Here is a 48,184-nt window from a genome sequence, read left to right on the forward strand (position 1 = left end):
CTTAAGAGCCGACAGGCTCTTAAGGTGGCCTGACGGCCACCTACGGGCCTGACGGCCCGTTAGGTGCTGTCGTCGTGCCTGGCGGCACGACTGGTTGTCGTGTGCGGGGTTGGCCCTGGCGGGCCAACTTGGTTGGTTTCTGTGTGAGTTGGCGGGCCTGGCGGCCCGCTCGGCTAGAGGGGTGGGTGTCCTGCCTGGCGGCAGGACGAGGGGTAGTGAAGGCTCCTCCCCTGACGGGGAGGGAACAGTGAGAGTTGAGGACCGGCGCCTGGCGGCGCCGGTGATGTCATAACGGGGTGGGTTGCACAGATATTTGGGTTGCTTGCGCTTCCCTGTCCGGGGAGCTTGGGTGCGGCGTTCCGGCTATCTCAGGACTGAGGAACGTTCAGTTTCCTTTGCTGGAGCAGGTGTTGTGTTTTTTGGTGCGGTTCATGTCTGACGGCACGCGGTGGCAGCAGGTACATGTTCCTCGTCTTTCAGGAGATGCCGCCTGACGGCGTCAGGAGGTTTGGGCGGTGGCATCAGGAGTATGGGTTTATGCGTTGTTCGCCTGTCTTCTCGCGTCCAAGCGGTAAGTCGCAGTGCCGCAGGGGTTCCACAGATCTCCTGGATCGCCAGTAAGTCCGCTGATCCGGTGACCGGGCGGGCCGTCCCCGGCTACGGCCTGATCTGCCACTTCGGCCGCTGGGTTGCTCCGGTACTCCCCCATTGCCGCTTGAAGTGCTCGGGGTTGCCGTCGGCTCCTTCATCTCAGCCGGGTGCAGCCCCTCTGGAAGGACGGGCTGAGCTGGGACATTGGCGAATCGCCTGTATACCGGTGCGGTTGCCCCTCGTTGGAGCGCCGCAGGTAGGCGTGTCGGCCATGCTGTTGGTAACTTCCTGGCTGAACATCCCCACTCCAGGAGACTCAGTGAGACGCGCTGTCATACCCGTCTTGATCATGTCCTGCGCCGCCCTGCTCGCCGGGTGCGGCAGCGGAGAGATTGACGCGAAGGGTGACATGCCGCATAACGCCGCCTCCGAAGCCGGGTCCGCCCCCACGCAACCCCCTTCGGCGGAGCCCTTCCCTGACACCGGCGACCTGGTCAAGAACAGCGTGGGCAGCGCGGCAAAGCACGCTGACCGCTCTGGATTCTCACTGGACTTCATGACTTACGCCCACGGCGACGCGCTGGCTCAGGCGGGTTATGAGATCAAGCTCTACACCCACAATGAGGACCACAACGTGTCTTCCGTGACGGACTTGTCCTCGATTGCACGACACAAAAACAGGCTGGTCTGCCGGGCGAAGAAGATCGGACCGAAGTCTTACGCGATCTACTTCGACGACACCTACGACTTGTGCATGCGCAAGGGGAAGCCGAAGTCCACGCCCACCCCTACGGACTCGCCCGAACCCACGCCCATCCATACGCCGCCGAAGTCCACGCCCACCTACGCGCCGCCCAAGCCTGCCGGGTGCACACCCAAGTCTCCGGCCGGTAACTGCTATCAGGCTGGGCAGTACTGCCCCAACGCGCTGGCGGGAACCTCGGGTACGGACTCATCGGGCACAGTGATCTACTGCCGGTTGGACTCGACGGACAACCGCTGGCACTGGCGGTACTGATCTCGCCCTCGCCCGCGGGGCCCACACGCGGAAGGCTGCAGGCCGGGGAGCAGCTCCTCTGGAAGGACAGGCTGAGCTGGGACATTGGCGAATCGCCTGTATACCGGTGCGGTTGCCCCTCGTTGGAGCGCCGCAGGTAGGCGTGTCGGCCATACCCAAGATCGGCCGAGCGGTCCTCGCTGATGAGTGGCGGGGCGACCGGAACCGCTGGAAGGTTCACACCCCAAATGTGAACTCGCAGCTCGGTGCTGGTGGGGTCGTCCCTCCACCCAACTCAGCCCGGCTTGGGGCTTGTTGTCCGGGCGGGCATGCTCAGTCGCGGGGGCGCTGCGAGCGGCCGAGCAGCACGGCCAGTGCTTTGAGGGCGGCTTGCCGGCGCTGGGCCGTCGGTGCGTATACGGCGGTCAGGGCGAGTCCCCCGACGGTGAGGGAGTGGGTCGCCAACAGGGTGGTGGCGAGGGGGCTGTTGAGCAGGTCGAGCAGTCGGTACATGGGCGTGGCCTCCTTGGGGCGGGTCCGCCGGTGTGGCGGGCTCTTGGTGGCCTTATTGGGTTCCGTCCGGCAGGTTTCCGGCGATGTTCTGGATGGAGGGTGGGGAGCGTCTACGCTGGTCAGTGCCCATATGGCGGGTTTTCCGGGGCAGGGGTGGGCGGACGGGTGGATGCAGGGGTGCGGGTGGAACAGGGCACGGCGGCGCAGGCTTTTGCAGCCATGCTGAAGGGCCTGTATGAGAGGGCGGGTTCGCCCCCGTTGGCGGCGGTGGTGCGTCAGGGGCGGCTGCAGCGGCCGACTGTCGGGCTGAGTACGTCCTCGTTGAGTGATTGGCTGGCGGGGCGGTCCGTGCCGTCGCAGGCGCGGGTGGTGCAGTTCCTGGTCTCCTTCTTCGCCCAGCAGGCTCGCCAGGCGGGCCGTGCGGGGGCGCCTGGGGGGTGGCCGAGGCTGTGGGAGCGGGCCGTTGAGGAGCGCCGGCAGCGGCGCGGCGGCCGTCCTGCTCGCCCGGTCCCGGGAGACGGGCCCGCGCTGCGGGCGCCGGTCCGGGGCCGGTTGGTGGCCGAGCTGCGGCCTGAGGAGGCGTTCAGCGAGTGGGAGGTGCACCGGCCCGTCGACGTGGCGGCCGCGGTGCCGGGGGCGTTGCCGGGGGCGTTGCCGGGGGCGTTGCCGGGGGCGTTGCCGCTGTACGTGCGGCGCGCCCACGATGAGGTGGTTCGTGGGGTGGTGGATCAGGCCGTCGGCGGTGCGAGCCGGATGATGGTACTGGTCGGTGAGTCGTCCTCGGGCAAGACGAGGGCGTGCTGGGAGGCGGTGGCCGAGCTGCCGGCCGGGTGGCGGCTGTGGCATCCGCTCGACCCATCGCCGGCCCGGGCTCTGGCGAACGCGTTGCAGGAGGGCATCGCGCCGCGTACCGCGATCTGGCTGAACGAGCTGCAGCAGTACGTCGGCGAGCAGGCCGGCGCGGGCGCTGAGCAGGTTGCGGCTGGTCTGCGGGAGATGTTGCAGGACAGCACGAACGGGCCGGTGCTCGTTGTGGGGACTGTCTGGCCGGAGTTCTGGGACACGCTGACCGCCTCACGCGTGGCGGGCAGGCCCGATTCGTATGCGCAGGCGCGGGCGTTGCTCGAGGGCAAGGCCGTGCACGTGCCGGCCGCGTTCGAGGCGCAGGAGCTGGAGGATGCGCGGACGGTGGGCGGCCACGATCCCCGGCTGGCCGACGCGCTGGCGCATACCGCGAAGGGCCGCATCACCCAGTACCTGGCAGGGGCTCCGGCCCTGCTGGAGCGCTACCGTACGGCCCCGCCCGCGGCGCGTGCGGTGATCAGTGCCGCCATGGACGCGAGCCGGCTGGGCGGCGTGACGCTGGTGGAGCGGGAGTTCCTCCAGGCCGCGGCCGAGGGCTATCTCAGCGACGATGCCTACGACGCGCTGGGCGAGGACTGGCTGGAGGACGCCTTCGCTTACACGCAGCAGCCGAGCAAGGGCGTACGGGGGCTGCTCAGCCGTGTACGGGCCCGGCCGGCGGGCGGTGGGCGGGACGGGTTCCGGCTGGCCGACTACATGGACCATGTCGGGCGGATGGAGCGCCGGTTCTCCGCTCCCCCGGCCTCGTTCTGGCGCGCGGCCCGCAGCTACCTGCCCGATGCGCACCTCGTGCGGGCGCTGGGACAGGCGGCGCAGGCACGCTGGCGTGATGCCGAAGCGGCCGGCTTGTATCAGCGGGCTCTGGATCTGGGTGACCTTCAGGCCGGGCAGTCTCTGGCCTGGCTGTGGCAGGAGCGTCAGCGGGCCGGCGAAGCCCGCCGTGTCCAGGAGCAGGCCGCGCTCGCCGGTGACGGCGAGGTCCTGGAGGAGCTGCTGATGCCGCTGCTGGAGCAGGAGCAGGAGGAGCAGGCCGAACAGCTGGTGCGGGAGGCTTCGGCCCGGGGTAACGCCACCGCCCAGCTGCACCTGGCCCGCGCCCTGATGCTGGACGGCGAAACACAGGAGGCGGCCCGCTGGTACGCCGAGGTCGCCAAGTGCAGCGATCCGGACATCCTGCGCGCCTACGCGGGCGACCTGCGCGAGCGAGGCGACCTGGACGGGGCGCGGATGGTGCTGCGGGCAGCGGGCGACGGCCGTGCGCTGGGCGAGCTGGCTGCCTTGGCGGGCGGGTCCGCGGACGAGGCGGAGCAGGCCGCCCGGGAGGCTTTCGCCGCGGGCGAGGCCACCCCGTTGAAGGAGCTCGCCGAGCAGGCTGAGGCCGACGGGCGCAGCGCGGTTGCAGGCCGCCTGTACCGGGGTGCTATCGCTGTCTTCGAACGCCGTCGTCGGCAGCGGGAAGCCGGAGTGGCCCTCATCGACTTCGAGATGGGCGGCCGGTCGCTTCGCGAGTACCTCGACCCGGCCGTGCTGCCCATGGCGTCCGGGCAGACGTGGGCGCTGCGCCAGCTGGTGGCTCTGCTGGACGGTACGCAGGGTGCGGCGGCGGGCGACGGCGCGCTGAGGGAGGTCGCGGAGGCCGGAAATGCCTGGGCGCTGGAGCAGTTGCTGCGCCGTCTGCGCGAGCGCGGGCAGATGCAGGAGGCGGAGTCGCTGCTGCACAGTGAAGTGGCCCGGGCGAACCCGTGGGCGCTGTGGGCCTTGGCTCACCGTGCCCTGCGCGACGAGCAGGTTCCCGATGCCGTGCGCCGGGTGTTGTTGGAGCGTGCGGCGGCCGCCCGGGTGAGACAGGCCGTCCGGGCGCTGGTGGAGCGGGCCGAGCAGGCCGGTCTGGCCGGTGAGGCCGACCAGTGGGCTCTGCATGCTGCGGCTCGCGGCTACACCACGCCCTTGTGGGAGCTGGTCCGGGGCCGCGAAGCAGGAGGGCCGGCTGGAGGCGGCCGAGCAGCTCGCCTGGCAGGCACCGGCCAGCCAGCGGTCCTGGGCGCTGCGCCGCCTGGCGCTGCGCCGCGGAGGTGCGCAGGTGATGCCCTTGTTGTGGCGTGCCTACGACGAAGCTCTGGGATGGGCGCCCGGTCTGCTCTGCGAACACCTGGAAGCGGCGGGTGAGTTCGCCCAGGCCGAACACTTCGCGCGGCTGGCCGCCGACGCGGGTGACCGGCAGGCGCTGGAGGACCTTGCCGCGCGACGCAAGGGCGACGACGCAGACCGGCAGTGGCGGGCGATGCTGGCGAACGGACTGACAGCCGAGGGGACTTCCGCTGCCCCGTGGTAGCTCTGTCCTTCTCGACCCCGTGTGCGGCGTGCCTTGGAGGATGGCATGACGACGTGTGGCCGCTTTTTCCTCTGCCCGTCTTGTCTTGAGCACTCGCGGCACCGTCGGCGCAGCACGCCGGGACCGTCCGGACGATGACCCCTGCGCCGACTCGCCGGTGTGGTGCGAAGTGCTGTGGAGACGTTACGGCGTGACGACGGGACAGCTCGCCGCCTCTTATAAAGGCGGCACCTCATCTGCGGTAGAGTCCTTATAACTTTGCTGTCGCTTCCCGGAGGTCTCGTTGGTCCTGCCCCTTGTATCGCCGTCCCCTGAACCTGACGATGTCCGGGCCCAGTTGGGGGGCATGGGGACCAGGTTGGAGTTCCTGCACGATGCGCTGCGTGCGGGTGAGGCAGCGAGGCGGACCGCTGTCCCCAACGATCCGACGGGCACGGCGGGCCGGAGGGCTTACGAGGCGCATGTGCGGACCCTTCGCGAGCTGCACATCGAACACGAGGGATGGGCGCGGCTCGTGCACGGCCGCCTGGAACTGGTCTGCAGTGCCGACCGGTCGGTCGCGATCGGCGTGATGGTCGCCGACGCGGCCACCGGACGGGTGAGCCTGCTGCCCAAGAACGCACGCCGGCGCGGCGCGGCGACCGGTCAGGTCACGCGAGCCAACGCCGGCGAGGGAGCCGTTCATGTCCAGACGGCGCTGTTCGCGGCCGGTGCCGGGCCCCAGGGTGTGGCGCTGAGTGAAGAGGAAGCCTGCGCGCTGAAGACTTGGTTCTTGCTGTCCTACCGGACGAAGACCGGGGACGCGGTGCGTATCGACTGCGAGTTGTCCCAGCCTAAGCGGTTCGAGGACGGGTACGTGATCGAATGGGCACGGCGGATTCCGCTTCCGTCGCTCACGATGGACGGAATCGAACCCTTGAATGATGATGGGCCTGGAGAGATCGACATCGCCGTCGATTTCCGCTGAGCCCGTGGGTGGGGCGGCGGACCTTGCCGCCCCACCGTGCACCACCGATAACTGAGGCAGTCCACATGGTGACCCCGTCCCGAATCGCACTGGCCCGCAAGCGCAGAGGGCTGACCCTCGCCGAGCTGTCGGCCCGGGCCGGGGTATCGCTGCAGAGCCTGTCGAACTACGAGACCGGGCGCACCGCCCCGCGCTCCGACACACTGGCCAAGATCGCAACTGCGCTGGAGTTTCCCGCCTCCTTCTTCGCAGGTTCCGCGCTGGATGAGCTCCCCTGCGAAGGAATCTCCTGGCGGGCACGCAGCAAGACCTCGACACGGGTACTGGATGCCGCCCGGGCGGCCGGAACGCTCGGTGCGATGCTCTACGACTGGATCGACGAGAGGTTCCGTCTCCCCGCCGTGGACGTCCCCTCGCTGGGCAAGCCCGACCCGGAGACGGCCGCAGGCATGGTCCGCACCCGCTGGGGGCTGGGCGAGGCGCCGGCCCCCAACATGGTCCATCTTCTGGAGGCACACGGGGTGCGGGTGTTCTCACTGGACCCCGACCACGCCGAGGTCGACGCGTTCGCGGTATGGCGTGACGGCGTGCCCTTCGTGTTCCTCAACACGCTCAAGTCAGCCGAGCGAGGTCGCTTCGATGCGGCTCACGAACTCGGGCACCTCGTGATGCACGGCAGCGAGCACGCCTGCTCAGGACCCGAAGCCGAACGGCAGGCAAACGAGTTCGCATCCGCGTTCCTGATGCCCAGGGCGAGCGTCCTTGGCCACATGCCCTCAGGCGCGCACCTCGACCAGATCCTCCGCGGCAAGCGGATCTGGAAGGTCTCTGCCATGGCCCTGACGTACCGCATGCACGACCTCGGACTTCTCACCGACTGGCAGTACCGCTCGACGTGCGCGGAGCTGAGCCGACTGGGGTACCGGTCCGACGAACCCGAGGGCATGGGACAGCGAGAGACATCGCAGGTACTGACGAAGGTCTTCGCCGCGCTGCGTACGAAGCACGTCAGACCTTCCGGCGTCGCGGCAGAACTGGGGCTGACCAGTGAAGAGATGAACAGACTCCTGTTCGGTCTCACCCTTACAAGCCTCGCCGGCAGCGGACAACAGGACACGTCCACTGCGAAACGGAACCTGTCGGTGGTCTCCTGACCAGGGTAGAAAGCAACTCGTCGCGTGTTGCTCGAACTTCAACGAAGCCGACCCACGGCCCACTGACCACCCTGGCGTCGGGAATTGCCACAAGGGCCGTCGTCCGGTACGCCACCCCCAGCGTCGCACCATTTGTGCCATGGTTCGGATCGCGGCCCGCCTCGTTCCCGGGCAGGCCATCGGCCGGACGAAGAACTGAGCCTGTGTCACACGGTCTGGCGCGCTTCGCGTGGCCGCGACTACGGACCTCGTCCCCGGCCTCCGCCGCCGGTTCGACGTCTGTCCCGTCAGTCGCGCCTGGGGCTTTCCGGTGCGGAACCGGCGGCTCGGGCCGTAGCAGAACAGCCATCCGAGGAGGTCTCGCGGACACACCGGTGAGTGAACTCTCTCAGCACCGATCGACCAGCGCGCGAAGCCTGGGTGTCAGCTCAGGGTGGTCGCCACGGGATGCGGACTGCAGCAGCTCCGCACAGACCACGAGGAGAGCTGTCCCGCCTGCGGCGCTGTCCAGGAGCGGGGCAAACTCCCTGTGGATGTGTGCGGCAGTGGCCGGGGCGAGTTGGGCATAGGTGTAGAGCATGGCGATGTCGTAGCCGCGGGGCGCGAGGCCCCAGCCTTCCCAGTCGAGGAGGGTGGCGCCCTGGGTGAGGTTGGCGGCGTGGAAGTCTCCGTGTGCGCAGTCCCAGTGCTGGATCTGGGGTGCCGGTTGGCCGGTGTACTCGGGGACGGCGCGGGAGATCCATTCCTGTCGTACGGCCGTGCGGTCGGTGGGAGTGGCAGCGATGGTCGACAGGGTGGTGCGGATCGTGGCGAACCATGCGTCGGTCAGGTTGAGCTCCTGGCGCAGGACTGGATCTGGGGACAGTACGGGTTCGTCGACGTAGGCGGTCAGTTCGGTGCGGTAGGCGTACCCGTCGCCGGCGTGGTCGTGCAGGGCGTGGAGCGTGGGTTTGCGGACAGCGGGCAACGCGGCGTGGGCCCGCTCGGTGCCCTCCCAGAGCTTCCCGCCGGCTTTCTGCTCCGGCACGGACAGCAGGCGCAGCCAGGACGCGCCGTGCTCGGGGTGGTTGGCGCGGTGGCTGAGGGTGCGGCCATGCCAGCCCCAGACTTGCGGGCCGTGAACGGTGGCGCCGAGCATGGCGGCCGCGCGCATGAGCGCGGCCGCCATGCGCTTGGCGTCGTCGTCAGAGGGGGGCGGCGAGTACATCGATGACCGTCCGTAGTGTGGCGGGAGAGATGGCGGGTGCGCGGGTCACGTCGAGCGCGTCATGCCAGTGTGCCGTCCGGCCGGCGGCCAGGAGCACCTTTCCTACACCCGGGCACGAGGCGGCGGCCGCCAGGCACGCGGCGGCCACGCTGGCGGCCTCCTGGAGGAGGGCGGCGATCTCGGGCGTGGCCAGGGTGAGGAGTTCCCCGCCGTGCAGCGGGGCGGAGGCGTGGACCTCCCATCCGCGGTCGGCCGCCTGGGTGATCGGCCCGTGGCCCCCCAGGGCCTCGCCCAGGTGGGTGGCCATGACCAGACTGACGGGCAACTGAAGGAAGCGCAGGTGGTGTTCGGGGGTTCCGGCCGCTTCGCGGGCCAGTCGGTCCAGCAGCGGCACGGTGAATGCGTCCTGGGTGAAGCCGTTCCATGTGGCCACGCCGTAGGCGGCCACCTCTTGGGCGTACGCGGCTTCTTCGAGGACGGCGAACGCCGCACGCAGCTGGCCGGCCAGGTCGTGACGGTCGCCCTGGCTGTGCTCGGGGTTGTGCAGGAACACCGCATCCAGCCGGTCGCGGCCCAGCTCGGTGCGGCTGCGGGCGGTCTGCCAGCGGACGAAGCCGGGAGCCATGCTGTGCCGGACCTCCGCTGTGGGGATGACGCCGGCGGTGCAGGCGGCGTGCGCGGCCGCCTCGGTGAGGAATCCAGCCTTCGTTGCGATGTGCAGCTGGGGGTGGTCGGCGAGGGCGGGGGCCAGCAGCTGGTGGGCCCGGCCCTGGCAGTAGTTGGGGGCGGTGTCGATCCAGGCGGACGGGGAGCTGGCCGCTCGCCGGGCGGCGGTGGCCAGCTTGTCACCGGGAATCCGGTAGGTGCCCAGCGCGAGGGAGGCAGTCACGAATCTCTCCCGGTATGGACGGTCGCCATCTGCGCCGCGACCAGCTCGGTGACGAGGGCGGCCGCATCGGGCACGGATACGCCTGCCACCTCGGCGAGGTCGCCGAGCTGGTGCCACCCGGCCTGCAGGAGCCGGTGGAACAGGGGCGCGGCCGCGGCCGCGGCGTCGACCTCCTGACCGGCGCCCTGGATGCGCACCAGGTCCTCGCCGTCCACGGTTACTGCGGTGGCCCGGGCCCGGCCGGTCGTCAGCCGCACCCGCAGACCCGCATCGGCGGGCACGGTGGCCAGGTGGGGCAGGGACGGCCGCAAGCGGCCTATGTCCGCTGCATCCTGGGCCGCGGCGTACCGGTCGAGCAGGTGCGGGTCCTCAAGTGCGGTGGCGACCTCCTTGCCGAGCACGGCAAGGAACTGGGCCTGTGCCGCTTGCCCGGCGTGCAGGGGCAGGTCAACGCGGAAGGTTTCGGAAGCGAGGAGTTCGTCGGCGAGCCAGTCCAGCAGTCGGCTGCCGGTGTGCGGCGGGGTGATGCCGTACGTCAGGTGCAGTGAGTGCGTGTCCTGGTCTGCGGTGACGGCGTGCCACCAGCCGCGCGGCAGATACAGCGCGTCGCCCGGCCGCATGACCAGTTCGGCGACCGGATCGTCGGGCGGCGGCTCGGGGTCGGCGACATCCCGGTGCAGCGGCATGTGGCGGGTGGGCCCGAACAGGCGCCACCGCTTGGCGCCCTCTACTTGCACCACAATGACGTCGTGGTCGTCCCAGTGGGTGCCGAATCCTTCCGTGGCCGTCCAAGAGGCGTACAGGTTGACCTGTACGGGCGCCCGCAGCCAGCCTTCCAGTTCGGCGGCGAGGTCGCCGATCGGTTCGTGCAGGTGGTCGATCTGGTCGATGACGAGGGAGGCGCCCTCAGCGAGCCGCTGGTGCAGCTCGGCCGGGTGGACGCGCTGCCACACCGTGGAGCGGCGGGTGGTGACGGCCGTCGCATACCGGTGCGGGGGAAGCATGTCGCCGTCGCGGGCGAGGCGCAGGCGGGGTGGCTGGAGCCGGTGCTGGGCCACGATGTCGTTGACGACATCGAAGGAGACCAGGGCGCCGAGTTCGGCCCTGGAGAGGGTGCCGGGAACGTGTCGGTAGTCGCGGTGCAGCGTCTGGGCCAGGAACCCGTCCTGGCCCAGACGCTCCGCGATGCGCAGCTGCGTCATCGCCGGCTCGGCCCGTCAGTCGTTGCCGTCGGACCGGCCGGTGCCGCCGCCGTCGGACGGGGTCGCTCCGCGGCCGCGGGCTGCGGCGATGGCCCGCCGGCCGCGGATCAGACCGGCGGACTCTCGCGCTGCGGCGGGGGTCGGGCTGGTGTTCGTCGGCATGGTGCTGCCCTCCTGGATGTCGGGGAAGCGGCCGGGAAAGTGGCCGCTCCACCACCTTTGCCGGTCGGCTGACGGCCCGTCATTGCTCAACTGCGAGCCAGTGATTGCCCGTTGCGGACAATGTTCGCCATGTGCCCGGAGCGCAGCCGAGCGGATACCGTGAGCACGGCATGGTCCACTCGTCCGTGCCCGCCCCGGGGGGATCGCATGGCCACCGTCACCCGCGCCCGCCGAGCCGCCATCCAGCGTGCCGCGCAGCGCATCAGGATGCGCTGCCAGCGCGAGCATCACACGGTCGAGCGGACCGTCACCGAGATCCGCACCGCGCTGGTGGAGGTCACCGCTTTGGAAGCCTGGCGTCTGGCGCTGGGCTGGTCACGCGCGGACGCTATCGAGCAGGTCGCCGCGCTCTACGTCGACGCAGGGCTGCGGCCACGCGGCCTGACGGACGCGATGCTGTGCCGCTGGGAGCACGACGCGGGCCGGTGGCCGGACGACGAGTACACCGTGATGCTGTGCCGTGCCTACGGCGCCCGTCCCGAGCAACTCGGGCTGGACCGCTACCAGTGGGCGTCCGGGCCGGGCATGTTCCGGTACGGTCGAGTTCACACCGCCGCCGACGACGGGCACGGCCCGCACGAACAGGAGCCGATGCGGATGACCACGGACGCGGGACTGCCAGCGGTACGCGAGAGCCTGCACCTGGCTCTTCTGGCCAGCCCCGAAGGCAGTCCGCTTGTCGTCGACCTGGCCGAAGCGGCCGTCGAGCACTACGCGCTGAACTACAGCAAGCATCCCCCGCACGTGCTGTTCGAGCAGGTCCGCGACGTCCGCAAGCTCCTGACGCCCGCGCTGAAATCCGGTCCGGCCACCGAGGACGTGCGGCGGCAGGTGGGATGGCTGTCCGCCCTCCTGGGCAACCTCGCCTACCACCTGAACGACGTCAGCGGCGCCCGCGTCCACCTCGACACCGCCGCAGCGCACGGGGCGCGGACGGGCGACCGCAGGCTTGAGGCATGGGCGTGGGGCGCGCAGAGCATGGTCGCCCGTACCTCCGGCCGAATCGAGTCGGCCGTCGAGCACGCCGAACGGGGAGCCGCCGCTGCTGCGCCCGGGCGCGTCCGGGCGCAGCTGCATGCGTGGGCGCTGCTGCCCGCCTTCGCAGCCGCCGGCCGCGGTGACGACGCCGACCACGCCCTCACGACCGCAATGAACGAACTCGACACCGCTGACGAACCCGAGGCCCCGGGCCGGTTCGGCTTCGACGCTGCCGAACTCGCCCTACACCAGGCAGAGGCCTACCTGGCGCTCGGCCGAGCCGACGACGCCCGCGCCTGTGCCGAGTCCTCGCTCGCCGCATGCCCGAGCGGCACCCCCGGCTGGGCCGCAGCTTCCCTCGTCCTGGCCCAGGCCGAGACTTCCGGCACTGCCCGGGACGCGGCCCAGCGGGCGCACGACGTCCTCGACCGCGTCCCCGCCGCCCGGCTCCGCTCCACCGCCCGCACCCGGCTCTCTCGCCTGACCGGCATGCTCACCAGCCATGCCGGCGCAGACGCGAGCGCCCTGGCCGAACGGCTACGGACGCTTCCCCCACCGATCGACGCCCACGGGCAGGCCCTCACCAGCTGACGTGGACCGGAGCGTGCGCACAACGCCTCGGCCGGGCTCGTAACTGCGTTTTGGGCTGCGCCAGTTCGATCACAAGACCGCGTGGCTGGGGATAGTCTCCCAGATGTGACGCAGACCGATTCCTCAGCCGATGTCATGCTCATCGCCGACTGTCCCGTGTGCCGCAAAAAGGTACTCGCCGCTGTTCACGGCGAGGTGGTGGAACCACCGGACGACGACATCGGCCGTGAGGATCCCCGTCGGGTGATCCTGGTCGCGTGCACCACGTGCCGGACGGCCATGGTGTTGTGCAGCGACTACGTGCACGGGATCGACGAGTGGGACAGTCCGGAGAATGTCTGGCCCAACGGTGCACCGGTGGTCGACGCGCCTTTCAGGGTGCAGCGCGCTTTTCAGGAGGCGTACCGCTGCTTCCATCAGGCCAGTGCCTACTCGGCGACGGCGACGATGGCCCGCAGGACCCTGGAGCTGATCTGCAAGGACCAGGGTGCCACCGGGGGCACCCTGGCGAAGAAGATCGAGTGGCTGGAGCAGAACAACAAGATCGAGGGCCGGCTGCTGGACTGGGCGAATGCCCTGCGTTTCGTCGGTAATGACGGAGCTCATGGCGACACGGCGGTCAAGCGCCAGGACGCTGAAGACGCTCTGGCGTTCACCGAGGCGTTGCTGGAGCACATCTACGTGCTGACGGTCCAGTACGAACAGTTCTCCGAGCGTCGCCGTAAGGCGGCTGCCAAGAAGTCCGTGCCTGCACCGAAAAGTCCGGCACCCCAGCCCCAGCCCCAGCCCCAGCCGTAGCCGTAGCCGTAGGCATACCTCGCCCCGGCCCGGACGGTGGCTGGGCCGCATCGTCGGTGGGCGCCCTCATCGCCGCGTTCACCGCACGTCGCACGCCGGGCTGGGCCAGCCCGGCGTGGTGGAACGTGCACCGAACAGAGGACGGCATCAACGCAGTGCGGCGGGTGCTGTGGCGGTCCGCTCAGCCCCCGCCAGGGCGTGCGCTACTGAGCTGATGGGGATGCGTTCTTGCTCCAGGCGCAGATGCGGCTGGTAGGTGCCCAGACGCAAGTCCTGTTCCAGTTGGGCTTCTGCCGGGGTGAGATGCGTCGGTGGTTCGGTGGTCTGGTGTTTCTCTTCGCCCCAGTGCGCTCGGTGGGCGAGGAGGGTGTGGCGGTCCATGAGGAGGGATCGGGTGTGCGGGAAATGGCTGCGTACCCGGCTCAGGATGGCGAAGCCGTGGGTGTCGATGTCGCCCCAGTACCAAAGATCGATGTCGGCGAGCCAGGGCAGGTGGCGTAGGAGCGAGGCGGCGTAGCCGGAGCCCAGGAGGGCGATGGTGCCGGGAGTGGGGGGCAGGGAGAGGTAGGTGATCTCGTTTTCGAGGACGATGACCGTATGGGTGCCTGGCGGTGCTGCGGTGAGTTCGCTGGTTCGGACGGTGAGTTCGCTGTAGGGGCCCGGTGGGTCGTCGAGGTGGCGCAGGCGTACGTAGGCGGGCTTGCTGAGCAGGCCGTAGCGGGCGGCGAGGTCGTTCCTCGGGGCTTCGTGGTGGATGCGGTCGGCGGGGAGGCTGTGGTCGAGGAGTTCGCCGAGGATGCCTTGGTGGGCCTCGATGAATTTGGTGTCGACGTCGGGGACGTCGATCTGTCGTAGATATACCGGGGCTGCGATGTGGTTGCGGAACCACGTGACGGTGTCGATGAGGCGCTGCCAGTGGGGGGCGGCTTTGAGGACCTTCATGGGATGGGCGGCCATCCACGTGGTGAGGGCCGGGTCCGTGGTGGCTGTGGCGGCGTGGAGGGTGTGGAACAGGTCGGCTTCGGCGGTCGTCTGCAGCAGGGTGACGAGCTGGTGCAGGGTGTCCACCCAGATCCGGATGGGGATCGTGTTCGTCGGCGTGTTGTGGTGTCCGCCGATGGTTTTGGTCTGGATCCGCATGTGGGGGTGGTGGTGTGCTGCCCAGGACTGTGCCCATTCAAGGGCTTTGCTGTAGTGGCGGTTGACGTCGGTGGAGGTGGGGCCTTTGAGGGGGACGGAGATGGCCTCGAAGGGGTGGCCTTGTGCGGCTGCGGCCAGGTAGCGGCCGCTGTTCCATTTTCGGCGCAGGCTTTCGATGACGTCTTCGGGGCTGGTCCAGTGGCGTGTGGTCATGGCTGAGACCCGGGTCGGGGGGCCGGCATCTGGGCTGCCTTCATGCGGGCGGCCCGGAACTCTTCGATGGTGAGGGTGTTCAGGCGGGACCGGACTGTGTCGGGGCGGTCCACGTAGCCGACTCGTGTGACGTGCGGCTCGATGACGTGCAGTTTCTGTAGCGGGGTGACCACGAGCAGCTGCAGGCCCAAGCGCTGGAACAGATCGAGTGCGAAGTGCGCGGAGGGGTCGTCGCCCCGTCCGAAGGCTTCGTCGATCACGACGAAGCGGAAGGTCTTGCTGTTGCCCGAGTCGATGCGGAACTGGTAGGCGAGGGAGGCGGCGAGGATGGTGTAGGCGAGTTTTTCTTTCTGTCCGCCTGACTTGCCGCCGGAGTCGGAGTGGACCTCGTGTTCGGTGTCGTCCGCGCGGTTGACTTCGCTGGCGTTGAAGATGAACCAGCGGCGGACATCGGTGACGCGGGTGGTCCAGTCGGCGTCGTGGCGGGTGTGCTCGGGGCGTCCTTTGAAGCGGTCGAGGAGTTGCTTGACCTGGAGGAATTTCTCCTCGGTGTAGGCGTCGTCGGGATCGGTGGCCAGGGCGTCGCTGGTGCAGGTGCGCAGGTCCCGGCGGAAGTCTCGGATCTCGACGCTTGGGGTGGGCGCGGCGTTGAGGCGGATGTAGCGGCCGGGGTTGTAGTTGATGGCGGCGAGCGAGGCGTTGATGACCTCGATGCGCTCGCGGATCTGCTGCTCCTGGGCGCTGAGGTGGGCTTGGAAGGAGGCGATGTCGCGGATGACGTTGGTGCGCAGGTACTGCAGGAACTGGGTCTCGAAGCGGGGGAGGTCGTCGTCGGTGAGACGGTTGTGCAGTTGCCGGTAGCCGTCCGCTGCTTCGATGCTGCTGTCGAGGTCGGTGGTGAACTGACGGTAGGTGTCCCGGAAGGTCGCCATCTTCGAGGCTGTCTGTGAGGCGGCGCGCCGGTATGCCTCTGTGCGGTTTTCGCGGGTGTGCAGAAGCTGCTGTGCGGCAAGGGTCTCTGCGGCGTCCAACTGCTCCAGAAGGTGGTGCACGCTGTCGGTGGGGCCGGGCAGGAACGCAGTGAGCGCGTCACGGTGTTCTGTCACGTCGGTGAGATCGGCGTGCTGGAGGAATGTGGTGGTCTTGTCCAGCTGGGCGGCTACGCGCTTGTGTTCGTTGCGGAGACTGCCGAGGTGTTCCTGGCCGGTGTCGAAGTCCTTGGTGCCGTGCGTGATTCCTTCTTCGGCCTCCTGCAGCTCCGTGGTGAGCTGGTCCAGGCCGGCTTCGGTCTCCAGGGTCTGCTTGCGCTGTTGCAGTTCTTCGAGTTCGAGGACGGCGGCCTGCCAGTCGATCTCGTGGTAGTTCTCGACGTTCGCGAGGAGGGCGAGAGCATCGCGGATGCCGGACCTGGAACTCTCTTGCTGCTTGAGCGCGCGGGTGCGTTCGGTGATCTCGGCGCTCTCCTGAGTGAGGCGCTGTGCTTCCTCGAGGAGGGCTGTCAGCTTGGCCTGGTTCGTCCAGCCGAGGACCCAGGAACGGCGGTCGTCGACCCGGGAGGTGTCGTCCTTCTCGTGCCGGCCGCCTCCGTTCTTGATCAGGCCCTGCTTGGTGACAGCCTGGCGGGTGGAGCGGGTGAAAGTGTCCAGGTCGTCCGCGCAGTGGTAGTCGGCCCGGGAGCGCAGCTGGGTGGCGAGCCAGTCGTGCGCCCAGCTGTCCTGGTTGAGTTCCAGTTTGCCCGTCAGGAAGCTGGGATCCGTGGGCAGTTCTGCCGGCCGGATATGTGCGGGCACGCGGTAGTACACGAGTCGCAGTCCCAGGTGGCGGCCGTTCACCCAGTGCGAGACGTTCGCGTAGTGCGCTTCGGGGACCAGAAGAGACAGGGCAAAGCCGCGCAGGACGCGTTCGGCGGCTCCGGCCCACTCGGTTTCGCTGTCCCGGACCTGGATGAGTTCACCGGCGAAGGGGAGTTCTTCCGCGGCCACGCCGGCAGCGGCGGCCAGGTCCCGGCGCAGGTCCAGCAGCCGGGCCGGGATGCTGGAGCGCTGGCTGTGCAGGCTGGTGATCTCCCGCCGGACCGCTTCGGTCGCCGTGGTGTTGGCGTGGCGGGCTACGGCTAGCTCATCGAGTTCCTGGCGGGCTTGCTGTTCGTGCTGGGTGGCGTCTTCGCGGGCGAGGCTGATCTGACTGGCGCGTTCGTGGAACGATGCCGGGTCGTTGACCGGTGGCAGGCCCGCCCGCTCGAGCCAGCTTTGGTACTCGCCCGCCCGTTTGCGGCGGCGGTCCCGCTCGCGGCCGAGCTCGTCGATCCTGGCCCTCAGTTCCACCAGCCGTTCGCCTCCGGCACCGTCGATGCGGCGCCTGAGGCCCTCCGCGGCCAATCGCAGTCCGCCCAGGTGCTGGGCGCGCTTGTGCTGTTCTTCGGTGAGCTGCCGGATGCGGGTGTGCAGGTCTGAGCCGAGCTGAGTCAGAGCGTCTTCGCGGCGCTGGGCGAAGAAGAGCGGCACGGCGTCGCGGCGCCGTGCAAGGAGCGTGATCTGTGCCTGGATGGCATCGCAGCGGTCGCACGCCTCCACGATGGGCGTCAGGTGCTCGATCATCTGCCGGGCCCGCACCACCTCGGCGTGGCTGGCGGTCAGCGCGTCGAAGTGCGCGACGATCTTGTCGACAGCTGCCTGGGCGTCGAAGGGTTCGAGCATGCGTTCACGGACGAAATCGTCGAGGCTTCCGACGGCCTTCATCGACACGGTCTGGTGGAACAGGTCGAGGGCCTGCTCGCTGGGGATGCCGAGGCTGCGGCGCAGAGCCTTCCCGTACGGGGGGTAGCTGGTGTAGAGGGTGGCGCCGGTCTGCTTCAGGCGGCGGCGCAGATCGGTGATGCTGGTGCCGAAGCGTGTGAAGTCGGCTTCGATGGAAAGGGGCCGGTCGGCGGTCAGGAAGAAGCGGTCCGGCTGGCTGGTGTTGGCGTCGGGTACCCAGAAAACCTGGGCGAGGGTCACGTGCGTGCCGAGGGTGTAGTTGGTGAAGACGCCGAGGATCACGCTGTGGCTGGTGGCATCCCGCAGTGCCACCGGACGGGTGCTGTCGGTAGCTTCAACCCGCTCGTTCTTGTGGTAGCCCAGGACGTAGGAGCGCAGGTCGCGCTCTTTGGCTTCGGCTCCGGCGGCCTTGTTATAGGCGATCTTGTGGGCGGGGAGCAGCAGGGTGGTCATGGCGTCAACCAGGGTGGATTTTCCCGATCCGGCGGCGCCGGTCAGCAGGGCGCTGGCGCCGTCGGTGTTGAAGGACCAGACGGTGCGGTGGAAGGTGCCCCAGTTCAGCACTTCGATCCGCGTGAGTCTGAAGCCGGGGCCGACGGCGGGAGCGCCGTCGGCGGGGGTGTGCTGCTGGGGAAGCGGCGCCGCGGCGGTGGTCAGGCTCATGCGTCGTCCTTCGGGGCGTCGAGGGTGTCGCGGTAGGTGGCGAGGAGGTCGTGGTAGTCGCCGAGTACTTGGGCATCGACCAGGGCTTTGAGATGGCGTCGTACCTCGTACCAGCCGGCTTGCTTGGTAGCTCTGAGGACCTTGAGGTCGCAGAGCTTCTTGATGTGGGTGTCGATCTGGTCGACGAGTTGCGCTTCGTTGCTGCGCGGAGGCAGAAAGCCGCGGACCATCTCCACCAGGTCGTCGCGGGACAACAGCAGGCGGGTGTCGGAGGAGGTGGCGTCGCTGTCCGCGAGCCGGCCGCGCAGGAGCACCAGCATCAGGCTGACGGCGAAGGACAGCCGGTGACGCGTGACGAGCCGGGGCACGCTGACGCCGTCGTCCCGCGTGTCCGGATCGCGCTGCCGTGCGAATGCGTACCCTTCGGCGGGATCGATGACGAGGTGCAGGCCCAGGACGGCCAGGTAGTCGCCGATGGCGGCCTGGTGGGCGACGATCTGGTCCCAGACGGCGGGGGCGTCGCTCTGGTAGAGCACGCCTGCCTTCAGCAGGTTCACCACGGGCACGGTCAGTGTGTCGCTCACGGCTGCTCCCCCTCTGCGGCGGTTTCGCCGTCGTCGTTGCGTACGAAGGTCACCCGCGGGACGGTGGCCGCGGTGCGGCCGGCTGAGCCGACCCTGTCGTAGACGAGCTCCCAGGTGCGGTCCGGATCGATCACGACGTCCAGGCCTGGCCGGGCCAGCTGGAAGTAGGTCAGCAGCTCGGCCAGCCCCTGGGTGAGGGGATGCTGCTCGAGGACGCGGGCCAAGGTCGTCTGTCCGCTGAGGCTCGCGCGGACGGCTTCCATCACCTGCATGGCGAGGATCTCCGGATCCACGTACACGCCGCCGATGAGTTCCGAGATGTCCAGCTCCGCCGCGTCGTCGAGCGCTTCCTCGACGGTGCTGTCCAGTTCCACCCGTTCGACGGGCATGTACAGCCGCCGTTCCATGGGCAGTGCCAGCTCCACCTGGGGAAGGTCCAGTTCCAGGCCCGGCAGGTCCTTGTGCCCGTCGAGTTCCGCGATGCGGCGCTGGATGGAGCGCACCAAATCCTGGACACGGCGGTTCTCGTCCTGGCCGCGGTCGGCGAGGAAGCGGCGCAGTTGTTCGGTGAGCTGGCGCACCGTGTTCTGGGTGTTCTCGGCAGCCTCCAGCCATGCAAAGGGGATCTTCAACAGGTTGCGGTTGGTTTTGCCGTCGAGCTGGGGCAGCAGGTTCACCTGCCCGAGCAGGTCGCGGAGTTCGTCTTGCCGCTGCGGGGACAGCAGGTAGTCGAAGAATGCCTGGAAGCTCCTGCCCTGGTCGGATTCTGCGATTGCCTCGCGGTCCATGAGGAACGTTGCCAGCAGATCGCCTTTGCCGCCTTCTGCGGTGGCGACGTCGTGGCGAAGGCGCCGGTCCAGTTCCCGCAGGTTCGCCTCGACCTCGCGGAAGTCCCGCAGGAGTTCGACCGCGGTGGTCTCGACCTGCTGGTAGCGGTCGAGCAGGGCCAGCGGGGACAGCATGTCGACCTCGCCGGCGCGAAGCTGTGCGATCTGGGTGTCGATCGCATCGCGTTCGCGGCTCAGCTCGTCGATCCGTGCCTGCGGATCGGTTTCGGTCCCGAACGCCATCTGCCGCAGCAGGGCGACGATCGTGTTGAGCCGGGACTCGGTTCCGATGAAGGAGCGGGCGGGAAGCCCCCGGACCCAAGCAACCGCCTTCTCCAGGGCGCTGGTCGCGTCGAAGTGTGCCTCGTCCTCACCGGGCGGGTAGTACTTGCGCAGCCATCCGTTGGCGGTCCACTCCGTCAGGTAGGCCGCGGCCGGCCGCGGGAACGAGCCGGCTCCCCGCTCATTGAGGTCATACAGCTGGTCGTCCAGACGGGAGACGAGGACCACTTCGGGGACGCCTCGGGCATTCTCATCGACGAACACCGCACCGCAGAATGCCAGCACCAGCGGGGCATGATCAGCCCGTAACAGCCGCCATGCCGGGTGATCGTGAAGCCCTGCGACATCCTCAAAGTCCACGCGTTCTCCCCCAGTTCACACGTATACGAGACGCCGTGTCCGTCTCAGCTGAGACGGATGAGGCCTCACCTTAGAAGGCGGCACTGACAAACACGGCTAAACGAACAAACTATCGAATACCGAATATCCGGCTCATCCTGCTGCCCGTGCTTGCCTGACGCCCACTCACAGGCCGAGCTCGGCAAGGGCCGCCCGCCGCTGAGGGCTGAGAGCGGAATGCCGGCGTCGCACATTGCTCAGCCACTGCCCCAGGCGCACGTGGTCGCCGTCGAAGGCCTCGATGTGCCGTTGAGGCACATCGAGGTGGCCTTCCCGCTCGAGGAAGGACCGTGCGGCGGCCAGCCCGCGCCGGAAGGCGCGTTCCCGCGCGGGCAGTCGGCCGCCCTCTTCCGAGCCGGGAACAGGCACCGGGTCACGTCCCAGTTGGGACAGGAGAGTGTGTTGCCCGGGGTGCAGGTCATCGGCGCGGGCCCACTGAGTCTTGAGCCACTCCCCCGCGTTCGCCGTCCCGGCTTCGTCCGGCCCTGTGCGCGCGGCGTGGTAGGCCCGTTGCCAGGCGATCGGCCAGGGCGGGTTCCACCACGGGTCCAGGGCGGTGAGGGCAGCTGCCCGTTCTGCGGTGAGGCGGCTGGCGCGGGTGCGCTGGCTCGCCAGCCAGCGCCCGAGGGGATAGTCGTCGTGGACCTCGTCGACGGGGGCGGCGAGGTGGCCGTGGCGGGCGGCGTAGGCGGCGGCATGAGCGAGGCCGCGGTCGAAGGCCTGTTGACGGGGAGCCCAGATGATGCCGAGGCGTTCCAGGGCCTGGGTGCGTGCCGGGTCGAGGGCGCCGGTGGTGTGCAGGTGGCGCTGCCAGGCCAGCCAGCGGCCCAGGGGGTAGCCGACGGGGTCCTGATAGGCCTGGGGGACGTCCAAGTGGTGGTGGGCGCGGTGGTATCGGCGGGCTGCGGTCAGGCCGCGGCGCCATTCGGCGCTCTTGGGGGCAAGGACCCGCAGGGAGAGGGCGAGGGCGACTTCTTCGGCTTGGGTGGGGCGGTCGAAGTGCAGCCAGGCATCGGGGTCCGCGGAGGGCATAGTGGGCCGGTAGGTGCGCGGGTCGGCAAGCCGCGCATCGAGGCGGTCGTCGTGGGCACGCAGGGCCTGGACAGTGCGCCACAGCGGGGTATAGGCGTCGGCGCCCAGAAGATCGTCGGGGTCTTCGCCGGGAGTGAGGTAGACGGGAACGACGAGGGTGGCCTTCTTGCCGGCGCCGGGCTCTTGGCGCAGGGCGCGGCCGACGGCCTGGACCGTGTCGACGGGGCTGTTCTTGGGGTCGGCGAAGACGACGGCATCGATAGCAGGTACATCGATGCCCTCCCCCAGCACGCGGGCGTTCGAGAGCACGGCCGGTGTGTGGGGATCGGTGTGGGCGGCGAACTCAAGGAGCAGACGACGGCGGACCTGCGGGGCGTGGCTGCCGCTGATCCAGTCCGCCCACAGCCCCGCCGGTCTCAGGCCGGCGGGGAGGGCGGCGGCGGTGTCGGCCAGCGTGGCGGCGAAGGCGCGGGCGTCGGCGACGCGGTGGTGGAAGGTCAGGATGCGGCGCAGCCGGTGGTCGTGGATAGCGCGCAGGACGGCGACCTGGCGTCCTGCCAGGCGCAGTCCGTCGACGCCGGCGCCGGGTCCGGTGGCCAGCCAGTCGCGCAGGTCGGTGTTGTCGACGACCGGGACGAGGATCTGGTAGTCGGCGAGCAGGCCGAGGTCGATGGCGTCGGAGAGGGTCAGGCGGTAGGCAACGGGGCCGAAGACGACCGGGTCGTCCATGGAGGCCACCGCCTCTGCCCCCTCGGCGCCCGGGTCGTCGTCCCAGATGCGGGGGGTGGCGGTCAGGTACAGGCGGCGGGCGGCGGGGACCTGGTCGTCGTGGTGGATTGCGGCCCATGCCTTGCCCAGGCGGCCGGCGGTGCGGTGGGCCTCGTCGACGACCACCATGTCCCACGGGGGCAGATGGTGGGCGCGGTGGGCGGAGACGACGGCGGGCAGGGAGGCGTAGGTGGCATACACCGTGACCGGCCCGGGAGAGGGCGTGGTGGCCAGGGCCGCCAGTTCGGCGGGGTCGGTGGTCATGGGAACGTCGGCGCCGAGCGGCTGGTGGTCGAGGGCCTGGCGGGCCGAGCACACCGCGATGGCGGTGCCTTTACGCCCGGCTGTGCGCCAGGAGCGGATCGTCTGCGACAGCAGGTCCAGCGTCGGCAGCAGCACCAACGCCCTCCCCCGTGGGGCGATGTGGGCCGTGGTGCGGGCGGCGATGAGGGTCTTGCCGGTGCCGCACGCAGCGATCACACTCGCGCGCGGATTCTGGTTCAGGGTCCGGGTGGCTGCGGCGACTGCGTCCCTCTGGTGAGGGCGCAGCGTCAGCTCGGTGGGTGCCATGGGCAGGATGCGGCTTCCGGTGCGGGGCGGTCAGGCGGCAGGGACGCGGTGCTGGGAGAGGTGGTCGAGGACGTGCTGGTGGGCTTCCCAGCCGTCGGGGAACTTGGCGGGGACGCCGAGGGCGACGGGCTCGTTGGAGGGGTGGCGGTCGAGGAGGTCGGCGATGCCGGCCCGGGCGACCATGATGCAGGCGTGACGGTGGCGTGAGGCCAGTACGCACAGGCGGCCCGCTTCGAGGTGGAAGGCGGAGGCGTCGCGGCGGCCGGACAAGGGGTGCAGCACGATGGTGACGGCGAACTCACGGCCCTGCAGGCGGTTGGCGGTGTCGGCACGCACTCCTCGGGCATGGGGATTGCGGTTGAGGATGTGCTGGATGTGACGGGCCTGTTCCCGGTGAGCGGTGCCGATGGCGATGTCGGCGGGCTGCAGGCGCCGGCCCATGGGGTATTTCTCGCAGACGGCCTCGACTCCGCGCTCCAGGAGGCGGGAGGCCAGGGCGACGGTGGCGTGGGCGGCCTCGGCGTCGATGCGTGCGGTGTGACGGGGCGGGAGTTCGTGCAGGGCCCAGCCGGTGCGTACAGCTTCCTCGACGGTTGGGTCGAAGGGGTTGTGCAAGGCGTTGATGGTGAAGGCGAGGGCGCGGGTGGCCGGGGCTGTGGCGGGCTGGAAGGGGGTGAAGGGGTAGAAGGCCCGGGAGACGATGCCGGCTGCTGAGGCGGGAAGCCGCCAGGAGACGGGCAAGGTGTGGGTATTGGTGTCGTTGTGGTTCGTCAGGACGGTGACGGCGTTGTTGAGGGGGTCGTGGGGCAGCCCGGTCCACCGGGGGGTGCTGACGATGGAGAACGGGTCGAGTTGTCCGGGGTCGCCGACGAGGAGGGCCCGGTCGAAGAGCTTGGCGATCAGCAGGAGGGCGTCGGAGCGCATCTGGTAGGCCTCGTCGATGATGGCCCACTTCCAGCGGGGGCCGTCTACGTACGCCCATTTCATGGCGGTTGCGATGATCACGTCGCAGGCGAGGACGTCTTTGATGTCTTTGCTGATGATGGTGTCGGTCAGGGCCAGGACTTCTTCGGGTGCCTCGTAGTTGTGCCCGGCGAGGCGTCCCAGGCGTAGCCGGGGTGCTTCTGGATCGGCGAGGCTGACCAGGAGGTCGTCGACCTGGTGGTTGGTCTGGGCGATGATGATGCACTGTTCGCCGGCGTCGGCAAGGGCACGGGCTGCGCGCACGACCAGGGTCGATTTCCCTGCGCCGGGAGGCGAGTCGACGACGAGGGGCCGCGTGGTGGTGCCGGTCAGTGCGGTCAGGACGGCGGTAACCGCTTGGTCGGCCAGTTCCACGGGCGGGATCGGGGGCTGGGTCACGGCTGGGTCTCCTCGGTCTCCTCCAGGACGGCGGCTGGGTGGTTGTGCTGAGGGCCGCCGTGGGTCCAGGGAGTGTTCTCCCGGCTGGGGAACGGGGGCCGGCTGAAGAACTCGGGGGCGAAGGTCAGCTCGAGCAGATCACCGACGGCGGGGACGGAGTCGGTCCTGGGCTTGTTCACGGTGCCGGTGAGCGTCTTCACCTCGAGCAGGAGGTCCGTGCCCTGGCCGTGAGGAGTGATGGCACGCACGGCCATGTGCACGCGGGGGTTATGGGGTCCGGCGAGCAGGTGCCCGATGTCCAGGCGTACCGGGTCGGTGGTGTGCAGGGTCAGGCGGGGGCGCAGTTTGGGGCTTCGGGCGCCGGGGACGGTGTGGTGGGCGTCGACCTCGGTGACGGTGCCGGCGACGGCTTCTCCGGTGGTGCGCCGCTCGGCCATGAAGTAGGGGTCTTCCAAAGCGCGGTGGGCGTCGAAGGCTCCTTGGGCCAGTTCCATGCGGGCGAGCCGGCGGGCGGCGGAGACGGGATCGTCCTTGATGGGCTGGGGGCGTCCGTCGGCCGCGAGGTAGGTGGTGTAAGCGGTGAAGCGGTCGCGGTCGGCGGCCCAGCGGCGCTGCGCGTCGTGGGTCTGGGGCAGGTTGCGCAGCAGGCCGAGGGCGTGCCAGGTGTCGTCCCAGGTTGGCTTGAGGTAGTTGTGCAGGAGGGTGTGCAGCCGGTCGGTGAGCCTCATCATCGCGGCGGTGTTGCCTTCTTTGGCGGCGTTGTCGTAGGCCGTCAGCAGGGGGTCGAGTTCGAGGCTGTCGAAGGAGGGGTCGGTGGCCGGGCCGGCGGGGCGGTGCAGTTGGCCATCAGGACCGGGGACTTGGGGGTTTTCGGCATCGAGGGCGGCGCGCAGGCCTGTGGTGCCGGGGGGAGGGTCGATCCAGGCCAGGAGGGCGGCAAGATGCTCGTCCTCCAGGCGGCTCTGGCCCGTGATCCAGCGGGTGGCCAGCAGATCGGTCAGGGCCAGCAGGAGGGCGGAGCCGGGGTGTTCGGCGTGGTCGGCGAAGAAGGTGAGCCACTGGCCGAGGCGGCCGATGCTGTGGGCCGGGTCGCTGCCTTCGGGCGGCTCGGTGAAGCGCAAGGCACGGCCCAGCCGCCCGACGTAGGGAAGGGATCTGCGGTTGGCGACCAGGAGTTGGGGGGCATGGGTGTGACGCTCGCGGGCAGGCTTTTTGCCTTTGGCGGGCAGGTGTTCGGTGCTCTGGAAGCCTTCGATGTAGGTGAGGATGTGGCCGGCCAGTTCTTCCAGGAACGCGGTGGGCCGCCCGTGGGGCGGTGCGACCAGGAGCTGGGGGCGGCCCGGTTCGGCGCCGAACATGACGGCCAGCAAGGTCGCTTCGGTACCGGAGCGGTTGAGCGGCAGGAAGATCAGTGGCTGCTCGGCAAGGTGGAAGTGGCCGACCATGCTGGCGTCCTGCACTGTTTCGGTCTCGGCTGCCTCAAGGCGCAGCAGGGTGGACAGTCGGCTCATGCGGACTCCCGCAGTTGGGTGCGGACGGCGTGGGCGTGCCGGAGGGCGGCGGCCAGGTCGGCCTGGTCGGCGGCGGGGGTGCGGGTGCCGTCGGCGAGGCGCAGGGCGGTGCCGATGTGGTCGATGCCGCCGAGGTCGTCGCTGATGTCGCTGCCCAGGACGTCGATCGATCCGTCATCGCGGGCTTCGCCTCGGCAGACGTAGGCCAGGTCGCAGAAATGACGGCAGGCAGGGGTGTAGCGGGTGGTGGTGGCTTGCAGGGCGGCGGTGAGTTCCTTGGGGTCGCGGGTGGGCCGCTTGTCCTGATCGAGGACGAGGTCGAACGTGATGCGGGCCGGCAGCGCGTCGAGGAGCGGCTCGACGCGGGTGAGCCGGTTGAGTTGCCGGGTGAGGGCGGCGATCTTCTTGCGGGCATCGACCACGCTGGCGGTGGGGCGGCGGGTGAAGTTTCGGGGCGTGACGAGGATGACGTCGTGGGAGACTCTGTCGCCGTCGATGCCTTCGTTTGCGAGCAGTTCGCGCAGGGCGAGGACGTAGGCGGCGGCCTGGGTGACGGCGGCGGCCACCTTCGCGCCGCTCGCCTGCTGGTCGACGACGGCGAAGGACTTGATCTCGATGATGTGGAAGACGCCGTCGATCTGGAAGGCGACGACGTCGGGCTCGAGGTAGACCGGGTGGCCGGCGACGGTCAGCTGCAGGATGGGGTGGTCCAGCAGCGTGCGGGCGGGGCTCGTGGAATGGAGTGCTTCCAGGACTGCATTGCGGGTGTGGATGTAGCGCACCTGGGGGGAGGCGTCTTGGGTGCCGACCACTGCGAGGTCGGTGTGGGCGGCTTCGGGCAGCGGCAGATCCAGGACGTCACGCAGCAGGCGCAGCAGTTCGGCGCAGCCGTCGGCCTTGACCTGCTGTTCGAAGGTGGCTCCGCTCCTGAGAGCGAGGGAGGACTTGGCGAGGGGGCGGGGTTTGCCCAGGTGGACGGCGATGGCGTCCTTGTCGATGCCGGCGGCGTCGAGCAGGGCTCGGCGGTTGCAGCCGGGGTTGGCGGTCAGGGCCGCGAGGGTGCGGGCGTCGTGCCCTTTGGCAGGGACGGGGCCGCGCAGTGCGGCGAGCCGGTCGTTGAGCTGACTCACAGATGTTCCTTGCGGGGACAGGGCGCAGGCGGTCAGGGGACGGAGCGCAGGCGGCGGGCGGACTGGAAGGATCCTCCGAACAGCAGTGCCGCGGTGTCGAGTTGGCTGCGGGCCCGGGCGGCGGCCTGGGTGCGGGTGGTGGTGTCGCTGGCCGTGTGGAGGGTGAGCTCGTCCTCGGCGGCACGGCGCAGCAGGGTCAGGTCGAGGGGTGCTCCGGCCGGGCTGGGGTGCGGTGTGGGGGGCTGGGCACCGGGGATGTTCTGGGCGTAGCGCACGAGCAGTTGGCGGACGGGCAGCGGCAGGGTGGCCGTGTCGAGGCGTTCGGCGGCGTCCGCGATGTTCAGGGCGCTGGTGAGGAAGTGGACGCGGGCGCTGAGCGGGCCGACGATGCGCTGTTCCAAGGACCAGGTGCTGACGGTGAGCAGGCCGCGCGCGGGTGAGAGCAGGTCGGAGGTGAGCGCCGGGCACAGGTAGTAGGGGCGGGCGCCGGGGGCGCTGCGGTAGGAGCGTTCTTCGTCGCGGCGCAGGCTGGTCAGCCGGGAGGGGGCCAGTCCGCCGGCGAAGAAGGCTTCGTGGACGGTGCTGATGAGCTTGGGGGCGGCCGGCACGGCGAGCAGGGTCAGGACCTGGTGGACCTGTTCACGTGCGGGCAGCAGGGTTTGCGGCTCTGCGGGAGCCTCCTGCGCCGGAGCGCTGTTCCCGCCACTGTCGGAAGTGCTGTTCTCCTCGCCCTCTTCGGCCTGTGCGAAGAGAGCGTCCCAGGCGCGCTGGGTACGCCGCAGGTCTTCACGGAGCTGTTTGACCTGGTCGCTGTCACGGGCCAGTTGGGCACGCCGCATGGCTTGCTGCAGCTGATGCATGCGTTGTTCGAGTGCGTCCAGATGCTCGTGCATGACCACCACCCTACCGCATTCCAAGGTTTTCCAGATTTCTCCTGTGATTGCTGCTGTAGAGTCGTCGGCACTTCGCCAACTGCCGCTGCGCAGTGGGCATCGGGCAGTCCTGCCGTCACCGAGGAGAGCCGTTCATGAAAGCCCTGCACACATCCGACTGGCATCTGGGCCGCACCCTGGGGCGCCGCTCCCGGGACGAGGAGTTCGACGCCGTCCTGGCCGAGATCATCGCCATAGCGGAGTCCGTGCAGCCGGATCTGATCGTGCACAGCGGCGACCTGTTCGACACCTACCGGCCCGCCCACAAGGACATCCTGCGCGCGATGCGCTGCCTCGACAGCCTCGCGCGCATCGCACCCACCGTGGTGCTGGGCGGCAACCACGACTCCCCCGAACTCTTCGACCTGCTGGCCTATGTATGCACGCTGCGGCCCGACGCCGACCAGGGCCGCCTGCGCTTCGTGCACAGCCGGGGCGACACGGAACCGGGCACCGTGCTCAACTTCGACAGCCGCGACGGACACGAGCGCATCCGCCTGGCCGCCCTGCCGTACGTGCACCCCAACCGCTATCTGCATCTGTTCCCGGGCTTCGGGACCACCGAGGGCGTCTACGCGGCCGGTCTGCGGGAACTGCAGGACGGGCTGCTCGCCCGGCTGCTCGACGGTTACGATCCCGGCCGCGACGTGTTGCTGTTCACCGCCCACCAGTACGTGGCCAGCGCCGTGCCCTCCTACAGCGAGCGGATGTGGGAGGCACGCGAGCCGTATGCCACCGCCGCGGACGCCCTGCCGCAGGTCGCCTACTGCGCCCTGGGACACATCCACAAACCCCAGCCCGTCGGCAGCGGGCGCCTGCCCGCCCGCTACGCCGGCAGTCCTCTGCAGATGGACTTCGGCGAGAGCGAGGAGACCAAGAGCGTCACCGTCGTCGACGCGGCCCCCGGCCGGCGCACGCTCACCACCCCGCACACTCTGCGCTCCGGACGGCGCCTGACCCGCTTCGACGGCACCCTGGAGGAACTGGGCGCCGCTGCCGCCCAGTACACCGGCGTCTACCTCAAGGCAGTCATCCGCACCGACGAGCCAGTCCCCCGGCTCGGAGAGCGGATCGCCGACCTGGTGCCGGACGCTGTACTGGTGGACTTCGAGGAAGAGTGCGCGGCCACCCGGGCCACCGTCCTGTCGGGCGCCGATGCGGCCGACGACGGGCAACTCGACGTCACTGCGGCATTCAGCGCCTACCTCGCCGGTCCCGGCACCCCGGGGCAGCACGCCGACGAGGTCGTGGCCGCCTTTGCAGACCTGCTGAACACACCGGACTCCGGCCTTCCCCCCTCCCTCGCCGAGCATCTGCTCGCCGACGCCATCGCCACCCCCTGGACCAGCGCCGCACACGGCGGTACGGAGACCACCTCATGAAGATCGTCCGCCTGACCTTCTCAGGGGTCCGCAGCTACCCCGGCACCTGCGAGATCGACTTCACCGGCAAGACCCTCGTGGGCATCCTCGGCGACACCGGCGCGGGCAAGACCAGCATCCTGGAAGCCATCACCGTCGCCCTGTACGGCAGATGTTCCTTCACCGACCAGGCTGCCCAGCTGCGCTCCGACGACTGCCAGGCCATGAGCGTCGACCTCGTGTTCCGCGTGGACGGCCGGGAATGGCGGGCACACCGCGTCTTCCACGCCACCCGCGGAACCCAGGCACGGCTGACGGACCCAAACGGCAAGCACACCGACGGCACACGCGCCGTCGACGCAGCCGTCCGCGAACTCCTGGGAATCGACTACATCACCTTCAAATCCTCCGTCCTGGTGCCGCAAGGACGCTTCGGCGATCTACTCAACGCGGGTGACGCCGAGCGTACCCGCATCCTGAAGTCCCTCTTCGGTGTTGACGAGCTGCAGCGGGTACGCAAGCTCGCCGACGGAGCCGTCAGCCGGATCAAGGACCTCATCAGCCAGGCACGGCAGGAAGACGCCCGGCTGCTTGCGGACCCGGGCGCTCAGGCCCAAGCAGACCGGCAGCGGCACGAACGAGCCTTCCTCGGCGCCTCAGACCTCGACGACCGGCTGGCCGAACTGCGCCGGCTGCAGACCGAGGCCGCACAGACGTCGCAACAAGCCCGCCTCAGTGTGAAGGCCGCTGCCGAACTCGCCGAGCGGTGCGTGGCCGACTATGGCCGCATCACGGCCTCTGTCCGGCAGGCCCAGAAAGAACTGCAGCAGCTGCAGGAAGCCAACGCCGCAGCCGAGACCGCCGTCCAGAACGGTCTCACGGCTGTCACTGCCGAGCAGGAGAGGGCCGTCGCAGCGGGGCTGGCTCCCGACGTCCTGGCGGCAGCCGCCCAGGTTCTCGGGGACATGCCCGGCAGGCTCAGCACCCTTGCGCAGGGGCAGGCGGAGCACGCCCAGTTCCTGGCCGAGCTCGCGAGCGAGGAAGAGGCTCTGGCCCGGCGTGCCGACGAGCTGAAGAACGCCGAGACACACGTCGCCGAGCTGGGTGCACAGGCGCAGGACACCGACGAGGATGCCACTGCCGCCAACGAGGTGCTGCAGGCACTGACGACCGCCGTCCGGCACGCCGGCGAAGCAGCCGGCGTACTGGCCCTCCAGCGTGCCAACCGCGCCACCACCAGCAAGAGGCTCAGTACCCTCCTGCAGGATCTTCCCGGTAGCGACCCGGAGAAGGCGCGGGCCGCGGTGGTCGCGGCGCAGGATGTGCTGGACGGGATCCGGCGCCAGGAGGCCGCACACACCGCGGGCGATGGACTGGTCCCCGGGGACGGCTGCTCCGTCTGTGCCCGACCGCTGCCCGACGACTACCAGCCGCCGCAGCCGCAGGACGACGAAGCCCTCGCTCAAGCCGCGGCCGCGGTAGAGAGTGCCTCCGCCGCGCTGAGCAGCGCCGAGCGGGAACACGCCCGCCACACGCACGAGTTCGAGGGGCTTCAGCGGACCCTGCAGGAACACGAGCAGCAGGTCAAGGAAGCCGCCGCTCAGCTCGAAGCGTCTCTTCCTGCGGTGCGTGAGCAGGCGATGGAACTCGCCTCACGCACCGACCACCCCCAGCCGGCTGCGTTCGCCAAGGAGTTGGAGACCGCGGTCGCGACATCCCTTGCCCGCCTGACCGACGGCGCACAGCCAACTGCCGTCGAGCGGGAGACCTTGACCGGTGTCCTCCTGCAGGTCGCCCATGGCCGTGTCGTTCAGCTGCAGGAAGCAGCCGATGCCGGCAGGAGTGCGCTGGCACGGGCAGAAGCCCAGCTGGGCGCGGATCGCACTGTGCTGGAAAAAGCCACACGGGACTCAGGCAAGGCCCGCGAGCAGGCTGAGAAACGGAGCGAGCACCTCAAGAACGAGCAGCGCAGCCTGCTGGCAAGCCTGTCCGCAATGCCTGAACCCGTACGGACCGCGCTGCCCCAACCTCCGCAGCTGCCCACCGCCGATCATCTGGCAGCCGCGGCTGAGACAGTACGTCTCGAACAGAGCCGCCAGCAGGAACTGGCCGGACGGCAGACCCAACTGCGTACACGTGCGCAGGAGCTGCTTGTCGAGCAGAGCGAACTGGCAGGACGCCAACAGCGGGAGGTCACTGACCCTCTGCATCAACTCGAAGTACGGCTGCAGCGCTGGGCGGACAGCGCCACCAGTGCAGCAGCACTGATCGAGGAGTCCGCACGCCCCGTACTGTCTCCCCCCACCGTGGCCAGCAACCCTGCAGCTGCGGAGGAGTACGCCGCAGCTCTGGAAACCGCCGGCACGCTGCTGCTGGCGGCACTGGACGGACACGACACCGCGGCCCGCGCGGCCATGGCGGAGCTGACCACGCGGCTCTCTGCGCATGCCCAGGAGGTGGTGGTCGCCTACCCCAGCACCACGATGCTGCAGATGTCCGGGGAGACGACGGATGCTTTGGACCCCACCCTCCTGGACGGCCTGAGCAGCCAAGCCGGCACCCTGCGCAACGAAGCCGAACGCGCCCTCAGTGACGCGGAGAAGGCCGAGTCCCAGATCCCCCACAAGGAACAACTGGCAGATGCCCTGGCTGCAGGCGAGCGCCAGCTGGCCGCCTGGCAGGCAGTGAGCGCCCATATGACGGACGGGAAGTTCCTCGGCCACCTCACCGACCTGCGCACCCGTGCTTTGCTCGCGCACGGCAGTGAGCTGCTGCAGCAGCTCTCCGGCGGACGGCTGGGTTTCGCCGACGACTTCGACATCGTCAGTCTCACCAGCCACACCCGCCGCAGCTCACGCACCCTCTCCGGCGGGGAAACCTTCCAAGCATCGCTCGCTCTCTCCCTCGCGTTGGTGGAGATGCACGGCCGAAGCGGTACCCGCATGGAAAGCCTCTTCCTCGACGAAGGCTTCGGCACCCTGGACAGCGCTTCCCTCGACAGCGCCCTGCAGGTCCTGCGCGCACACGTCGGCACCGACACACTGCTGGCCGTCATCAGCCACCTGCGTCCGGTCGCCGAGACGGTGCACGACGTGCTGTGGGTCAAAAAGGACCACCGCGGCTCCCACGCGCGGTGGCTGGATGCGCCCGAACGCGACCGCCTCGTCCGCGACGACCTGCACAACCTGGCAGAACTGGCGTGATCTCACGGCCGGGGCCCTGCTCTCGTTCAGGAGGTCCAGGTTCCTGGCCCCGCCGCACCTAAGACCGTGTCCTACTCGGGCAGTGCATCGAGGGGGTGGTCTTGGTGCGGCCTTCGATCGGTTACACGGCTTCGCGTTGACTTGCGTCACCAGCACGGCCCCGCTCTTCCAAGGCTGTTCAGACGGGCGGGGTGCCGTCGGGATGGTCGTGGACCCAGGACAGGCCGCCCAGGTCAAGGCGTTGGCGGGTGCGGGTGACCGCTACGTAGGCCAGACGGGCTTCGGCATCGTCGATGGGATCGGGGGGTCTCGTGGTGTTTGTTTGTCCGTCGGTGGTCTGGTCCTCGAGCCGGGCGAAGTCGTCGGCGATGAGGATGCGGGGCCATTCGCGTCCTTTGGCCTTGTGGGCGGTGGAGACGGTGACCTGGGCGTGCGGTTCGGGGGCGAGGCGGGCGACGGCGGTGAGGATGGCGTCGGTGCCGTGGGTGTCGACGAGGTTGACCAGGGGCTGCAGGTCGCGGCCGGCCGGGTCGTGGGCGGCGTAGTCCTGCAGGTCGCCCCATGAGGGGAAGAGGATGAGTTCGGGGTGGTGGGTGCGCCGGCCCTCTTTCAGGTCGCGGGCCGCAAGGGCCAGGGCCTGCAGGCTGTCTCCTCCCCCGGCCAGGGCGACCCGGTAGCCGGCCGCCATGAGGGTCATGACCTGGGCCATGGCGCCGACGTTGGTGCGGCACAGCACGGCGTCCGGCTGGGTGACGGGGCCGAGTTCGGTGGGCACGGCGGGGGTGCCGGTGAGGCGGATGGGGGCGTCGGCGAAATGCAGCCAGCGGTTGGCCTCCCGAGCGAGGTCGGGGCCGAAGCGGAAGGACTGGGACAGGGTCAGCTGGGTGCCGTCGAAGCCGGTCATGACGTCTTTGGCGCCGCGCCAGTGGTAGATGGCCTGGGCGGAGTCGCCGACCATGACGAGTTGGGCGTGGCCGCGCTGGCCCAGGAAGATCTGTTCGACGACGGGGTTGGTGTCCTGGGCCTCGTCCAGCAGCAGGAAGTCGGCTTGGATGCGCGGCCGGGTGAGGGCCCAGATCTTGAGGTAGTGGTCGTGGTCGAAGCGGACTGCGCCGTCGTCGGAGTGCTGCAGGTCGGCCCAGGCTTTGCGGGCGAACGGCAGGATGTGGGCGGCGAGTTGGGCATGCAGGTCGGAGTCGTCCAGGCCGCGCAGGTGGGGAACGTGGTGGCGGGTGATGGCCTCGTCCGCGGTGTGGCAGAAGCGGGCGACGGTACGCAGGGCGGCGTTGGACAGGGCGCGTTGGGAGATCTCGCGGTCGCCGATACGGACGGCTTGGGTCAGTCCGAGGGCTTGTCCGGTCTGCCAGGCCGGGCGGCGGGGGGCGTTGAGGCGGCGGGTGTAGCGGTGGCCGATGGCGGCGTAGGCGAGGGCGTGGGCGGTCTTGCACTGGACGGTATCGGGGAAGCGGGTGCGGGCGTCCTGGGCGATGGCCCGGTTGTAGGCCAGGTAGCGGCCGCGGCGGGTGGTGGCGCGGGCGAGGAGGGCGAGGGTGGTGGTCTTGCCGGTGCCGGCGCCGGCCTGCAGGGCCAGGTGGTCGCCAGCGTGGAAGGCGTCAGCGGCTGCGGTCTGTTCGTCGGTGGGGTTCACGGCGTGGGCCTCTCAGGGAGCCGGGCGAGTGCGTGCCCGACGGCGGCCAGCAGGTAGGCAGGGGTGGTGTGGGCCAGCAGTTGGCGCACCGCGTGGTCGAGGCGCTCGGTCTCCCGGTCGGCGTGCTCGGCCAGGGCCCGGTGCACGGCCAGTTCCAGGAAGCGCTCGGGGGTCTGCTGGGCGCGGCGGGCACCGGTGGTCAGGGCGGCGTGCACAGCGGGCGGGAAGGCGATGTTGAGCAGCACGCTGTGGTCGGCGTCCGGGTAGTGGGTGGTGATCACGTCGATGGGCAGCCGAGTGCCGAGGCGGCGGCGCAGCCGGCGGGCGGCGCGCTGCGGCGTCTTGGCGGCGACGAGGGCCATCAGGCGGGTGGGGTCGTGGTTGGCGGCGAGCGGCAGCAGGCGGGCGGCGCGGTGCAGGACAGGCGGGGGCAGAGGGCGGGTCAGCGTGATTTCCAGGGCGTGGTGCGGCACTGGTCATCCCCTTTGGCGCGGGCGGGGCGAGGAATGGGGCAGGCGGGTGTGGATGTGTGCCGCATGCAGGAGGGGGTCGAAGGGTTCCCAGTAGGCCAGGGCGAGGTCGGCGGCGCCGGGTGCGGTGGCGTGTGCCGGGCAGCGCTGGGTGCGCCAGCGCAGCTGTTCGCCATAGGAGAGGTGGCCCAGGTCGTAGACGGCCATCAGGACATCGGGCAGGGCGAGTTGGCCGTGCTGGGCGGTGGTGGGCAGCAGTTTCCACCTCCCGGCTGGGCCGGCGAGGACGGGGTGGGGGCAGCGGTGGCGGTGGCGGGTCTGGGCGACGCAGCGCAGGTCCTCGAGTCGCTGCTGGGCGAGGTAGCGGCATAGCAGCAGCTGGACGACGGGGCGGTCGGGTCCGTCGGTCTTGGGGGCATCGGGCTGCGGGGTGACGGGTGGGGCGGGGGTGAGGGCCCCGGTGTCGATCAGGCGGCGGGTGCGGACGGCGAGTTGGCGGCGGATCGCCTCGAGGCGGGGGCCGGCCTGGCAGGTGGGGGTGCGGTGGGGGCAGAGCACGGCATGCGGGATGCGGCACCAGGCGCTGTTGTCGCCGTGTGGGTAGGCGATGCCGCCGCTGAGGTGCCAGCGGCAGGATTCGGGGACGTCGGTGACGGTCAGTTCGGCGGGGTGCAGGGCGATGGGTCGCTGGTCGGAACGCGGGTAGAGGTCGATGCGGTTGCCGCAGTGGCGGCAGCGGCCGGTTTGGCCGGTGCGCAGCAGGTGGCTGGGGCTGGTGGTGGTCACCCGGAGCGGGCGGGGGCGGCGGAGAGCGCGGGGGCTGCCGTCCCAGTGGCGGCCGTCGGGTGCGGGCGTGGGGCACATGGCCCGGACCGTGCCAGGCGACACGCGGACGTGAGCAGCGTGTCGGGGGTATGTCCCACGGCCGGCTCAACGGGCCCGCACACATGAGCGTTACTACGGATGGCTGTTCGTTTCCTGATTGCCCGATCGGGTGATTCCCGGCGTGGTGCGCACCGGGACGGAGCGAGGGTTCAGGAAGTGGCCGTGCCGGGCGGGGTGTGGTCGTCGCAAAGGGCGCCCAGGAAGTGCTCGATGGGTACGTCGAAGGTGTGGGCGAGGGTGTGCCAGGTGGTGACACTGCCGGTGGTGCGGCCGTGTTCGAGGTCGATGAGGGTGCGCCGGGCCAGACCGCTGCGGTCGGCGAGTTCATCGAAGGTCCAACCGCGTTCGGCCCGCAGGCGCGCGAGCACGACGCGCAGCGCAGTGAGGTCGGGGTCGGGCGGCAAGATCGTCACCCGACCATCCGACGGTGCAGACCCCTGCCCCGTCAGTGCGGGTTTCTGCACTTTCGCCGGAGTGGAGGGAGGGTGAAATCCGCGGTGCGGGAATCTGCACTACAGTGCGTCCGTCTCGGGGGCCTGCCACGGTGAACCCCCGCCACGACAAGAACAGACGGACGGGAGGACGACCGGCCCATGCGGTTCGGTGGCGCACATGCCGCAGTGCGGCGTATCTGGACGGTGGAGCTGCGTCCACAGGCGGGCGGCCCCGCACTCGTCTGCCCCTCGTGTACCGCCCGCTCCTTCCCCCTGCGGGCATCCTCCGCACGGTCGGCCGCCCTGGCGCATCTGGCCTGCCATGTCCGCGTGGACGCATTGCCGGCGCACCTGCGCAGCTGCCAGTGTCGGCTGCGGGGCTGCGTGTGGCATCCGCGTCACCGTGGCTGTGCCGGGCGGGTGCTGCTGGCGCTGACCCGCGACCGCAGCGGCCGCGCCTGGCGACTGGCCGACACCTGCGCGGCCTGCGCGGCGGCGACCAGCCATACGGCCGTTGTGCCGGATACCCTGCTCAGCCCTCGCCGATCGGCCGCATCAGCCCCCGCCCGGCCGCGGGTGCACGGAGACGAGCCGCACCGGGTACGGGAGATGCTCACCCACCTCGCCTCCACGCTCGGCTGCGTCGCGTCTCCCGCCGCCCGCTTGCTGGCCCTGCAGTGCGCGCTGCGTGCCGACACTCGCGCCCATGTCCGGCTACCGGCGGGCCTGTTGCGGGGCATGCGCATGCGCCAGAATCGCGAAGTATGGCTGGAGCTGGCCCACGCAGGCTGGCTGGAGCTGCCGGACGTGCGTGCGCTGCCGTGGCAGGTGCGGCTGCTCGATGCCACAGCGCTGGACCAGGCGCCTGGCCGCCGTGCCCGCTGCCGTGCTGCCGACTGGGCGCTGCGGCCCGCGCCGTTGGTCCTGCCGGCCACGACGCCCGCACTGCGGCTGACCGCTCTCGTGCTGGCCGCGCACACCGACGTCCGGCCCGAACACAGCATCACCATGTACATCCTCACCCGCCTGTGCGGGCACTCTCCGCAGCAGACCGGGGAACTGCTCGACCGACTGGTGACCACGCACACCCTGAGAACATGGCATCACAACCGGGAGACCGATGAGGTGTTCTGGCAACTGCCCCAGCCGCAGGCACGCACACTTCCGCCGCGCTGCCGTGTGGCCATAGGGCATGACAGCCTGGAGGGCGGCTCGCGGTAGGAAGACGCAGCGTGACGGAACAACTGGTGCCGTTTGTCCGTACCATCTGTACGCCAAAGCATCGTGCGGCACGTGCGGCGCCCCTGCCGGGCGCCAACATCCCGGCCGAGAAGTGGGCCTCGCCTCGTCTGGTGCAGCCCCGCAGCACGGTCGTTCATCGAGGAAAGGTCAGCACCCATGCCCGAGACAACCGCTCCCGCCACTGAACTGACATCGCAGTACGCCGCTCAGGTGACCGGTGACCTCGAACGTAACGTCAAGGAGCAGGAACGCATCACTGCGGACATCGCCTCCCTGCAGCAGCAGTTGGCTGCCTTGCAGCACGACCACACCGTGCTGGTGAACATGCGGCAGGCACTTGGCATCACCGACGCGTCGGCCGAGCCCGCGGCCACTTCCGAGAGTGCCGCGGTGCCCTCACCCCGGAAGAAGGCCAGTGCCGCGCGCGGCGGGAAGGAGAGGGCGGTCAAGTCCGCCGCCGCACCGCAAAAGGCAGCGGTCAAGAAGTCCGCAGCCGAGGCGGAGGGTGCCACGAAGGCGGCTCAGCCCACCCTGGTCGAGCTGATCCGGCGCCACCTCGCCGAGTCGACGGAACCGCGCTCCGCCGCGGAGATCTCCGCAGCGCTGGGCCAGGCCCATCCGGAGCGCCAGATCGCGACCAAGGTTGTGCGGGTCACGCTCGAGGGACTCGTGGCCAAGAGTCAGGCCGAGCGCAGCAAGCAGGGCAGGTCCGTCTTCTACACCGCCCCTGCACCGGAGCCGGCGGGTGTGTCGGAGGCCGAGGCGCAGCCCGAGGAGGGTGCCGGCCAGAAAGCCTGAGGGGCTACTGTCCGGCGCACTGTCAGCGGGGACGCCAAGTGCGGATTTCGAGGTGGATGATCTGGGCGTCGGGGCGGATGCGGCCGGTCTCCACCAGCCACTGGTGTACGGCGGCGGTGACGTCGCCGCCTGCGGCGTCCACGCGGCGGGCGAAGTCGGCGGCGTCGAGGCCGCCGGTCTGGGCGGAGCCGTAGGAGCGTTCCTCACTGTGGTCGGCGCGCTGGATGACGTCGCGGCGGATGCCGGGTGAGTCGGTGCGGCTGCCGGAGGGGTGCACGTAGCCGGTCTTGGCCAGGCGCACGGTGAAGGCCAGGCGCAGGCCCAGACGGGCTGCTTCGGCAATCAGGGGGCGCAGGCGGGCGGAGCCGGAGGCGATGGCCTGGGCGCCGACGCGGCCGGTGCCGGAGCCGGTGGGGGTGATCAGGACGGCCTTGGTGCGCACCCGGGCGCGGGCGCCGGAGGTGGTGGTGCGCCGTTGGGTGTGGCGGGCGGCGATGGCGGCGAGTTCGGGCAGGTCCGTGATGCCGCCGGTCTCGACGGCGGCCAGGACCTGCCTAAGGGCGGGGACGAAGGCGGCTCCCTTGTTCTTGGTGTAGAACTGCGAGACCAGGGAGGGGTCGCGGTCGATGATGCGGGCGATGTCGCGTTTGGTGTAGCCGACCGCCTGGAGCCGGTCGGCGAGGTGTGCTGCTTCGTTCAACTCGGGCTGGGGTTGAGGCTGGCGGCGGGGGCGGCGCGGCATTAGGCCTCCCGCTCAGCGGTGAGGGCCGCGCGTCCGGCGTCCCGCAGCGTGAGGAGTTCTTCCTCGCTTGTGGGGGCGGTGACGGGGCCGGTGAGGCGGCCGCGCAGGAGATAGTCGCCGGGCTGGTGGTGGTAGGGCCAGTTGTGGGGCTGGGTGAGGTAGAGGGCGTCGGTGCGGAAGGCGACGACGCTGCCGGGCGGGGTGTGCAGGGCCCCGGCATAGGTGTCGTCGTCGCGGTGGCGCTGGGTGAGCAGGGCGGCGCGCGCGCCGGACCAGATCGCGGCGGCCCATTCGGGGTGGGCATTGGGGTCGCGGGCGAAGCCGGTGGGCTTCTGCCAGGTGATCAACTCGTCGTCGAAGCCAATGATTTCGGCGTCCGGCGGTACATCGCGCTCCAGGTGGCGGGGGGTGGTTCCGGTGACCATGCGGGGGCGCTGGGCGAAGGAGCCGATGCCATACAGGAGGATGGAGCGCACGGCGCGAGAGGCGAGGTGGGCGGCGCGGGCCTGCTGGGCATCGCCCTGGAAGTGGGCCTGGGCGGAGAGGTTGGTCCAGGTCTCCTTGAGCTTTTTGGCCCAGTCGTCGAGGGGTTTGCCGTCCTCCCACAGGATGCCGTCGAGGATCTCGATCTTCCACGGCTGGATGGGGTTGGTCAGGGCGGTGTGGAGTTCGGGTCCGCCGGCCCAGGTGGTGAAGGTGGTGCCGGGCTCGGCCGGGTAGTGCCAGGCGCGGTCGCCGGGGGCGGGGGCGGGCAGCAGGCCGACGTGGTTCCAGGTGTCGGGGACCGTCACGCGGACCTGCCAGTGGCCGCATCCGTACAGGGCGCGCATCTGCTCCTTCTGTGACCAGGAAGCGAACGTGGCGGCGGTGATGCGGCGGGGGGTGCCGACCGGGGATTTCCAGGTGTGCTTGGCGTAGGCGAAGGTGCGGTCATACTCGACGAGTTGGGGCAGTTGCTCGGGGACCCGGGGCGGGGTGAGCAGTTCGTTGCGGCCCTGGCCTGCGGTGGTGTGCAGCAGGCCGCGCAGTTCCTCCGACAGCACGGGGAAGCCGTCGGCGTGCTGGCCGCGGGTGGGGATGGTGCGCGTCCACAGGTCGCGGCCGGTCTGCGAGGGGGAGCCCATGAGGACGGCGTCGTCCCAGTGGCGGCGCAGCGCCTGCCACAGCAGGACAAAGGCGTCGCGGACGGTGTGCGGGTCGTCGCCGTCGAGGTCGAACCACTCCCCCACGGAGCGGATTTCGACGTGCTGGTCGCCGTGTTCGCGCTGGTAGCGGCCGACGGGATTGCGGGCGTGGACGAAGTGCCCGGCCATCCGGTCGCGGCCACGGCCGGTGTCGGTGCGCCAGCCCGGGATGGGGGCGTTCAGCCAGGCGGCCACCGCGTCGCGCAGGTAGGGGTAGCGGGCGGCGTCACGGTGCCAGGGGTCGCCCGCGGTGATGTAAATCCGCTCCACGCCGTCAGGGAGAGTGCGGAAGACAGCAGTGAGGATGTCCGCAGCCGACCGGTCGGCGAGGTCGAGGTGGTGCGTCTGGTGACGGTGGACCAGAATCCCGGTGGTGGTGTCCAGGAAGACGGTGGAGCGGGCCTGCTGGGTGAAGTTGGGCCGGGTGGACGCCAGCCCGGGGGTGGCGGCGAGCCAGGCGTCGCCGCTGCTGCCCGCAGGGATGGAGGGCAGATCCCGCGACGCCTGGGCCGCTGCGGGCACGTGCGGGGCCTCGGGCTCTGCGGGGGCAGGTCGCGCGGCAGTGGTCATGACGGGGGCGGCCGCTGCCTGCTGTGGCGGGGGCGGTGCGGCTTCGGGGGTGGCCTGGGCCGTGGACGGCTCGGCCGTCGACGGCTGCAGGGCGTCGTGCGTGGCGAGGCTGTCGGGGGCCAGGGCTGAGGCAAGAGCGACGACATCGGCCATGCCCAGTCCGGCTGCCTGGGCAACGCGCTCTGCCTTCGCCTTCGTGTAGGAGGCCAGCTGGACGATCAGCTTGTCGCGGTCCGCTTCCTGCTTCGTCAGTGCGGCCCGGGTCTTCTTGATCTGGTCCCGCACGGTGCGCAGATCGGCGAGCGCGGTGCTGTAGCTCTGTGCGTCCATCGGGCGTTCCTTGTCCGGGCCGGGTTCATCCGACGGTGGCGTGAGTGGAAACGTAGGCGAGGGCTCCGCCCGAGTGGGAGGCCAGCCGCGTGCCCAGCAGCTGTTCGGCAAGCTGCCGGTCGGCGTGGGAGGTGAGGCGGGTGTGCGGAGTGGCCAGGTCGGTGACGTAGCCGGCCAGGCGGGCCTCAGGAAAGGCGTGACGGCCCTCGGAGTTCTTCTCCCACCACTGAAGGTTGGTCAGGACGGCCACCACGTAGCCCGCGAGCGTCACCGGCAGGACTCCCCCGGCCGCGACACTCGCCGCGTCGCACCGCCACCAGCCGCGCAACGCCTTGAGCAGGTCCTCCGGGGAGAGAGTAGCCGCGAAGCCGAACCAGGAGCGCTCCGGCTCATCGGTCCGCTGGGCCGTGTCGACCCGCAGGACGGCGATTTCCCTGACTGGCAGCTGATCGAGCGGTGCCTGCTGACGCGCTTGCAGAGCCTGGACGACTTCGAGCGGGATCATGACGCGCACACCGCGGCGGGACAGGCCCGGAAGCAGTCCTGCAGAGATGAGGCGGCGGAACGTCGTAATCGCACATCCGAGCTCTTCCGCGGCCTGTCCGGTGGTCAGCAGCATCCCACCAACCTTCATCCCTGATCTGATATCTGATTCGGCATGTAGCATAGTCCAGAAGGTGAAAGGGCGTCAAACTCTTGCCGGGCATGGCATGGCCAGATGCGTCGGCTCAACCAGTAGAGGTCGCGCGCCTACCAGACCATGGCCCAGGCCGTCCGTCACCAGGCGGCGCAGGCGTCCTGCGGGCCGTACCGGCTGCGGCCTTCGGCTGCACCTCGACGGCCCGCCGCAACAGCACCTGCCAGTCGACGAGTTGGCCGAGAACTACGGCTCGGCAACGGCCACGGCTTGAGGCAGCCACATATCGTCGGTTCGTCGGGAGCGGCTTACTGGTCAAGCGGAAGCCTGACGTTTCCCGGTCTCGTCGGTCCTGGTCAGGTGGAAGAATCGAGTTGGTCGAGCCATGCGCGGGCGGCACTGACTGCACGGCGAATGATCTGTTCATCGGCGCCGACCCTGCTGATCACTCCGACCCTGCGGTTAAGGCGTGCGTTCACTTCCCGGTGTGTGGTACCTGTCACTTTGACGAGATCGTTGACCATGGCCGTCAGTCGGGCATGGAGGTTTGGACCGGTGTCGGCTTCGCCGTCATACTGTCGGTCCCACCCAGGTTCCGGGTCATACAGTGACTCGCGCTCCAAGCAGTCGGCGCAGAACTCTAAGACTGCCTCGACCTGCGCTTGCCCGCAGCTCACGCAGACCCAGCTGTCGCAGTTCGCGCACGACATCGAGGCCTCGTCGGAGTCACCTCCCCAGGCACGTTCCTGCGACGTGCACTGGCCGATACACGGCCGCGACGCACAAGGGAGATTCGCCGCAGGTTCTGGCACGCCGTCGCCGGCCTCGCGGGCAGCGAGTTCTGCCTTCAAGCAGGCCCTGCTTTCCTCTCCACGCCGATTGCGTGCCTGCTGGCACGCTTCCCATTCCTCAGAGGTGAGGTGGCCGGCGCACGCGGCTACAGGAGAAGGGAGGTCATCGTAGGCTGGCCATTCGGCGGCCGAGCGGCGGCATCGACGACCAGTGGCCTTGCCGTACCGGGTACATCCTGCTGTCTGGTCCCTGACGAGATCCTCCCGGCCGAGGGCGGAGGAAGCTTCCTTGGTGTGCGTCTTGGACGCCTGCTCGGAGGCCTCTCCCATGGCCAGCTTTGCTCGCAGGATTGGCCGCCAGTCGTCACCGATCTCGGGAAGCGCAGGAGCGGCACTGATGCCATCGACCTGCAGGCCATGCCGTCCCGCCACGTGCACGAACACCGGCCGAATGGCTGCGAGGACCTCGTCGGTGAACTGGGGAACGAGGCAGGGCGACACGATGAGGACGGCGTCCGCCCGCTCCCCGGAGTGGTTGCCCGGCATCAGTTCCACGCTTCCCACATCCGTCAGCAGGGCAGCAGCCTGGCTGTTGCCCTGTTCATACATCAAGAACGCCGTTTGTCCCAGCACGCGATGCAGGGTGGATGCCGCTGACACGGCTGGCCGGGGTGGCAGGGCAGCAGTGGCTGGGGGCGCATGCACTGGCGCCACAGTGCTTGCTGGCATGGGATACAGGGGCGCAGGTGGTGTTTGTTCAAGGACCGACTCAACGGCGGCTGGGCAGCTGAGAACCTCCTCAACTACCTCCTCGAGCACGTCCACGGAGCCCGAACTGACGAAGTTGTCCACCGCGCCCTGGTTGACCCAGGCCAGTGTCAGCGTGGCCCCGTCATAGAAGAACACGTTCGCGTTCTGACTCAACAGAATCCAGGTGAACCGCCGCCGGTTCTTCACTGTTTCCAGCACCTGCGGCCATACCTCGTGCACGACCACCGTCTTGTCCGCCATATCCGCTCCCATGCGATGCGCTTTTAGCAGCGTAGAAGGAGGCACTGACAACTAGGTTCACCACAAGGGAAGTTGACTTGGCCTCGGTAACCGTTACTGACCCGTCATGACACCACTGCGTGCGACCATGCAGAAACCTCTGATCCACAGCGCCGTCGGCGCCGGGTAATTCTGGTCGATGGTGCCGGGCACCAGGTCGAGTTGATGCACGCGGAGGCCACCGGCCGAGGCGCCACCATTCGAGCAGGGCAGGTTCAGCCGTCAGGGGTGCTGCGGCTGACGTGCCTGCCGCAGACGGCGCGTCGAACGCATTTCGAACTTAGAGCGGACCCATGCCCAGGCAAGATCTTTTCGGTCATTCGTTCACATGCCGCGGCCGGGATGCAACGCGTGTAGCACGCGGTCGTCTTCCCTCCATCCCTGCCGTCGGCTGCGAGCTGAACCGTCCGCCGCGCCTTATCGTTCGCAACGACTATGCGCAGCTTAGAGCGCCGCGCCTCCAGGCACGGTGCGGGCTGGGATACCTCGTCTTGGCGTAGGAGGTGGGGCAGTGTAGAGGGGGGGTCTGACAATGCATCCGCAACCAGCGCAACAGAAATGGCGCGAAGTCTCGGCTACCGTCTGGTACTGAGATTGGACGCCTCAGGCTCGGCCAGACAGTGCGTCAGGATGCGTTCATGAGTCTCCCCTCGTCTTTCAGGGAACAGACGGCGGCGATGCCGCGCGTCCATGCCCCACATCTACCTGGCAGCATCGAGCGCCTGGATATGTCCGGCCGGATGCCGCAAACATCGCGGTGATCTGTTCTGGGGTTGCGGTGTCAGGTCTTCTCCCGACCTCGCCCACTTTCGCGGCCTGAGCGCGTCGTGACGGCCCGACTAGCCGTCGTAGGCCAGGCCGGTCTTTGCGCAACACGTTTTTCAGGCACCTGTCTTGAGTCCAAGCGGTGCCTTCCGTCCTGCTTTCCCTTGCAAACTGGAGAGTTGTTCGTGACCTCCCTGCCTTTCTCGTTGCAGGAGCAGTCTGCCCTCGCACCGCCCCTGAGCGCTGGCCGTCATTCCGCTGACCCCGCTCGCATGATGGCTCGGTTCGTGGATCCGCTCGGAGTCGAGCGTGAGGTGCCGTGGCTGGAAGCTGCCGGAGAGCAGGCGCTGGAAGAGTGCCTGCCGATACAGCAGTTTCCAGTACTCAAGGGCCGCCGTACGGCGCCAGGTTGGTGGTGGTCAGCGACTGACCGGTGTTTGGTGCCTTATGGATTCAAGGCCATGCGCACACAGGTCATGATGCTGGACCACGACCCGAGGGTAGTGGCCCTGGCCTGTCGGCCGGTGGAGCTCTTGTGGCATGGCCGGGGCGGGAAAACCATCTCGCATGCGCCGCATCTGATGGCGCGTCTAACCGACGGCAGTGGGCTGCTGGTTGATTGTGCAGGCCCGTTCGGAGCCGGGCGGCGGCTTGTCCGGCGTGCTGCGCACCTCGAGGCTGCGGCCACGGCGGCAGGTTGGCGGTACCGGTTGGTGGGGCCGCCGCTGCGTGTGGTGGAGGCCAACGTGCGCTGGCTAGCCGGCTACCGGCATCCGCGGTGCGCCGGGGGCCGGTTGCCTGAGGTAGTCGCATGCTTCCGCGCCCCGTTGCCCCTGATGGAGGGAGTGCGGCGGTTGGGCGATCCGATCGCGGTGTGGCCGGTCGTGTTCCATGCGCTGTGGACTGGCGTGCTGAGTGTGCCGCTGGAGCGTGTACTGCACGAGCGCGTGGTCGCGGTTGCCGCGCGAGCGGGGGCAGCACGATGAGCCGGCCGATCCTCACGATAGGTGACGCCCTACGGCACGGCGGCCGGGAGTGGACCGTGGCCGGAATCGAGGGGGCCATGGCGTCCGGGGCGCGGATCTGGCTGGCCGACAAGAACGGGGACGGCTCCTTGGCCGTGTTCGGCCTGTCCGCGCTGCTGGGGGATCCTGGCTTCGGCCCGATGGCCGGCCCGGGTCTGCGGGTGCCGCAGGTCGGCCTGTTGTCGACGGTGCCTGAGGGTCAGCAGCTGCGTGCGCTCGATCTGGAGCGGCACGTCCGCGAGGTGGAGACCGGGTACCCGACGCCAAGCGGCAAGGGGCTGGTGAAGCCTCAATACGACCCCGCTGTTACGACGCTGGCTCAGCGTGAGCAGGCGAAGGCCGATGAACTGGCCGCACAGGGCTGGCCGCGCGTGAGCCGGGCGACGGTGCGCAGGTGGAGGGCGCGCTACCAAGCGGATGGGGTGTGGGGGCTGGTCGTCAAGCGGCGTGGCTCGACGCGGCTGGAGCGGGCCGATCCCCTGGTGGTCGAGGCGCTGCGTGCGCTGCTGCCTGAGGAGGCTTTGCGTTCGCGCTCGCGGGGGTGGAAGAAGCGGATGCGGCGGGAGACGCAGTGGTTGCTGGATGCACGGCATGGTGAGCAGTCGGTCGAGGTGCCAGCTACGTCCACGTTCAACAAACTCCTCGACGCTGTGGAGGAGTCCCTCGGGTTGCGGGGGACGGTGGCGCAGCGGCGTGCCCGCGCCGCGCGCCCGGCGCCGCCGTTCAAGCCGACTTTGGCGCTGCGGCCCGGCGAGATCGTGATGATGGACAGCTCGCCGCTGGACGTGCTGGTGGTCCTGGACGACGGGGTGGTGGGGCGGCTGGAGCTGACCACCGCTGTGGATGTGGCCGTGCGCGGGCTGTGGGGGGTGCTGCGGCCGGCTGGGACCAAGCTGACGGATGTGGCGGTGTTGCTGGCGCAGATGATGACGCCGGTGGTGATGCGTCCGGGTTGGGACGCGGCGCTGTCGATGGCCGCGTCGGTGGTGCCGCACGAGCGGTTGACCGCTGTGGATGAGCGGCTGAAGGATGCGGCAGCGCGGCCGGTGATCGTGCCCGAGACGGTCGTGGTCGACCAGGGCAAGGTGTTCATCTCCCCCGCCACGCGGGCCGCGTGCGAGAGCCTGGGGATCTCGCTGCAGCCGGTGCCTCCGGCCAATGGACCGGCCAAGGGGCATGTGGAGAGGGGCTTCGGCTCGATCGGCACTGAGTTTTGTCAGTGGCTGCCTGGCTTTACCGGCTCGTGCGTGGGTGAGCGCGGCTCACGCGTGGAGCAGGAGCGGCTGTGGACCGTGTCCGAGCTCCAGGCGCTGTGGGAGGAGTTCCTTGTGCACTGGCACCACCGCCGGCACGAGGGCCTGCGACACCCGTTGATGCCGAAGAAGGCCCTCACGCCCAATCAGATGTGGGCGGCGCTGCTTCCGGTGGCGGGCTATGTGCCGGTGCCTCTGTCGGCGGACGACTTCGTGGAGTTGCTGCCGGTGCGCTGGCAGCCGATCACGGACGCCGGTGTCCGCTTCGACTATCGCACCTACGACGACCCTTGCCTCAACGGCCACCGCGGGCAGGACTCCGGGGTGGTCTCGGAAAAGGGCCTGTGGGAGGTGCACTACAACCCCTACGACCCCGTCCGGATCTGGGTCCGGTTGCCGGAAGGGTTTCGCGAGGTGGCGTGGATCCACGCCACCTCGGTCGGCCTGCCGTTCACCCACCACGTGTGGGAGCACATCTGCAAGGTGGTCGAACGCACCGGCTCGCGGGAGGAACACGAGTCCGAACTGGCCTTGGCCCTGGATGGCTTCCTCAAACGGGCCGCGCGCAAGGAGAAGCTGTCTGCCGCGGAGCGGCGGGTGGCAGCGAAGTCTCGTGCCTCGAGTACGGTGCCGGTGCCCGCAGGAGAGCTCAACGTGCTGGACGTGCCCGCACCGTCGTTCGGGCTGGCCGGCGTGTACGCCGTGCCCAACCTCGACGACGACACCGTGCCCGACGCATACGACGGCGGTGACGAGGGCGAAGACATCTTCGGCTCCCGTGACGATGAGTTGGAGGCCGGCCGGTCCGCTGGCGGCTGTCACGTCCTGGGTGACACGGAAGCGGAGGAGGACCCGTGGCTGCCGTAATCACCGCTGCAGACGACGGCTTCTTCGACGACGAGGTTGCTCCTGGTGCGGTCACGAACGGCCTCCTCTGGCAAACTGAGGTATCCCGCCCGCGCGTGCCCGCACCCCCGGTGGGCGATCCGTCCTGGAACCGCAAGCGGCTGCTGGACTACCACTCCGAGTTCGTCACCCTCAAGACCCCGTTCATGGAACGGGCGCTGACCCAGCTCAGGCTGACGCTGCTGGTGAACAACCGGCAGCGGGGTACTGCCCGGCGTGGCCTGATCGTGTCCGGGCCTCCCGGGGCGGGAAAGTCGACCACGCTTGCGGAACTTGGCCGGTCCTTCGAGCTGAGCGAACGACGCCGCCTCGGGGGCCGGGAAGGCTACATGCCCGTGGCGTTCGCTTCCATCCCGCCCACCTGCACGCCCAAGAGCCTGGTCCAGGTCCTGGCCCGGTTCGCCGGTATCCCTGTCCACGAGCGGATGACTGAGAACGCCATCACCAACGCCGTGTGCCACGTGCTGTGCGAGCGGCGCACCCGGCTGGTTTTCTTCGACGACGTCCATCTACTCAACACCCGCACCCGGCCTGGGGCTGACACCTCCGACCAGGTCAAAACCCTTGCGGAGCGGGTACCTGCAACGTTCGTGCTGGCCGGTGTCGATGTGGAGCACTCACCGCTGCTGGCCGGCCCGCGCGGCGCTCAGCTCGCCGCCCGCTGCAAGATCCTGCGCACTCCCCCACTGCTCAACGGCACTCCCGTGCAGAAGGCGGCGTGGCGGGAGCTTCTGCAGGGAATGGACGGGGCGCTGCGGCTGACCCGGCACCGGCCCGGAACGTTGGTCCGTCACGCCGACTACATCCATCTACTCACCGGCGGTGTGATGTCCAGTCTCTCCCTTCTGGTGCGGGAGGCCGCGATCCGCTCCATCGTCGACGAAAGCCACGCGGTCACGAAGAAGCTGTTGTCGCAGGTGGTGCTCGACGTTCAGGCCACGAACGCGGCACGTGCCACGCGCAGGCAACGCAAGGGCGGACTAGCCACCTAGCGCGGTGCTGCGGCCTTGGCGCCGCACCATCGCGGGCCGGTTGTGTTCAAAGGACCCCAACTGCGGCCCCGGTTTCGGGGCTCTCGTTCCTGTCTGCCGCAAAGGACCATGCCTGTGCATTCCCCCCATCCAGCGCCTGTGCCCGCTCGCCATGCACCCGTCAGGCAGGAGCTGACCGGCTCCTGGATTCGCAGGATGACCGCCGGATTCGGGCTGTCGGCCCAGGACTTGCTGCGGGCAGTCCTGAACGGTCCGCACGGTGTTCACGTAACGGGCACACCCAAAACCGGACTGGAACTGTTCCTCAACGTACCCGCACAGGCAGCTATGGCCCAGTTCACCGGCACGCCCCTGCCCCGGCTTGCCGCCCTGCTGCCCAGCCTCGCCGTTTGCCACAGCCGTCTCGAAGATGCCCCGCTACGGC

35 protein-coding genes and 1 pseudogene are annotated in these 48,184 nt (G+C 69.5%); 14 read left to right on the forward strand and 22 right to left on the reverse strand.

The window, feature by feature from the left end; translation table 11 throughout:
- The first annotated feature begins 934 nt into the window (after nt 1-934).
- Nucleotides 935-1,609, forward strand: coding sequence for a hypothetical protein (locus AB0N07_RS33325; protein WP_365841512.1), 675 nt, complete (start codon nt 935-937; stop codon nt 1,607-1,609).
- 312 nt (nt 1,610-1,921) lie between these two features.
- On the opposite strand, the gene AB0N07_RS33330 is transcribed toward AB0N07_RS33325, so the two are convergent.
- The gene (locus AB0N07_RS33330; RefSeq protein WP_365841514.1) at nt 1,922-2,101 is read right to left on the reverse strand and encodes a hypothetical protein; all 180 of its coding nucleotides are present in this window, start codon (nt 2,099-2,101) and stop codon (nt 1,922-1,924) included.
- A gap of 348 nt (nt 2,102-2,449) precedes the next feature.
- On the opposite strand from AB0N07_RS33330, the gene AB0N07_RS33335 reads away from it, so the two are divergent.
- From AB0N07_RS33335 to AB0N07_RS33345, 3 genes are all read left to right on the forward strand, one after another.
- Nucleotides 2,450-5,131, forward strand: coding sequence for a hypothetical protein (locus AB0N07_RS33335; protein ID WP_365841516.1), 2,682 nt, complete (start codon nt 2,450-2,452; stop codon nt 5,129-5,131).
- Between the two features lie 524 nt (nt 5,132-5,655).
- Nucleotides 5,656-6,264, forward strand: a complete 609-nt coding sequence (locus AB0N07_RS33340) for a hypothetical protein (RefSeq protein ID WP_365841518.1) — start codon at nt 5,656-5,658, stop codon at nt 6,262-6,264.
- Nucleotides 6,265-6,329: 65 nt separating this feature from the next.
- Entirely contained in the window at nt 6,330-7,418 is a 1,089-nt protein-coding gene (locus AB0N07_RS33345; RefSeq protein WP_365841520.1) for an XRE family transcriptional regulator, read from the forward strand.
- Between the two features lie 388 nt (nt 7,419-7,806).
- On the opposite strand, the gene AB0N07_RS33350 is transcribed toward AB0N07_RS33345, so the two are convergent.
- From AB0N07_RS33350 to AB0N07_RS33365, 4 genes are read right to left on the reverse strand one after another with little or no spacing between them, the layout of a single operon-like run.
- On the reverse strand, nt 7,807-8,625 hold the full coding sequence (locus AB0N07_RS33350) for a hypothetical protein (protein ID WP_365841522.1): 819 nt from the start codon (nt 8,623-8,625) through the stop codon (nt 7,807-7,809).
- Nucleotides 8,603-9,514, reverse strand: coding sequence for an aldo/keto reductase (locus AB0N07_RS33355; RefSeq protein WP_365841524.1), 912 nt, complete (start codon nt 9,512-9,514; stop codon nt 8,603-8,605). The genes AB0N07_RS33350 and AB0N07_RS33355 overlap by 23 nt, the downstream gene beginning before the upstream one ends.
- The gene (locus AB0N07_RS33360; RefSeq protein WP_365841526.1) at nt 9,511-10,716 is read right to left on the reverse strand and encodes a cupin domain-containing protein; all 1,206 of its coding nucleotides are present in this window, start codon (nt 10,714-10,716) and stop codon (nt 9,511-9,513) included. The genes AB0N07_RS33355 and AB0N07_RS33360 overlap by 4 nt, the downstream gene beginning before the upstream one ends.
- Before the next feature lie 15 nt (nt 10,717-10,731).
- Nucleotides 10,732-10,878, reverse strand: coding sequence for a hypothetical protein (locus AB0N07_RS33365; RefSeq protein WP_365841528.1), 147 nt, complete (start codon nt 10,876-10,878; stop codon nt 10,732-10,734).
- A 207-nt stretch (nt 10,879-11,085) separates the two neighbouring features.
- Here AB0N07_RS33365 and AB0N07_RS33370 point away from each other — a divergent pair, with 207 nt between their 5' ends.
- Both AB0N07_RS33370 and AB0N07_RS33375 read left to right on the forward strand, forming a co-directional pair.
- Nucleotides 11,086-12,507: a Twin-arginine translocation pathway signal gene (locus AB0N07_RS33370; protein WP_365841530.1), complete on the forward strand. Its 1,422-nt coding sequence runs from the start codon at nt 11,086-11,088 to the stop codon at nt 12,505-12,507.
- A 105-nt stretch (nt 12,508-12,612) separates the two neighbouring features.
- Nucleotides 12,613-13,305, forward strand: coding sequence for a DUF4145 domain-containing protein (locus tag AB0N07_RS33375; protein ID WP_365841532.1), 693 nt, complete (start codon nt 12,613-12,615; stop codon nt 13,303-13,305).
- A 147-nt stretch (nt 13,306-13,452) separates the two neighbouring features.
- Here the strand turns inward: AB0N07_RS33375 and AB0N07_RS33380 are convergent, their stop codons facing one another.
- The 9 genes from AB0N07_RS33380 to AB0N07_RS33420 all read right to left on the reverse strand — a co-directional run bounded on the left by AB0N07_RS33380 (nt 13,453) and on the right by AB0N07_RS33420 (nt 27,435).
- On the reverse strand, nt 13,453-14,658 hold the full coding sequence (locus AB0N07_RS33380; protein ID WP_365841535.1) for a Wadjet anti-phage system protein JetD domain-containing protein: 1,206 nt from the start codon (nt 14,656-14,658) through the stop codon (nt 13,453-13,455).
- Nucleotides 14,655-18,077 (reverse strand): SbcC/MukB-like Walker B domain-containing protein, encoded by a 3,423-nt coding sequence (locus AB0N07_RS33385; RefSeq protein ID WP_365841537.1) that lies wholly within the window; start codon nt 18,075-18,077, stop codon nt 14,655-14,657. Before AB0N07_RS33385 ends, AB0N07_RS33380 begins: the two co-directional genes overlap by 4 nt.
- The gene (locus tag AB0N07_RS33390) at nt 18,074-18,661 is read right to left on the reverse strand and encodes a DUF4194 domain-containing protein (protein WP_365841539.1); all 588 of its coding nucleotides are present in this window, start codon (nt 18,659-18,661) and stop codon (nt 18,074-18,076) included. The genes AB0N07_RS33385 and AB0N07_RS33390 overlap by 4 nt, the downstream gene beginning before the upstream one ends.
- A complete protein-coding gene (locus AB0N07_RS33395; protein ID WP_365841541.1) occupies nt 18,658-20,130 on the reverse strand; it encodes a DUF3375 domain-containing protein in 1,473 nt (490 codons plus the stop codon). Before AB0N07_RS33395 ends, AB0N07_RS33390 begins: the two co-directional genes overlap by 4 nt.
- A gap of 165 nt (nt 20,131-20,295) precedes the next feature.
- Entirely contained in the window at nt 20,296-22,539 is a 2,244-nt protein-coding gene (locus AB0N07_RS33400) for a Helicase associated domain protein (RefSeq protein WP_365841543.1), read from the reverse strand.
- A 30-nt stretch (nt 22,540-22,569) separates the two neighbouring features.
- Nucleotides 22,570-23,901, reverse strand: coding sequence for an AAA domain-containing protein (locus AB0N07_RS33405; protein ID WP_365841545.1), 1,332 nt, complete (start codon nt 23,899-23,901; stop codon nt 22,570-22,572).
- Nucleotides 23,898-25,412 (reverse strand): hypothetical protein, encoded by a 1,515-nt coding sequence (locus tag AB0N07_RS33410; RefSeq protein ID WP_365841547.1) that lies wholly within the window; start codon nt 25,410-25,412, stop codon nt 23,898-23,900. Before AB0N07_RS33410 ends, AB0N07_RS33405 begins: the two co-directional genes overlap by 4 nt.
- On the reverse strand, nt 25,409-26,542 hold the full coding sequence (locus tag AB0N07_RS33415) for a hypothetical protein (RefSeq protein ID WP_365841549.1): 1,134 nt from the start codon (nt 26,540-26,542) through the stop codon (nt 25,409-25,411). The genes AB0N07_RS33410 and AB0N07_RS33415 overlap by 4 nt, the downstream gene beginning before the upstream one ends.
- Nucleotides 26,543-26,574: 32 nt before the next feature.
- Complete coding sequence (locus AB0N07_RS33420; RefSeq protein WP_365841551.1) at nt 26,575-27,435, reverse strand: hypothetical protein; 861 nt, start codon at nt 27,433-27,435, stop codon at nt 26,575-26,577.
- Between the two features lie 134 nt (nt 27,436-27,569).
- On the opposite strand from AB0N07_RS33420, the gene AB0N07_RS33425 reads away from it, so the two are divergent.
- Nucleotides 27,570-28,856: an exonuclease SbcCD subunit D gene (locus AB0N07_RS33425; RefSeq protein ID WP_365841553.1), complete on the forward strand. Its 1,287-nt coding sequence runs from the start codon at nt 27,570-27,572 to the stop codon at nt 28,854-28,856.
- Entirely contained in the window at nt 28,853-32,038 is a 3,186-nt protein-coding gene (locus AB0N07_RS33430) for an SMC family ATPase (RefSeq protein WP_365841555.1), read from the forward strand. Before AB0N07_RS33425 ends, AB0N07_RS33430 begins: the two co-directional genes overlap by 4 nt.
- A 178-nt stretch (nt 32,039-32,216) precedes the next feature.
- Here AB0N07_RS33430 and AB0N07_RS33435 read toward each other — a convergent pair whose 3' ends face one another.
- The 4 genes from AB0N07_RS33435 to AB0N07_RS33450 form a co-directional block, all read right to left on the reverse strand.
- Complete coding sequence (locus AB0N07_RS33435) at nt 32,217-33,686, reverse strand: UvrD-helicase domain-containing protein (RefSeq protein ID WP_365841557.1); 1,470 nt, start codon at nt 33,684-33,686, stop codon at nt 32,217-32,219.
- Nucleotides 33,683-34,159 (reverse strand): hypothetical protein, encoded by a 477-nt coding sequence (locus AB0N07_RS33440; protein WP_365841559.1) that lies wholly within the window; start codon nt 34,157-34,159, stop codon nt 33,683-33,685. The genes AB0N07_RS33435 and AB0N07_RS33440 overlap by 4 nt, the downstream gene beginning before the upstream one ends.
- Nucleotides 34,160-34,162: 3 nt before the next feature.
- A complete protein-coding gene (locus tag AB0N07_RS33445) occupies nt 34,163-35,020 on the reverse strand; it encodes a DUF6083 domain-containing protein (RefSeq protein ID WP_365841561.1) in 858 nt (285 codons plus the stop codon).
- 170 nt (nt 35,021-35,190) lie between these two features.
- Entirely contained in the window at nt 35,191-35,454 is a 264-nt protein-coding gene (locus tag AB0N07_RS33450; protein WP_365841563.1) for a helix-turn-helix transcriptional regulator, read from the reverse strand.
- A 180-nt stretch (nt 35,455-35,634) separates the two neighbouring features.
- Between AB0N07_RS33450 and AB0N07_RS33455 the strand changes: the two genes are divergently transcribed.
- Both AB0N07_RS33455 and AB0N07_RS33460 read left to right on the forward strand, forming a co-directional pair.
- Entirely contained in the window at nt 35,635-36,696 is a 1,062-nt protein-coding gene (locus AB0N07_RS33455) for a hypothetical protein (RefSeq protein ID WP_365841565.1), read from the forward strand.
- A 177-nt stretch (nt 36,697-36,873) separates the two neighbouring features.
- Complete coding sequence (locus AB0N07_RS33460; RefSeq protein WP_365841567.1) at nt 36,874-37,515, forward strand: hypothetical protein; 642 nt, start codon at nt 36,874-36,876, stop codon at nt 37,513-37,515.
- Nucleotides 37,516-37,537: 22 nt separating this feature from the next.
- Here AB0N07_RS33460 and AB0N07_RS33465 read toward each other — a convergent pair whose 3' ends face one another.
- The 4 genes from AB0N07_RS33465 to AB0N07_RS33480 form a co-directional block, all read right to left on the reverse strand.
- The gene (locus AB0N07_RS33465; RefSeq protein WP_365841569.1) at nt 37,538-38,257 is read right to left on the reverse strand and encodes a helix-turn-helix domain containing protein; all 720 of its coding nucleotides are present in this window, start codon (nt 38,255-38,257) and stop codon (nt 37,538-37,540) included.
- The gene (locus tag AB0N07_RS33470; RefSeq protein WP_365841571.1) at nt 38,257-40,341 is read right to left on the reverse strand and encodes a hypothetical protein; all 2,085 of its coding nucleotides are present in this window, start codon (nt 40,339-40,341) and stop codon (nt 38,257-38,259) included. Before AB0N07_RS33470 ends, AB0N07_RS33465 begins: the two co-directional genes overlap by 1 nt.
- Nucleotides 40,342-40,366: 25 nt before the next feature.
- Nucleotides 40,367-40,960, reverse strand: a complete 594-nt coding sequence (locus AB0N07_RS33475) for a helix-turn-helix domain-containing protein (RefSeq protein ID WP_365841573.1) — start codon at nt 40,958-40,960, stop codon at nt 40,367-40,369.
- Nucleotides 40,961-41,334: 374 nt separating this feature from the next.
- On the reverse strand, nt 41,335-42,780 hold the full coding sequence (locus AB0N07_RS33480; protein ID WP_365841575.1) for a hypothetical protein: 1,446 nt from the start codon (nt 42,778-42,780) through the stop codon (nt 41,335-41,337).
- Between the two features lie 989 nt (nt 42,781-43,769).
- Between AB0N07_RS33480 and AB0N07_RS33485 the strand changes: the two genes are divergently transcribed.
- The 4 genes and pseudogenes from AB0N07_RS33485 to AB0N07_RS33500 all read left to right on the forward strand — a co-directional run.
- Nucleotides 43,770-44,570: a TnsA-like heteromeric transposase endonuclease subunit gene (locus AB0N07_RS33485; RefSeq protein ID WP_365841577.1), complete on the forward strand. Its 801-nt coding sequence runs from the start codon at nt 43,770-43,772 to the stop codon at nt 44,568-44,570.
- A 56-nt stretch (nt 44,571-44,626) separates the two neighbouring features.
- Nucleotides 44,627-46,729 carry a transposase gene (locus tag AB0N07_RS33490; RefSeq protein ID WP_365841579.1) on the forward strand — a complete coding sequence of 701 codons (2,103 nt, stop codon included), beginning with the start codon at nt 44,627-44,629 and terminating at the stop codon, nt 46,727-46,729.
- Entirely contained in the window at nt 46,717-47,760 is a 1,044-nt protein-coding gene (locus tag AB0N07_RS33495; RefSeq protein ID WP_365841581.1) for an AAA family ATPase, read from the forward strand. The genes AB0N07_RS33490 and AB0N07_RS33495 overlap by 13 nt, the downstream gene beginning before the upstream one ends.
- Before the next feature lie 195 nt (nt 47,761-47,955).
- Nucleotides 47,956-48,184, forward strand: a pseudogene (locus tag AB0N07_RS33500) (hypothetical protein); the annotation flags it as partial.

The sequence above is a fragment of the Streptomyces sp. NPDC051172 genome, assembly GCF_040682555.1.
GTDB lineage: Bacteria > Actinomycetota > Actinomycetes > Streptomycetales > Streptomycetaceae > Streptomyces.

What these genes read in the sequence shown, in the direction of transcription:
- AB0N07_RS33330 (WP_365841514.1), bottom strand. Translation starts at nt 2,101, where the DNA reads ATGTACCGACTGCTCGACCTGCTCAACAGCCCCCTCGCCACCACCCTG.
- AB0N07_RS33345 (WP_365841520.1), top strand. Translation starts at nt 6,330, where the DNA reads ATGGTGACCCCGTCCCGAATCGCACTGGCCCGCAAGCGCAGAGGGCTG.
- AB0N07_RS33350 (WP_365841522.1), bottom strand. Translation starts at nt 8,625, where the DNA reads ATGTACTCGCCGCCCCCCTCTGACGACGACGCCAAGCGCATGGCGGCC.
- AB0N07_RS33360 (WP_365841526.1), bottom strand. Translation starts at nt 10,716, where the DNA reads ATGACGCAGCTGCGCATCGCGGAGCGTCTGGGCCAGGACGGGTTCCTG.
- AB0N07_RS33365 (WP_365841528.1), bottom strand. Translation starts at nt 10,878, where the DNA reads ATGCCGACGAACACCAGCCCGACCCCCGCCGCAGCGCGAGAGTCCGCC.
- AB0N07_RS33370 (WP_365841530.1), top strand. Translation starts at nt 11,086, where the DNA reads ATGGCCACCGTCACCCGCGCCCGCCGAGCCGCCATCCAGCGTGCCGCG.
- AB0N07_RS33380 (WP_365841535.1), bottom strand. Translation starts at nt 14,658, where the DNA reads ATGACCACACGCCACTGGACCAGCCCCGAAGACGTCATCGAAAGCCTG.
- AB0N07_RS33385 (WP_365841537.1), bottom strand. Translation starts at nt 18,077, where the DNA reads ATGAGCCTGACCACCGCCGCGGCGCCGCTTCCCCAGCAGCACACCCCC.
- AB0N07_RS33400 (WP_365841543.1), bottom strand. Translation starts at nt 22,539, where the DNA reads ATGGCACCCACCGAGCTGACGCTGCGCCCTCACCAGAGGGACGCAGTC.
- AB0N07_RS33410 (WP_365841547.1), bottom strand. Translation starts at nt 25,412, where the DNA reads ATGAGCCGACTGTCCACCCTGCTGCGCCTTGAGGCAGCCGAGACCGAA.
- AB0N07_RS33420 (WP_365841551.1), bottom strand. Translation starts at nt 27,435, where the DNA reads ATGCACGAGCATCTGGACGCACTCGAACAACGCATGCATCAGCTGCAG.
- AB0N07_RS33425 (WP_365841553.1), top strand. Translation starts at nt 27,570, where the DNA reads ATGAAAGCCCTGCACACATCCGACTGGCATCTGGGCCGCACCCTGGGG.
- AB0N07_RS33430 (WP_365841555.1), top strand. Translation starts at nt 28,853, where the DNA reads ATGAAGATCGTCCGCCTGACCTTCTCAGGGGTCCGCAGCTACCCCGGC.
- AB0N07_RS33445 (WP_365841561.1), bottom strand. Translation starts at nt 35,020, where the DNA reads ATGTGCCCCACGCCCGCACCCGACGGCCGCCACTGGGACGGCAGCCCC.
- AB0N07_RS33455 (WP_365841565.1), top strand. Translation starts at nt 35,635, where the DNA reads ATGCGGTTCGGTGGCGCACATGCCGCAGTGCGGCGTATCTGGACGGTG.
- AB0N07_RS33460 (WP_365841567.1), top strand. Translation starts at nt 36,874, where the DNA reads ATGCCCGAGACAACCGCTCCCGCCACTGAACTGACATCGCAGTACGCC.
- AB0N07_RS33465 (WP_365841569.1), bottom strand. Translation starts at nt 38,257, where the DNA reads ATGCCGCGCCGCCCCCGCCGCCAGCCTCAACCCCAGCCCGAGTTGAAC.
- AB0N07_RS33470 (WP_365841571.1), bottom strand. Translation starts at nt 40,341, where the DNA reads ATGGACGCACAGAGCTACAGCACCGCGCTCGCCGATCTGCGCACCGTG.
- AB0N07_RS33475 (WP_365841573.1), bottom strand. Translation starts at nt 40,960, where the DNA reads ATGCTGCTGACCACCGGACAGGCCGCGGAAGAGCTCGGATGTGCGATT.
- AB0N07_RS33480 (WP_365841575.1), bottom strand. Translation starts at nt 42,780, where the DNA reads ATGGCGGACAAGACGGTGGTCGTGCACGAGGTATGGCCGCAGGTGCTG.